Origin of the sequence: Pseudomonas sp. HMSC067G02, from assembly GCF_001813485.1 — a bacterium.
GTDB classification, from domain to species: domain Bacteria; phylum Pseudomonadota; class Gammaproteobacteria; order Pseudomonadales; family Pseudomonadaceae; genus Pseudomonas; species Pseudomonas aeruginosa.
Genome location: NZ_KV812697.1, coordinates 110,037 through 156,740 on the forward strand (window position 1 = coordinate 110,037; position 46,704 = coordinate 156,740).

At 67.9% G+C, this 46,704-nt stretch carries 44 protein-coding genes and 2 pseudogenes; 20 read left to right on the forward strand and 26 right to left on the reverse strand.

The window, feature by feature from the left end; genetic code table 11:
- Positions 1 to 146 (reverse strand): PsiF family protein (locus tag HMPREF2914_RS19505; RefSeq protein WP_049262840.1); only part of this gene is annotated, 146 nt, incomplete at its 3' end.
- 154 nt (positions 147 to 300) lie between these two features.
- Here HMPREF2914_RS19505 and HMPREF2914_RS19510 point away from each other — a divergent pair.
- A complete protein-coding gene (locus tag HMPREF2914_RS19510) occupies positions 301 to 840 on the forward strand; it encodes an MOSC domain-containing protein (protein ID WP_003095483.1) in 540 nt (179 codons plus the stop codon).
- A gap of 88 nt (positions 841 to 928) precedes the next feature.
- Positions 929 to 1,273, forward strand: coding sequence for an osmotically-inducible lipoprotein OsmE (osmE, locus tag HMPREF2914_RS19515; protein WP_003095488.1), 345 nt, complete (start codon positions 929 to 931; stop codon positions 1,271 to 1,273).
- Between the two features lie 43 nt (positions 1,274 to 1,316).
- On the opposite strand, the gene HMPREF2914_RS19520 is transcribed toward osmE, so the two are convergent.
- On the reverse strand, positions 1,317 to 1,724 hold the full coding sequence (locus tag HMPREF2914_RS19520) for a Rho termination factor N-terminal domain-containing protein (RefSeq protein ID WP_003095492.1): 408 nt from the start codon (positions 1,722 to 1,724) through the stop codon (positions 1,317 to 1,319).
- A 146-nt stretch (positions 1,725 to 1,870) separates the two neighbouring features.
- Between HMPREF2914_RS19520 and brlR the strand changes: the two genes are divergently transcribed.
- Positions 1,871 to 2,683: a c-di-GMP-binding multidrug transporter transcriptional regulator BrlR gene (brlR, locus tag HMPREF2914_RS19525; RefSeq protein WP_023092669.1), complete on the forward strand. Its 813-nt coding sequence runs from the start codon at positions 1,871 to 1,873 to the stop codon at positions 2,681 to 2,683.
- A 1-nt stretch (position 2,684) separates the two neighbouring features.
- Here brlR and HMPREF2914_RS19530 read toward each other — a convergent pair whose 3' ends face one another.
- Positions 2,685 to 4,754: an AsmA family protein gene (locus HMPREF2914_RS19530; RefSeq protein ID WP_023092670.1), complete on the reverse strand. Its 2,070-nt coding sequence runs from the start codon at positions 4,752 to 4,754 to the stop codon at positions 2,685 to 2,687.
- Positions 4,755 to 5,049: 295 nt separating this feature from the next.
- Here HMPREF2914_RS19530 and HMPREF2914_RS19535 point away from each other — a divergent pair.
- Together HMPREF2914_RS19535 and HMPREF2914_RS19540 are read left to right on the forward strand one after the other, a co-directional pair.
- Positions 5,050 to 5,289, forward strand: a pseudogene (locus HMPREF2914_RS19535) (bacterioferritin); the annotation flags it as partial.
- A gap of 8 nt (positions 5,290 to 5,297) precedes the next feature.
- On the forward strand, positions 5,298 to 5,627 hold the full coding sequence (locus HMPREF2914_RS19540; protein ID WP_070702841.1) for a hypothetical protein: 330 nt from the start codon (positions 5,298 to 5,300) through the stop codon (positions 5,625 to 5,627).
- 113 nt (positions 5,628 to 5,740) lie between these two features.
- On the opposite strand, the gene HMPREF2914_RS19545 is transcribed toward HMPREF2914_RS19540, so the two are convergent.
- The 3 genes from HMPREF2914_RS19545 to HMPREF2914_RS19555 are packed head-to-tail and all read right to left on the reverse strand — an operon-like array spanning position 5,741 to position 7,796.
- Positions 5,741 to 6,508, reverse strand: coding sequence for a molybdopterin-binding protein (locus HMPREF2914_RS19545; RefSeq protein ID WP_003110934.1), 768 nt, complete (start codon positions 6,506 to 6,508; stop codon positions 5,741 to 5,743).
- Positions 6,505 to 7,119, reverse strand: coding sequence for a cytochrome b/b6 domain-containing protein (locus HMPREF2914_RS19550; RefSeq protein WP_003110933.1), 615 nt, complete (start codon positions 7,117 to 7,119; stop codon positions 6,505 to 6,507). Before HMPREF2914_RS19550 ends, HMPREF2914_RS19545 begins: the two co-directional genes overlap by 4 nt.
- A gap of 53 nt (positions 7,120 to 7,172) precedes the next feature.
- Positions 7,173 to 7,796, reverse strand: coding sequence for a hypothetical protein (locus tag HMPREF2914_RS19555; protein WP_003095513.1), 624 nt, complete (start codon positions 7,794 to 7,796; stop codon positions 7,173 to 7,175).
- Positions 7,797 to 7,933: 137 nt separating this feature from the next.
- Here HMPREF2914_RS19555 and HMPREF2914_RS19560 point away from each other — a divergent pair, with 137 nt between their 5' ends.
- Both HMPREF2914_RS19560 and HMPREF2914_RS19565 read left to right on the forward strand, forming a co-directional pair.
- Entirely contained in the window at positions 7,934 to 8,623 is a 690-nt protein-coding gene (locus tag HMPREF2914_RS19560) for a heavy metal response regulator transcription factor (RefSeq protein WP_003123548.1), read from the forward strand.
- Positions 8,602 to 9,993, forward strand: a complete 1,392-nt coding sequence (locus HMPREF2914_RS19565) for a heavy metal sensor histidine kinase (RefSeq protein ID WP_023092671.1) — start codon at positions 8,602 to 8,604, stop codon at positions 9,991 to 9,993. The genes HMPREF2914_RS19560 and HMPREF2914_RS19565 overlap by 22 nt, the downstream gene beginning before the upstream one ends.
- Here the strand turns inward: HMPREF2914_RS19565 and HMPREF2914_RS19570 are convergent.
- The 3 genes from HMPREF2914_RS19570 to HMPREF2914_RS19580 form a co-directional block, all read right to left on the reverse strand.
- Positions 9,984 to 11,300: an MFS transporter gene (locus tag HMPREF2914_RS19570; protein WP_003095519.1), complete on the reverse strand. Its 1,317-nt coding sequence runs from the start codon at positions 11,298 to 11,300 to the stop codon at positions 9,984 to 9,986. The genes HMPREF2914_RS19565 and HMPREF2914_RS19570 overlap by 10 nt on opposite strands.
- 219 nt (positions 11,301 to 11,519) lie before the next feature.
- Positions 11,520 to 12,632 carry a fatty acid desaturase DesB gene (gene desB, locus HMPREF2914_RS19575; protein ID WP_004347735.1) on the reverse strand — a complete coding sequence of 371 codons (1,113 nt, stop codon included), beginning with the start codon at positions 12,630 to 12,632 and terminating at the stop codon, positions 11,520 to 11,522.
- Positions 12,629 to 13,729, reverse strand: a complete 1,101-nt coding sequence (locus HMPREF2914_RS19580) for a ferredoxin reductase (RefSeq protein ID WP_003141676.1) — start codon at positions 13,727 to 13,729, stop codon at positions 12,629 to 12,631. The genes desB and HMPREF2914_RS19580 overlap by 4 nt, the downstream gene beginning before the upstream one ends.
- A gap of 158 nt (positions 13,730 to 13,887) precedes the next feature.
- On the opposite strand from HMPREF2914_RS19580, the gene desT reads away from it, so the two are divergent.
- The 5 genes from desT (at position 13,888) to HMPREF2914_RS19605 (ending at position 17,145) form a co-directional block, all read left to right on the forward strand.
- Positions 13,888 to 14,517, forward strand: coding sequence for a TetR family transcriptional regulator DesT (gene desT / locus HMPREF2914_RS19585; protein ID WP_023092672.1), 630 nt, complete (start codon positions 13,888 to 13,890; stop codon positions 14,515 to 14,517).
- Positions 14,518 to 14,746: 229 nt separating this feature from the next.
- Entirely contained in the window at positions 14,747 to 15,250 is a 504-nt protein-coding gene (ureE, locus tag HMPREF2914_RS19590) for an urease accessory protein UreE (protein WP_023092673.1), read from the forward strand.
- Entirely contained in the window at positions 15,247 to 15,918 is a 672-nt protein-coding gene (locus HMPREF2914_RS19595) for an urease accessory protein UreF (RefSeq protein ID WP_003095528.1), read from the forward strand. The genes ureE and HMPREF2914_RS19595 overlap by 4 nt, the downstream gene beginning before the upstream one ends.
- Before the next feature lie 10 nt (positions 15,919 to 15,928).
- Positions 15,929 to 16,543 carry an urease accessory protein UreG gene (gene ureG / locus HMPREF2914_RS19600; protein WP_023092674.1) on the forward strand — a complete coding sequence of 205 codons (615 nt, stop codon included), beginning with the start codon at positions 15,929 to 15,931 and terminating at the stop codon, positions 16,541 to 16,543.
- Positions 16,544 to 16,572: 29 nt separating this feature from the next.
- Positions 16,573 to 17,145 (forward strand): HupE/UreJ family protein, encoded by a 573-nt coding sequence (locus HMPREF2914_RS19605; RefSeq protein WP_003135459.1) that lies wholly within the window; start codon positions 16,573 to 16,575, stop codon positions 17,143 to 17,145.
- 15 nt (positions 17,146 to 17,160) lie between these two features.
- Here HMPREF2914_RS19605 and HMPREF2914_RS19610 read toward each other — a convergent pair whose 3' ends face one another.
- Positions 17,161 to 18,183, reverse strand: a complete 1,023-nt coding sequence (locus tag HMPREF2914_RS19610) for a FecR domain-containing protein (RefSeq protein WP_023092675.1) — start codon at positions 18,181 to 18,183, stop codon at positions 17,161 to 17,163.
- Entirely contained in the window at positions 18,176 to 18,712 is a 537-nt protein-coding gene (locus HMPREF2914_RS19615; RefSeq protein WP_003095533.1) for a sigma-70 family RNA polymerase sigma factor, read from the reverse strand. Before HMPREF2914_RS19615 ends, HMPREF2914_RS19610 begins: the two co-directional genes overlap by 8 nt.
- Before the next feature lie 198 nt (positions 18,713 to 18,910).
- Between HMPREF2914_RS19615 and HMPREF2914_RS19620 the strand changes: the two genes are divergently transcribed.
- Positions 18,911 to 21,847 carry a TonB-dependent receptor gene (locus HMPREF2914_RS19620; RefSeq protein WP_277600516.1) on the forward strand — a complete coding sequence of 979 codons (2,937 nt, stop codon included), beginning with the start codon at positions 18,911 to 18,913 and terminating at the stop codon, positions 21,845 to 21,847.
- 144 nt (positions 21,848 to 21,991) lie between these two features.
- Here HMPREF2914_RS19620 and HMPREF2914_RS19625 read toward each other — a convergent pair whose 3' ends face one another.
- The 4 genes from HMPREF2914_RS19625 to mdlC form a co-directional block, all read right to left on the reverse strand.
- A complete protein-coding gene (locus tag HMPREF2914_RS19625; RefSeq protein WP_009314331.1) occupies positions 21,992 to 23,245 on the reverse strand; it encodes an OprD family porin in 1,254 nt (417 codons plus the stop codon).
- Positions 23,246 to 23,352: 107 nt separating this feature from the next.
- Positions 23,353 to 24,822 (reverse strand): aldehyde dehydrogenase family protein, encoded by a 1,470-nt coding sequence (locus HMPREF2914_RS19630; RefSeq protein WP_003141686.1) that lies wholly within the window; start codon positions 24,820 to 24,822, stop codon positions 23,353 to 23,355.
- 22 nt (positions 24,823 to 24,844) lie between these two features.
- Positions 24,845 to 26,185: an MFS transporter gene (locus tag HMPREF2914_RS19635; RefSeq protein ID WP_020751175.1), complete on the reverse strand. Its 1,341-nt coding sequence runs from the start codon at positions 26,183 to 26,185 to the stop codon at positions 24,845 to 24,847.
- Between the two features lie 86 nt (positions 26,186 to 26,271).
- Positions 26,272 to 27,858: a benzoylformate decarboxylase gene (gene mdlC / locus HMPREF2914_RS19640; RefSeq protein ID WP_003109446.1), complete on the reverse strand. Its 1,587-nt coding sequence runs from the start codon at positions 27,856 to 27,858 to the stop codon at positions 26,272 to 26,274.
- A 100-nt stretch (positions 27,859 to 27,958) separates the two neighbouring features.
- On the opposite strand from mdlC, the gene HMPREF2914_RS19645 reads away from it, so the two are divergent.
- Positions 27,959 to 28,855, forward strand: a complete 897-nt coding sequence (locus HMPREF2914_RS19645) for a LysR family transcriptional regulator (RefSeq protein ID WP_003095545.1) — start codon at positions 27,959 to 27,961, stop codon at positions 28,853 to 28,855.
- 14 nt (positions 28,856 to 28,869) lie between these two features.
- On the opposite strand, the gene HMPREF2914_RS19650 is transcribed toward HMPREF2914_RS19645, so the two are convergent.
- Positions 28,870 to 30,204, reverse strand: coding sequence for an MFS transporter (locus HMPREF2914_RS19650; protein WP_023092676.1), 1,335 nt, complete (start codon positions 30,202 to 30,204; stop codon positions 28,870 to 28,872).
- Between the two features lie 378 nt (positions 30,205 to 30,582).
- Here HMPREF2914_RS19650 and HMPREF2914_RS19655 point away from each other — a divergent pair, with 378 nt between their 5' ends.
- Together HMPREF2914_RS19655 and HMPREF2914_RS19660 are read left to right on the forward strand one after the other, a co-directional pair.
- Complete coding sequence (locus HMPREF2914_RS19655; RefSeq protein ID WP_003099966.1) at positions 30,583 to 31,638, forward strand: aromatic ring-hydroxylating dioxygenase subunit alpha; 1,056 nt, start codon at positions 30,583 to 30,585, stop codon at positions 31,636 to 31,638.
- 14 nt (positions 31,639 to 31,652) lie between these two features.
- Positions 31,653 to 32,606: a PDR/VanB family oxidoreductase gene (locus HMPREF2914_RS19660; RefSeq protein ID WP_003135490.1), complete on the forward strand. Its 954-nt coding sequence runs from the start codon at positions 31,653 to 31,655 to the stop codon at positions 32,604 to 32,606.
- On the opposite strand, the gene HMPREF2914_RS19665 is transcribed toward HMPREF2914_RS19660, so the two are convergent.
- The 8 genes from HMPREF2914_RS19665 to HMPREF2914_RS19700 all read right to left on the reverse strand — a co-directional run bounded on the left by HMPREF2914_RS19665 (position 32,603) and on the right by HMPREF2914_RS19700 (position 40,645).
- Positions 32,603 to 33,316, reverse strand: a complete 714-nt coding sequence (locus HMPREF2914_RS19665; protein WP_003109450.1) for a GntR family transcriptional regulator — start codon at positions 33,314 to 33,316, stop codon at positions 32,603 to 32,605. The genes HMPREF2914_RS19660 and HMPREF2914_RS19665 overlap by 4 nt on opposite strands.
- A gap of 63 nt (positions 33,317 to 33,379) precedes the next feature.
- Positions 33,380 to 34,141 carry an SDR family oxidoreductase gene (locus HMPREF2914_RS19670; protein ID WP_003095557.1) on the reverse strand — a complete coding sequence of 254 codons (762 nt, stop codon included), beginning with the start codon at positions 34,139 to 34,141 and terminating at the stop codon, positions 33,380 to 33,382.
- 357 nt (positions 34,142 to 34,498) lie between these two features.
- Positions 34,499 to 35,431, reverse strand: coding sequence for a bifunctional Delta(1)-pyrroline-2-carboxylate/Delta(1)-piperideine-2-carboxylate reductase (locus tag HMPREF2914_RS19675; protein WP_023092677.1), 933 nt, complete (start codon positions 35,429 to 35,431; stop codon positions 34,499 to 34,501).
- A gap of 70 nt (positions 35,432 to 35,501) precedes the next feature.
- A complete protein-coding gene (locus HMPREF2914_RS19680; protein ID WP_003095563.1) occupies positions 35,502 to 36,218 on the reverse strand; it encodes an ABC transporter ATP-binding protein in 717 nt (238 codons plus the stop codon).
- Complete coding sequence (locus HMPREF2914_RS19685) at positions 36,215 to 37,087, reverse strand: ATP-binding cassette domain-containing protein (protein ID WP_003095566.1); 873 nt, start codon at positions 37,085 to 37,087, stop codon at positions 36,215 to 36,217. The genes HMPREF2914_RS19680 and HMPREF2914_RS19685 overlap by 4 nt, the downstream gene beginning before the upstream one ends.
- Positions 37,084 to 38,361 carry a high-affinity branched-chain amino acid ABC transporter permease LivM gene (livM, locus tag HMPREF2914_RS19690; RefSeq protein ID WP_003161297.1) on the reverse strand — a complete coding sequence of 426 codons (1,278 nt, stop codon included), beginning with the start codon at positions 38,359 to 38,361 and terminating at the stop codon, positions 37,084 to 37,086. The genes HMPREF2914_RS19685 and livM overlap by 4 nt, the downstream gene beginning before the upstream one ends.
- A gap of 10 nt (positions 38,362 to 38,371) precedes the next feature.
- Positions 38,372 to 39,286, reverse strand: a complete 915-nt coding sequence (locus HMPREF2914_RS19695; RefSeq protein ID WP_003095571.1) for an ABC transporter permease subunit — start codon at positions 39,284 to 39,286, stop codon at positions 38,372 to 38,374.
- A gap of 234 nt (positions 39,287 to 39,520) precedes the next feature.
- A complete protein-coding gene (locus HMPREF2914_RS19700; RefSeq protein ID WP_023092678.1) occupies positions 39,521 to 40,645 on the reverse strand; it encodes a branched-chain amino acid ABC transporter substrate-binding protein in 1,125 nt (374 codons plus the stop codon).
- A 619-nt stretch (positions 40,646 to 41,264) separates the two neighbouring features.
- Here HMPREF2914_RS19700 and HMPREF2914_RS19705 point away from each other — a divergent pair.
- Positions 41,265 to 42,203, forward strand: a complete 939-nt coding sequence (locus HMPREF2914_RS19705) for a LysR substrate-binding domain-containing protein (RefSeq protein ID WP_003095575.1) — start codon at positions 41,265 to 41,267, stop codon at positions 42,201 to 42,203.
- 56 nt (positions 42,204 to 42,259) lie between these two features.
- Complete coding sequence (locus HMPREF2914_RS19710; protein ID WP_017148625.1) at positions 42,260 to 43,885, forward strand: methyl-accepting chemotaxis protein; 1,626 nt, start codon at positions 42,260 to 42,262, stop codon at positions 43,883 to 43,885.
- Positions 43,886 to 43,931: 46 nt separating this feature from the next.
- Here the strand turns inward: HMPREF2914_RS19710 and HMPREF2914_RS19715 are convergent, their stop codons facing one another.
- Positions 43,932 to 44,627 (reverse strand): NUDIX domain-containing protein, encoded by a 696-nt coding sequence (locus HMPREF2914_RS19715; protein ID WP_003095579.1) that lies wholly within the window; start codon positions 44,625 to 44,627, stop codon positions 43,932 to 43,934.
- Positions 44,628 to 44,641: 14 nt separating this feature from the next.
- Positions 44,642 to 45,244, reverse strand: coding sequence for an adenylyltransferase/cytidyltransferase family protein (locus HMPREF2914_RS19720; protein WP_023092679.1), 603 nt, complete (start codon positions 45,242 to 45,244; stop codon positions 44,642 to 44,644).
- A gap of 109 nt (positions 45,245 to 45,353) precedes the next feature.
- On the opposite strand from HMPREF2914_RS19720, the gene HMPREF2914_RS19725 reads away from it, so the two are divergent.
- A complete protein-coding gene (locus tag HMPREF2914_RS19725) occupies positions 45,354 to 46,013 on the forward strand; it encodes a nicotinamidase (protein ID WP_003095584.1) in 660 nt (219 codons plus the stop codon).
- Between the two features lie 2 nt (positions 46,014 to 46,015).
- Positions 46,016 to 46,704 (forward strand): annotated as a pseudogene (locus tag HMPREF2914_RS19730) (nicotinate phosphoribosyltransferase); the annotation flags it as partial.

The following is a 46,704-nucleotide window of genomic DNA, read 5'->3' on the forward strand; positions in this document are numbered from 1 at the left end:
AACGCCTTGCGTTCGTCGCCCTTGAGCGCCTTGGTGGTGGCCTCGGCGTTGCAGGCGGTCATCTTCTCCTGCTGCGCGGTGGCAGCGAAACCATGGGCCGAGACGGCCATGGCCAATACGAACATCGGGATACGCAGGATATTCATCGAACTCTCCTTGAAGGGCTGCACGTTCGCATGCAGGTGCGCTGAAGTCTAGCGACTGCGGCGGGCTTTGCAGGGGCTGGGAACGCGTCCTGTGCGCTTGCGACAAGCGTCATGTTTCGCGGCTAGACTGACGCTTCGCACGAGGAGGAGTTCCATGCAACAGGTCATCGCGGTGAGCCTCTGCGCCACCCACGCGTTCAGCAAGCAGGTGCGTCCCGCCATCCGCCTCCTGAAAGGCCTCGGCGTCGAGGGCGACGCCCACCACGGCGTCACCGTGAAGCACCGCTCGCGGGTGCGGCAGGACCCGACCCAGCCGAACCTGCGCCAGGTCCACCTGATCCACGAGGAACTGCACGACGAGCTACGCGCCAGCGGCTTCGCCATCGGCCCAGGGACCATGGGCGAGAACATCACCACCCGTGGCGTCGACCTGCTCGGCCTGCCCACCGGCACCCGCCTGCGCCTGGGGGAAAGCGCCCTGGTCGAGCTGACCGGCCTGCGCAATCCCTGCTCGCAGCTGGACAACTACCAGCCCGGACTGACCGCCGCCGTGCTCGGCCGCGACGAACAGGGCAACCTGATTCGCAAGGCCGGGGTGATGGCGATCGTCCTGGAAGACGGCGAGGTTCGCCCCGGCGACGCCATCGATATCCAGCTGCCACCCCTGCCGCACCGGGCCCTGGAGAAGGTCTGAGGCAATCCGCCGCGATTCCGGGCGAACTCTGCGCGAGGGCCTGCGTTCCAATGTTGGCAAGCACCGCTCAACCACAAGGAGTCACAGCATGTACAAGCAGTCACTGGCGGCACTGTTCGTGATGGCAACCCTGGCCGGCTGCGCGTCGACCAAGGTGCAGAACCCGGTCAACTACATCACCTTCCGCAACGAACCGCTGGTCAAGGATGTCGAGAAAGGCATGAGCCAGCAGGAAGTCCTGCGCATCGGCGGCACGCCTTCCGGCACCCAGAAGCGCCTGATGAAACCGGGGAGCTGCAACAGCTACATCCTCAACAAGGACGGCCAGCAGCAGCCGTTCTACGTCAGTTTCGACGGCAGCGGCAAGGTCGACGGCTCGGGCTTCCTGAGCTGCTCCGAGCTGGACCGCCACGAGCGCGACGCCCGCCCCTGACGGCTCGACGCCCCGCTTCCTTACGGAGGCGGGGCGTCTGCGTTCAGGCCCGGGACAGTGCCTCGATCAGTTCGGCCTTGCGCATCGTCGAACGACCGCGGATGTCGCGCTTGCGCGCCAGCTGCATCAATTCCTCGCGGGTCATCTCGCTCACCGAAGTGCTGCCTTGACGTTTGCCACGGCTCGCCGAGCCGCGGTTGGCCGGTCTCCCTGAGCGGGCCTGGGCGGCGCGATGGGCCGAGTCCTTGCGGTCGGCGCGCTTGGCCGTCTCGCTCTTGGCGCGGCCGGAACCGCCCTTGCGCTCGCCGCCGCCGGACTGCTTGTTCACCGTCGCCCAGGCGCGCGCCTCGGCTTCCGATTCGCTCACACCCTTGGCCTTGTAGCTCTCCTCGATGTGCTCGGCCTTGCGCTGCTGCTTGTCGCTGTACTTGCTCTTGTCGCCACGGGGCATGGGGATATCTCCCTTTGCGATGGGTTCACTGTTGGGACCGGGAGGCGACGGCGGACGTTCAGAGAAAGTGCACACCGGCACAAACCCCTTGACCTTGCCCCAGGGGCAATCCGTAGTCTGCCGCTATCCCGCAGCAGGAACCGGAAATGCTCACCATCGGCAAACTGGCGCGAATCTTCGAGATCTCCACCAAGACGCTTCGCCACTACGATGCCATCGGCCTGTTCGTCCCCGCGCGCACCGGTAGCGACAACGGCTACCGCTACTACCAGCCGGAACAGATCGAGCAGCTCTCGCGCATACTCGCGCTGCGCCGGCTGGACGTTCCGCTGGAAGCCATCGACCGCCTGAAACGCGATGGCGCGCTGGACGACCCGCAACGCCTGCGGCATTTCCTGCAACGACACCAGCACACCCTGCGCGAAGAGATCAGCGCCCGCCAGCGCCTGCTGGCGGAACTCGACCGAACCCTGGCGACGCTCGCCCACTGGAGGATCCGCAACATGCATGCACGAATCGTCGAACGTCCCGCCTTCAGCGTGGTGGGCATGGAATACTTCGGCAGCGCCCCCGGCGACACCATCGGCCAGCTCTGGGAACGCTTCATCCCGCGCGAGCACGAGATCGCCGGCAAGCACGATCCCGAGGTCTCCTACGGCATCTGCGCGCAGCAGCCCAACGGCGAATTCCACTATGTCGCCGGCTTCGAGGTGCAGGAGGGCTGGCCGGTGCCGGAGGGCATGGTGCGCTTCCAGGTGCCGGCGCAGAAGTACGCGGTGTTCACCCACAAGGGCACGGCGCCGCAGATCGCCGAGAGCTTCCAGGCGATCTACAGCCACCTGCTCGCCGAACGCGGCCTGGAGCCCAAGGCGGGGGTCGACTTCGAATACTACGACCAGCGTTTCCGCGGACCGCTGGATCCGAACTCGCAAGTCGACCTGTATATCCCCATCTACTGACTCAGCGCTTGCCGGCCGGCGCCTTGGCCGGCTGGCGCATGCGTTGCAGCAGGGCGGTGCACTGGTTGTCGTCGCTCTTGCTCGGCGCCACCAGCGCCAGCAGGCTGGCCGCCGGGCCCACCGCCACGCCGAGGGCGATCATTCCCGCGCCGCGCGCCACCAGCGGCCCGGCGTGGACCCCGGCGTCGGGCTTGGCGAAGGTGCCGCGCACGTACAGCGGCGAGCGCAGCGAGAAGATCCGCAGGCCCTTGCTGTGCGGGGTGACATCGAGGTCGAGCTTCTCGTTGGCGAAGTTCACCGTGCCGTCGACGTTGACCAGCGCGTTCTCGGTGTCGAAGACGAACAGCCGGCTGGTCATCAGGCCCTTCTGCAGGCCGAAGTCGGCGGCCGCGCAGTTGATCTTCACCTCGTCGTCGCCGAACAGCTTGGTCACCAGGTAGTTTCCGACATTGAGGCCGGCGATTTCGGTCAGGCCCTTGCTGATCGCGCCGTCGTTGATCAGCATCTTCAATTCGCCATCGGCGCCGCCGAGGATCTTCGCCACCGAATTGCCACTGCCGCTGAGACTGGCGTCGCCGTTCAGCTCGCCGAAGCTGGTCTGCATCGGCGCGAAGCCGGGGAACAACTGCTTCAGCTTGAAGCCCCGCGCGCTCATCTTCACTCGGCTCTGCATCGGCTGCTTGCCGCCGTCCAGGCGGATGTCCGACTCCAGCTTGCCGCCGGCCACGCCGAAGCGCAGGGGCTCCAGGCGCAGCAGGCCGTCGTTGAGCACCAGATGGGTATAGAGGTCGCTGATCGGCAACTGGTCGCTGTGGACGATACGCTTGCCGGTGAATTCCACGTCGGCGTCCATGTCGCGCCAGCGCTCGGTACGGAATTCCTCCACCGGCAGCACCTTGTCGCCCGGCTGGCGGCTGGTCTGCCCGCGCTTCTGTTTTTCGGCATTGCTGTCGGCGCCGATCAGCGGGCCGAGGTCGGCGAAGCGCAGTTGCTCGGAGGTCAGCTTGCCGGACAGCTTCGGCCTAGGCTGGCGAGCGACGAAGGTCAGGCTGCCGTGCAGGTCGCTGGCGCCGACCTTGCCGTTGAAGTTCTCGTAGCGGAACAGTGCGCCGCCCTCCTCCTTGAGCCGCGCCAGCAGGTGACCGTCGGTGGAGTAGGCCGGGGTGTCCGGCAGGGTGATGCCGGTCAGCGGATAGAGATTGGCCATGCTGGTCCCGGACAGCTTCAGGCGCAGGTCGAGGGCGCCGAGGTTGAGCGGGTCGGTCAGGGTGCCGACCACCGCGGCACGGGTGCTGCCGGCACTGACCTCGGCCTGTAGCGGGAAGGGCTTGCTCCCATCCTGCAACGCCAGCATCCCGCCGACCTTGCCCGAGCCGGCCAGAGCCTGGCCCTTGTAGGTGCCCTTGACCTTCCAGCCGAACACATAGTCCTGGGCGTTCGCCGCATCGCCCGTGGCCAGCGCCTTGCCGGCCAACTGGCCGAACGGCACCGGCTTGCCGAGCGGGTCGACCAGCACTTCCAGGCGGGTCTTCAAACGCTGGTCGTCGAGGCTGACGCTACCCTTGTCGAAACCGATCTCGCGGATGTCCAGTTGCCAGGCGGACGGCTCGTCGCTGTCGCTGGCAGGCAGGTCGAAATCCCAGTTGGCGCGGCCGTCGGCCAGGCGCAGGAGGTCGGCGCGCGGCTGGGTCAGCTTGATCTGTGGAATGCGGATGGTCTGCCAGAGCAACGGCAACGGCGCGAGGCGGAATTCGATGCGTTCCAGGCTGGCGAACTCGCTCGCCTTGGTCTTGCCCGCCGTCCACTCCGGGTTGCCGAGGGTGATGTCCTCGGCGCTGAAGCGCGGCCAGGGGATCCAGGCGCGCCAGCCTTCCTCGCCCTCCTCGCGGCGCCAGGCCACGGCGAGGTTGCCGTTGATGGCGAACGGGCGGTTCAGCGCCGCCGAGACCTTTTCGTTGAGGGTGGGCTTGATCAGGTTCCAGTCGAAGGTGGCGATGAACACCACCAACGCCGCCAGCAGCAGGACCAGGCTGGCGAGGCTCCAGGTCAGGATCTTTCGGCCGCGCGTCATGCACAACTCCTTTTCGCCGCGTCGGTTGTCGGGCAGGCGCGGCAGCGCGCCTCGCTCAGCCCGTCAGTGTGCAGGCTGGCCCATGGACTCGCCAGCGCGAATACGCCGGCCCGTTCCGTTAGGACCGGCGAAACGCCGGCATTGCTCCCCGTCCCACGCATTTCAGGCAAAAGGCCAGTTCGGCGGCGGGTCGATAAAACTTTTTCGACCGCGCGGGACTCACACCTTAGGTAAGCAGAAAAAGCCAGCCGCAGAGCCGGCCCTTTTCACCGGATCAGCCTCAAGGAGAAAACCGATGACCACCGTTCAACTGACGGACGTCCAGACCCTTCGCGACCGTGCCCGCAAGAACATCCAGGAAGGCGCGGTCACCGAAGGCTATTCGGCCGATCGCCAGACCGTCCTGCGCCTGCTCAACGAAGCGCTCGCCACCGAGTTGGTCTGCTTCCTGCGCTACAAGCGCCACTACTTCATGGCCACCGGCCTGAAGGCGAGCATCGCCGCCGCCGAGTTCCTCGAGCATGCCAACCAGGAAAAGCTTCCCTGATCCTCGGCCTCGCCCTCGCCACCCTGACCGCCAACGCCGCCTTCGCCGCCGACGGCTCCAGCCGCACCATCGACCGGCTGCACCAGGACATGTCCAGCGTCGAACTGCGCATCGCCGACAACGGCAGCGAGCAGACCATCGACCGCCTGCACAAGGACATGACCAAGGCCGAAGCCCGCCTGGCCGACAACGGCAGCGAGCAGACCGTCGACCGCCTGCACAAGGACATGACCAAGGCCGAAGCCCGTCTGGCCGACAACGGCAGCGAACAGACCGTGGACCGCCTGCATCGCAGCATGAGCCGTTTCGACCTGCGCACCGCCTGACCGCTCGTTACGCCGCAAGGCGCGAGAAAAGCCCGGCTCGATGCCGGGCTTTCCTATTTTCCCATCCCTGTCGCGCTGGGCGCATGGCCCGAAGCAAGCCGCACTCTCCCGCCTCAGACTCCGCTGAACCAGTTGTAGCCCTGGTCCTCCCAGTAACCTCCGGGATTGCTGTTGCTGACGAAGATCTCCACCACGTGCTTGGCGTTCTTGAAGCCGAGCTTGGTGGGAATCCGCAGGCGCAGCGGGTAGCCGTTCTCCTCCGGCAGCGCCTGCCCGGACATCTCCAGCGCCAGCAGGGTCTGCGGATGCAGCGCGCTGGGCATGTCGAGGCTGGAGTAGTAGCGGTCGGCGCACTTGAAGCCGACGTACTTCGCCGAGGTGTCGGCGCCGACCAGCTCCAGGAAGGTGCGCAGCGGCACTCCGCTCCACTGGCCGATCGCGCTCCAGCCCTCGATGCAGATCAGTTGCGTGACCTGGCTGGCCTGCGGCAGCCGGCGCAGTTGCTCCAGGCTCCAGGGGCGCTTGTCGCGGACCCGCCCGGAAACCTGCAGGCGGTATTCCGGCAGGTCGATCTCCGGCACGTTGTAGGCCGGGTAGAACGCGTTGAAGGGGAACGGCGAGACCACCTGCGACGGATCGAAGGTCGGCGCCAGCCGCGTACGGCTGAACAGCCAGGCCTGGACCCGGTCGTTCCAGCGCGACATAGCCCAGAGTACCTTGTCGACCGAATCGCCATCCTGTAGCCGGCACCCCGAGAGCATCGCCAGGGCGCCCAGGGACAGGCCGCCGCGCAACAGCAGGCGGCGTTGCAAATCGACCATCTGTCGCTCGCTGGACGGGTCGATCGCGATCTTCGCGCGCTTCTTCTCCGGCCCCTTCATCCTCCGCTCCTCCGCCCGCGCCGCCACTCGCGTCCGATGATCATCGGCACCAGGGTGCGCGGCACCAACAGCACCAGCAGCAGGTGCACGACGACGAACCCGACGACCCCGGCCATGGCCAGGAAATGCACCCAGCGCGCCCCCTGGAAGCCACCGAACAGCGCGGTCAGCCCGTGCAGTTGCACCGGTTTCCAGATCGCCAGCCCGGACAGCACCAGCAGCGCACCGAGCGCCAGGACCAGCCAGTACAGCAGGCGCTGCACCGCGTTGTAGCGGCCCGGCTCATGGACCAGGCGCAGGCCGAGGGCGAGGCGCAGGTCGCGCCAGACGCCGGCCGCGCTCAAAGGCAGGAAGTCGCGACGAAAATGCCCGCTGGACAGTCCGTAGGCGAGGTAGCACAGGCCGTTGCCGAGCAGCAGCCACATGGCGGCGAGATGCCAGGCGATGGAACCGCCGAGCCAGCCGCCGAGGGTAGCCCAGGCGGGAAAACGGAAATCCAGCAGCGGCGAAGCGTTGTAGATGCCCCAGCCGCTGCCGATCAGGCAGGCCATGGCATAGGCATTGAGCCAGTGGCAGAGTCTCACCGGCCAGGCGTGCAACGCACGGTTCATGGCTTTTCTCCCAGGAAACCCGGCCGGGACGGACGCGCCGTCCCGGCGAAACCTCACATCGGCGGGGTCACGCCGTCCTTGCCGACCGAGATGGCCAGGGCGGTGAGGCTGCCGTCGGCGCCCTTCTGCGGGAACAGCACGACCTTGGCGCCAGGCTTGAGCAGGCTGCGCTCGCCCGGCTCCAGGCTGACGATGGGCACGTCGTCCGGCACCACCACGGTCTTCTCGCCATCGCCGTATTTCACCGTCATGCGCCGGCCCTGGCTGACCACCAGGTTGCCGACCGTACCGTTGGTCATGGTCGAGGCGCTGCCATCGGCGTTCTCCCAGGGCCGGTGGCCTTCGCCGCTGCCGCGCAGGCTGGGGGCGAAGACATGCACCTCGAGGGCCTTCAGGGTGCCGTCGGGCTGCGGCACGGCGGCGGTACCGATGAAGCTGTCGGGCTGGATGTCCTCCGGCTTCGCCAGCGACACGGCGCGGATCGCGGTCTTGTCGGTGAGCCTGACCGTCAGTTGCTGGCCGTTGCGGGCCTTCAGTTGCAGGTGGTCGTCGGCGGCCTGCTGGATGGTGCCGCGCAGCGGCTGCAGCATGCCCGCAGGCGGTTGCGCGGCGAAGCTGGCGGCACTGGCCAGGAGCAGGCCGAAGAGCAGCGCGGGGGAAGCCTTGAGTCGAAGCATCGGTCGATCCTCGGTGGGGTTGAGCCTCGATGGTCGCCCCGCCGGCGGTACCCGGAGATGACTTTCGCATGACAAAAATGTCACCGAGTCCGCGCCGCGCGCTGGCTAGAATGGCGGCGAACGAGGGGGAACGAGACATGCGCATCCTGGTGATCGAAGACGATACGAAGACCGGCGAGTACCTGAAGAAGGGCCTCGGCGAGTCGGGCTATGCGGTCGACTGGTCGCAGCACGGCGCCGACGGTCTCTACCTGGCGCTGGAGAACCGCTACGACCTGGTGGTCCTCGACGTGATGCTGCCCGGCCTGGACGGTTGGCAGATCATGGAAGTGCTGCGCAAGAAGCACGATGTGCCGGTGCTCTTCCTCACCGCCCGCGACCAGTTGCAAGACCGTATCCGCGGCCTCGAACTGGGTGCCGACGACTACCTGGTGAAACCCTTCTCCTTCACCGAGTTGCTGCTGCGTATCCGTACCCTGCTGCGCCGCGGCGTGGTCCGCGAGGCAGAGCAGGTGCAACTGGCCGATCTGCACCTGGACGTGCTGCGGCGCAAGGTCAGCCGCCAGGGGCAGGTGATCGCCCTGACCAACAAGGAGTTCGCCCTCCTGCACCTGCTGATGCGCCGCGAGGGCGAGGTGCTGTCGCGCACCCTGATCGCCTCGGAGGTCTGGGACATGAACTTCGACAGCGACACCAACGTCGTCGACGTGGCGATCAAGCGCCTGCGCGCCAAGGTCGACAATCCCTTCCCGAACAAGCTGATCCATACCGTGCGCGGCATCGGTTACGTCTGCGAGGAGCGCCCGTGCCCGCCCGCCGCTCCCTGACCCTCTACGCGGCGCTGCTGTTCGCCGCGGTGGCGGCGCTGGTGGTCAGCGCGGTCGGTTTCTACCTGTACCGCTCGGTGGAAGAGGCGATGCTGCGGCGCAGCGACGTGATGGTCGCCGGCCGGGTCGAGCACTTCCGCAACCTGTTGCGCGACAACCTCACCCTGGCCGAGCTGAAGGCGCGCCCGCGTCTGTTCGAGAACATGCTCGGCAACGAGCAGGACATCCTGCTCCTCGGCCAGCCCGGCGAGGCGCCGATCGTCGCGGTCAACCCGCGCCACGAACGCCTGCCGTCGCTACGCGTGGTCGCCGCTGGCCAGGCGTTGAATCCGTCCGTCGTGCACGCCGCGCTGACCCACGACGGCGTCCCGATGCGCGTGCTCGCCGCCGAGGTCCTGGTCGGCGGCCGCGAACCGTTGCAGATCACCGCTGCGCACCTGCTGCTGGGCGAGACGCGGATGCTCGCCCAGTACCGCGACCGGGTCATCGCCGCCGTGCTGCTGGCGTTCCTCGGCACCGCCCTGCTCGGCTGGCTGGTCCTGCGCCACGGCCTGCGCCCGCTGCGCACGCTGGCGGCGAAGGCGGCGGAGATCCATCCGACCAGCCTGGATACCCGCCTCGACGTCGCCGCCGCGCCTGCCGAGTTGCAGCAGGTGGCACAGTCGTTCAACGCCATGCTCGAACGCCTCGACGACGGCTACCAGCGCCTGCAGCAGTTCTCCGCCGACCTCGCCCATGAGATCCGCACGCCCATCGGTTCGCTGATGGGCCACGGCCAGGTGGCCCTGCGCCAGCCGCGCAGCAACGAGGAGTACCAGGCGCTGATCGCCTCCAACCAGGAAGAGCTGGAGCGCATCGCACGGATGGTCGAGAGCATCCTGTTCCTCGCTCGCGCCGACGACGTGCGGGCAGCGGTGGAGCGCAGCCGCCTGGACCTGGGCGACGAACTGCGGCGCCAGGCGGAGTATTTCGAAGGGCTGGCCGAGGAACGTGGGCTGAGCCTCGACATCCAGATCAGCGGCCAGCTACGCGCCGATCCGCAACTGTTCCGCCGGGCGCTGAGCAACCTGCTGGCCAACGCCATCCGCTACGCCAGCGCCGACAGCCTGATCGAAGTGCGCGGCCTGCGCCGCTCGGGGGAATTCCTGCTGAGCGTGGAGAACGCCTGCGACAGGCTGCCGGCCGAGCCGCTGTCGCGCCTGTTCGACCGCTTCTACCGTGGCGACGCCGCGCGCAGCGACGCCCAGTCCAGCGGTCTCGGCCTGGCCATCGTCCAGGCGATCATGCGCCTGCACGGCGGCCGCGCCGAAGCGAGCGCCCCGGCTCCGGGACGCATCCGCTTCGAGCTGGCGTTCCCGGCTCAGGACTGAGCGGGCTTCTCGCCGGCGTCCGGCTCGCCGTCGGACCGGCCGATATTCGCCGGCGCCTCCACCACCAGCTCCTCCGGCACTTCCTCGACGCGCGGGTCGAGGGTGGCGGCCATCGGGCTGACCGTGTCCGGCATCGCCACGTGTTGCAGCGGCGCCTCGTCGACCCGGTGTTCGCCGGTGACGCGCTTGGGCTGCACCCAGAACACCAGCAGCACCGCGTAGCCGGACACCAGCATGTAGAACAGCCCCGGACCGAAGTGGCGCATCAGCGCGCCGGCCACCAGCGGGCCGATACAGGCGCCGACCCCGTAGGTGGTCAGGAGCATCGCCGACAACGCGACCCGGCGCGGCTGCTCGACGTGGTCGTTGGCCAGCGCCACCGCCAGCGGGTAGAGGGTGAACAGCAGCATGCCGGTAACGAACCCGTTGGCCAGCAGCAGCCAGTACGGCAGCGTCACCAGCCCCCACATCGGGATCGAGGCCAGGCACAGCAGCACCGCATTGCCGCGGATCAGCCAACTGCGGTCGAGGCGGTCGGACAGCCAGCCCAGCGGCCACTGCGCACAGAAGCCGGCGACGATGCACATGCCGACGAAGAAACTCGATTGCGAGGCATCCAGGCCGTTGCGGTTGGCGTAGACCGGCGCCAGGCCGTAGAAGGCGCCGACCATCAGGCCGGCGATGAAGATGGTGCCCAGCGCCTGCGGCACGCGTTGCCAGAAGAAACGCACTTCCAGCGGCGCGGCGACCAGCTTGGCCGGGTGCACGCGACGGGTCATGGCCAGCGGGATCAGGCACGAGGCGAAGCAGATGGCGACCAGCAGCAACGGCTTGTAGTCGAGGGTCGGGCTCAGCGCCAGCAGGCCCTGGCCGAGCACCAGGCCAAGGTCGACGGCGACCATGTAGCCGGCGAACACCTTGCCGCGCTGGTGGCTCTCGGCCTGCTCGTTGAGCCAGCTCTCGATCACCATGTACTGGTTCATCATCACCGCACCGGTGATGAAGCGCAGCAGCAGCCAGACTTCCAGCTGATCGACCAGGGCATGCAGCAGCACGGTCACGGTGGCAATCCCGGCGCAAGCCACGTAGGAGCGGATATGGCCGAAGCTGGCGATCAGCTTGTGTCCGAATTTTCCACCGCAGACCAGGCCGAAATAGTAGGACGCCATCAGCCCGCCGACCCACAGGTCGCCTGCGCCTTCCTGGGTCAGGCGCAGGCCGATGTAGGTGGTGAACAGGCCGGAGCCGGCCAGCATGAGCAGGGTGGCGGTGTAGAGCGCGGGAAAGGTGACGAGCGGGCTGAACATGACGGTTCCTGGACGGACGGGCCCCACGGCCGGCATCCGCCGAGCATTGATAGGTTCGGGAAGGATCGACGCTGCTGGCCGATCGCGGGCGCAGGCCGTCCTGCGTTCGGCGAGACTCCGACGCCGCGCGGCGGCCGGAAGCCACGTCGCGGCGCACAGGGCGGCATTATCCCCGCTCCGGAGCGGCCCCGCCACGGGCGCCGCGAGCGTTCCGTCGGCTCAGCTGCGCCCCGCCGGGAGCGGCTCGCGCGGCGGCAGCCGATATACCCAGATGCGCCGCAAGACAGTGAGGAATTGCCGTCCCAGGCGTCCGCTGTTGTAGGTCTGCCCGTAGCGCCGGGCGATTTCGCGGACCTCGCGGGACAGCGCGGCGTAGCGACGCGCCGGCAGGTCCGGGTAGAGATGATGCTCGATCTGGTGGCTGAGGTTGCCGGTCAGGATGTGGAACAGCGGCCCGCCCTCCAGGTTGCTGGAGCCGCGCAACTGGCGCAGGTACCAGTGGCCACGGGTCTCCCCCTCCAGCACCGAGGGCGGGAAGACCACCGCCTTCTCGGTGAAGTGGCCGCAGAAGATCACCGTGAAGGTCCACAGGTTGCGCAGCACGTTGGCCAGCAGGTTGCCGACGAACACCGCGCCAAAGCCGCCGGCGAACAGGCCGAGAAGCGGGAACAGCAGGTAGTCCTTGGTCCACTGGCGACCCAGCTTGGCACGCAGGCGGCGTAGCAGCGGCATGAGTTCGGCCTTGTCCAGGCGCCCCTTGGCGTACTTGTCCAGGCGCAGATGCTGGATCGCCACCGCGTACTGGAACAGCAGCGCCTGCAGCGTCACCCACAGCGGTTGCCAGCGGTAGAACGGCTTCCAGCGCTGCTCCGGGAACAGGCGCACGACCCCGTAGCCGACGTCGTCGTCCTTGCCCAGCACGTTGGTGTAGGTGTGGTGGATATGGTTGTGGGTGTGCCGCCAGAAGTCGGACGGCCCGGCGATGTCCCACTCGTAGGCGCGGCCGGCGAATTCCGGATCGTTCATCCAGTCGTACTGGCCGTGCATGACGTTGTGGCCCAGTTCCATGTTCTCGAGGATCTTGCCCAGGCCGAGAAGCAGGCTGCCGAGCAGCCAGGTCGGCGGCAGCCAGCCGAACATCAGCAGCGCCCTGCCGCTCCAGCAGCAGACGCGCACCGCCGCGCGGACCCGGCGGATGTAGCGCGCGTCGTCCGCGCCGAGATCGGCCAGGGTACGCTGGCGCAGGGCGTCGAGTTCGGCGCCGAAGGCCGCCAGTTGTTCCGGGGTCAGTTCGCGGTCGTCGCGCATCGCAGGGCTCGCAGGTCGGTTCACAGGTCCAGCGCCAGGTCGCCGTGGGCGGCGCTGACGCAGAGGCGGATAGACTGGCCGGGCTCGCTGCACAGCGCGCCGCTGCGCAGGTCGCGCACGCAGCCGCTGAGCAGGACGCAGGTGCAACTGGCACAGATGCCCTGGCGGCAACCGTGGGCCGGGCGCAGGCCGTGGGCCTCGGCCTGTTCCAGCAGGCTGGCGGCGCTGTCGCCGGAGACTTCCCGCTGCGACCGGGCGAAGCGCAGGCGCACTTCGCGCGGCGCCTCCCCACTGCGCCAGCGCGGGACGCTGAAGGATTCCGTCTGCAAGCCGGCGAAGCGTGCCCCCAGTTGCTCGCCCACCGCCTCGACGAAAGCCGCCGGCCCGCAGGCCAAGGCTTGGCTGCGCGCCAGGTCGGCTGCCCAGCCGTCCAGGTGGCGCGGCTGGAAATGCCCCTCCAGGCAGCCATCGGCCCGCGCCCCGCGGGTCAGGCTCCAGCGCAACTCCAGGTTCGGGTGGCGCGCCGCCAGCGCCTCCAGCTCGCCGAACCAGGCGCGCTGGCCGGGATGACGGGCGTAGTGCAGCCACAGCACGGGACCGCGATAGCCGTTCTCCAGCGCCTCGCGGAGCAGGCCGAGCAAGGGCGTCAGGCCGCTGCCGGCGGCCAGCAGGCAGACCGCCTCGGCCTGCATCGGCCAGCGCAGATCGCCTTGCGCGGGCTGCAACTCGACACGCTGGCCGACCGCCAGGTGTTCGCACAACCAGGGCGAGAGCAGCCCGTCCGGGTGACGCTTGACGGCGATTTCCAGGCGCTCGCCGACCACCCGGGTCAGGCTGTAGCTGCGCCCGACCCGCACCCCGTCGCGCTCCGCCAGCAGTTGGATGTGCTGGCCCGGCCGCGCCGGCGGCCAGCCGGGGGCGGTACGCAGGGCCAGGGCGAGCATATCGTCGGCCACCCAGTAGCGTGCCTCGACCCGCGCATAGTGGCGGTTCAGCGACGCCAGCGGATGGGCGTGGCGCAGCAGGCCGTCGACATCGGCCTCGCGCAGCCAGCCACGGGCGGCGAGACGGCGCAGGGGTGCGAGCAAAGGGGTCAGGAGAGCGAGGGGAAGCAAGGCCATCGAGAATATTTCAGTGAACGATCGTTCACAAAACTTTGCCCGTTCCGCGCAATCGAGTCAACAAGCGTTCACTGATGTATCCTTCGACCGCTGCCGTCCCCGGTTCGACCGGGTCGCGGGGCTTTTGCTACAGTCGCCGGTCCGCCAAAGGAAGCCGTATGTCCTCACCCCGCGCCGAACAGAAACAGCAGACCCGCCACGCGCTGATGAGCGCCGCGCGCCACCTGATGGAAAGCGGGCGCGGCTTCGGCAGCCTCAGCCTGCGCGAAGTGACGCGCGCCGCCGGCATCGTCCCGGCCGGCTTCTATCGGCACTTCAGCGACATGGACCAGCTCGGCCTGGCGCTGGTCGCCGAGGTCGACGAGACCTTCCGCGCCACCCTGCGCGCGGTGCGCCGCAACGAGTTCGAACTGGGCGGGCTGATCGACGCCTCGGTGCGCATCTTCCTCGACGCGGTCGGCGCCAACCGCTCGCAGTTCCTCTTCCTCGCCCGCGAGCAATACGGCGGCTCGTTGCCGATCCGCCAGGCCATCGCCAGCCTGCGCCAGCGCATCACCGACGACCTGGCCGCCGACCTGGCGCTGCTGAACAAGATGCCGCATCTCGACAGCGCGGCCCTCGACGTGTTCGCCGACCTGGTGGTGAAGACCGTCTTCGCCACCCTTCCGGAGCTGATCGACCCACCCGCCGCCGACCTGCCGCCGCACCTGATGCCGGCCGCGAAGATCACCCACCAGCTGCGTTTCATCATGATCGGCGGCAAGCACTGGCACGGCCTGCCCGACTGACCCCACACCTCCCCAGCGGACCTCCGGCTCGGCGTTCGCCCGCGGACTAGACGCGCGCGCACCTTTCCGGTGCGGCAAAAAAGTCGTTGCGCACCAACCTGGCGCGCTGCAATATTTTGTTACATCCCTATGGCCCCGTTTTCCCGGTACAGGCGTCCCGCATCGACCTGGCAAGGCCCTTGCTGGTGCTTGTTGTGATTCCTTTCCTGTCGCATTGCGGAAACTGCCCATGCTGGTCATTCACCAACGCCTGCCCGCCCGCTCGCCCCGCTGGGACGAAGAACTCCACCTCACCTACGAGGCGCGCAGCAAGAGCCGCCTGCGCTGCTTCGCGGCGAGCGGCGAGGAGGTCGGCCTGTTCCTCGAGCGCGGCCAGCCGCCGCTGGCCGACGGCGACTGCCTGGAGGCCCGCGACGGTCGCCTGGTGCGGGTCGTCGCCCGCTCCGAACGTCTGCTCCACGTCACCTGCGCCAGCCCGCTGGAACTGACCCGCGCCGCCTACCACCTGGGCAACCGTCACGTCGCCCTGCAGGTCGGCGACGGCTGGCTGCGCCTGCTCGACGACTACGTGCTGAAAGCCATGCTCGAACAGCTCGGCGCCACGGTGGAGGCCATCGAGGCGCCGTTCCAGCCGGAGCACGGTGCCTACGGCGGAGGCCACCACCACTCGCACCATGGCGCGGCGGAGTTCAACTACGCGCCGCGCCTGCACCAGTTCGGCGTGCGCCGGTGAACAGCATCTGGGCGCGCCTGCGCCTGGCCAGCTCGCAGTTGCCGATCGGCGGATACAGCTATTCCCAGGGCCTGGAGGCGGCCCTCGACAATGGCTGGGTGCGCGACGCCGAGAGCGCGCGGACCTGGCTGGTCGACCAGTTGCAACTGAACCTGGCGCGCTTCGAGGCGCCGCTGCTGGCCGGCCTGCTGCGCGCCGCGTTGATCGGCGACTGGGCCGCCTGCGATGCGGCCAGCGAGCGCCATAGGGCCAGCCGCGAGACCCGCGAGCTGGCCCAGGAGAGCCGGCAGATGGGCTTTTCCCTGCACCAATTGCTGGAAGCCCTGCCCGAACTCGACGCTCCCGGCCGCGCCTGGCTGGCGCGCCAGGACCCGCCCAATCTCGCCGCCGCCTGGGCGATGGCCGCGCGCGCCTGGCGCCTGGACGCCGAGGAGGCGCTCAGTGCCTGGTTCTGGAGCTGGCTGGAAAACCAGTTGGCGGTGCTGATGAAAACCCTGCCGCTCGGCCAACTGGCCGCGCAGAAACTTGCTTCCAGCCTGCTGCCGGAACTCGACCGCGCCTGCGCCGAGGCGCTGCGGCGGCCCGCCGTCGAGGGCAGCGCCGCGTTCGGTCTGGCGCTGGCCAGCATGACCCACGAAACCCAGTACAGCCGTCTGTTCCGTTCCTAGGAGAAACCCCATGACATCCCAACCCCTGCGTGTCGGCATCGGCGGTCCGGTGGGCTCCGGCAAGACCGCCCTGACCCTGGCCCTGTGTCGCGAACTGCGCGAGCGCTACAACCTCGCGGTGGTCACCAACGACATCTATACCCAGGAAGACGCGGAATTCCTGGTGCGCAACGAGGCCCTCGCCCCCGAGCGGATCATCGGCGTGGAAACCGGCGGCTGCCCGCACACGGCGATCCGCGAGGACGCCTCGATCAACCTGGAGGCGGTGGACCAGCTCAACCGGCGCTTCCCCGGCCTCGAACTGATCCTGGTGGAATCCGGCGGCGACAACCTGTCGGCCACCTTCAGCCCCGAGCTGTCCGACCTGACCCTCTACGTGATCGACGTTTCCGCCGGCGACAAGATCCCGCGCAAGGGCGGCCCCGGCATCTGCAAGTCGGACCTGCTGGTGATCAACAAGATCGACCTGGCGCCGCTGGTCGGCGCCTCCCTCGACGTGATGGACCGGGACGCCCGGCGCATGCGCGGCGACAAGCCGTTCGTGTTCAGCAACCAGAAGACCGGCCAGGGGCTGGACGAAGTCATCGCCTTCATCGAGCGCCAGGGCCTGCTGACCGCCGCCTGACGCCACCTCGCAACGACAAGGAACCGCCAATGAAACTGCCCAAGCTGCTCGCCGCCCTCGCCCTGCTCGCCGCGCCGGCGCTGGCCTTCGCCCACCCCGGCCACGGCGAACACGGCCTGGTCGCCGGCCTCGCCCATCCGCTCACCGGCCTCGACCACCTGCTGGCGATGTTCGCCGTCGGCCTCTGGGCCGCCCAGCAACAGGGAGCCGCGCGCCTCGCCCTGCCCTGCACCTTCGTCGGCACCATGCTGGTCGGCGGGCTGCTCGGCTTCGAGGGCCTGCAACTGCCGTTCATGGAGACCGGCATCGCCGCCTCGGTGCTCGCCCTCGGCCTCTGCGTGGCCCTCGCCGTGCGCCCGCCGCTGGCGCTGGCGATGGCCGCCACCGCGCTGTTCGCCCTGGCCCACGGGGTCGCCCACGGCCTGGAGCTGCCGGACCTCTCCAGCCCCTGGCTGTACGCGCTCGGTTTCGTCGCCGCCACCGCCGCGCTGCACGCCGCCGGCTACGCGCTGGTGCGCTTCCTGCCGCAGGCGGCCGCGCCCCTGGTACGTCTCGCCGGGCTGGCCTCGGCGGGCGCCGGGGTCTGGTTGCTGGCCGGCTGAGCCGCCGCGCCTCCCTCAGCGCCTGATCAGCACCCGCCGACCTTGGTGCACGAGGCGCAGGCCATGGGTCTGCGCCAGCATCGCCAGGGCCAGCGGCAGGTCGTCGACGGGAAAGGTGCCGGAGACCCGAAGCGGGTCCAGCGACGGCTCGCACTCGATGCTCTCGCCGCCGTAGCGCATCAGTTCTCCCGCCCACTGCCGCAGCGGCATGTCGTCGGCCACCAGCAGGCCCTGGCGCCAGGCCAGCGCGGCCTCGCTGGCGGACTCGACGGCGCCGATCCGCTGGCGATCGAAGCGCACCCGCTGGCCAGCCTCGATCACCCGGCCATCCGCCGCGCTCGCGGCGCCCTCCGGACGCACCTGGACCGCGCCTTCGTACACCGCCAGCACTGTCTCTGCGCCCTCGCGTCGGACGCTGAAAGCGGTACCCAGCGCGCGCATCAGGCCCTGTTCGGTGCGCACCAGGAACGGCCGCGGCGGCTCGCGCCGATCCGCCGCGGTGCGGAGGTAGATCTCTCCGCGATACAGGCGCAGCAGGCGCTGGCCGGCGTCGTAGCGCACGTCCAGCGCGCTGTCGGTGTTCATCTCGAGCTGGCTGCCGTCCTCCAGCACCAGATCGCGCCGCTCGCCGACGGCAGTGAGGTAGTCGGCGCCGAAGCCGTCGCGCCAGACCTGGGCGCGCCATCCCCACCAGACCAGCGGTGCGCCGCCGAGCAGCAGGGCCAGGCCGCGCAGGACCGCGCGCCGGCCGCTGCCGGACGGACGCTCGAGCGCACGCCGGGCCAACGCCGGCGGCAGCGAACCGATATTCGCCAGCAGACGCTCGGCACGCCGCCAGGCGCGCTGGTGCTCGGGGCTGCGCGAGCGCCAGGACTCCAGCTCGGCCTGCTGCGCCGGAGCCAGCGGCCCCTCCTGCATCAGCAGCAGCCAGGAGGCGGTCTCCCTGAGCACCTGCGGGGCGATCGCCTCGGCGGCCGGCGGCCCGGAAAGCTCCGTATCGCCCGCCTGCGGCGCCCGGCTGGAAGCGCGGTCATTCATCGGGCATCAGGCTCAGGCAGGTCACGTAGGCCTGGTGGATGAACTTCTTCACCGTCGGCAGCGCGACGCCCAGCGCCTGGGCGATGTCCTTCTGCTTCATGCCGTCCAGCGTCGCCATCAGGAATGCCTGTTTCACCCGCGGTCGCAGGGTGTCGAGCAGCGCGTCGATCTCGTGCAGGGTCTCGACGATCACACTCTGTTGTTCCGGCGACGGCTGCAACGGCTCGGGCAACGTGGCCAGGGCCTCCAGCCAGGCGAGTTCCAGCGATTGGCGACGGCGCCAGCTGACCAGCACGCAGTTGGCGATGCGGGTGAGGTAGGCGCGCGGCTGACGGATCGCGTCACGCTGGCCGCCATCGCGGCTGGCGAGGATGCGCAGGAAAGTGTCGTGGGCCAGGTCGTCGGCCACGCCACGTCCCCAGGAGCGAAGGCGGTAGGCCAGCCAGTTGCGCAACCAGGCATGGTTTTCACGGTAGAGCGTGGCGACGCAGTCGCGGTCCGCTTGCAGGCAGGGGCTTGGCGCATTCATCGGAGGCGCATTCATCGGAATAGTCGGCTGGCTTCAATCGCAAATGAAAACTATTATCACTAATTTTCCGCTGACCACAATGCCGACGCCCTTCCTCGACCGGCCCCGCCGAACCCGAAATATCCCTTTTCCGATCTCGTGCGACAGAGGGAATGAGAGCCCGCAATGACGGGCGCCAACCCTGCGAGCGAAGAAGTCATGTCCCTACAACGCCCTATCCCCAGCCTGGCGCGTCCCTTGTCGCGCCTCTCCCCGCTCACCCTTGCCCTGCGCTGCGCCCTGCTCGGCCTGTCGGCGGTCGGCGCCGGCCTGCTCGGCGGCGGCCTGGCCCACGCGCAGAGCGTCGGCCAGCACAGCGCGGCTACCCGCCTGGACGACGCCACGCCGCGCAGCTACGACATCCCGGCGGGTTCGCTGGGCGCCTCCCTGGGCGCCTTCGCCAGCCAGTCGGGCCTGCTGCTGTCCTTCGACCCCGCGCTGACCCGCGGCCGCACCGCGCCGGCGCTCAAGGGCCGCTACAGCGTACTGGAAGGCTTGCAGCGAGTGCTGTCGAACACCGGCCTGCAGGTCGCGGCGGGAACCTCCGGCGCCTACCTGCTGGTCGAGCCGCGCATGTCCGGAGAAGCCCCGGCCGACCTGTCGCCGGTGGTGGTCTCGGCCGCCGAGCTGGCCGATCCGCAGAAGGAAACCTATACCGCGCCGCGCTCGTCGGTGTACCTCTCCAGCGAAGACATCGACCGCTTCGGCCGGGTTTCCGTGGGTGACCTGCTCCAGGGCATCCCGGGCGTACAGGTCGGCGACAGCCGCAACGGTGGCGCGCTGGACGTCAACATCCGCGGCATCCAGGGGCAGAGCCGGGTGGCGGTGCGGGTCGACGGCGCGGAGCAGGCGCTGGACGTCTACCGCGGCTACGCCGGCACCCAGCAGCGCAGCTACATCGATCCCGACCTGGTCAGCAGCGTGACCGTCGACAAGGGTCCCTCGACCCGCTCGGGCGCGATCGGCGGCAGCGTGGAAATGCGCACCATCGGCGTCAAGGACATCCTGGTCGACGGCAAGGACCTCGGCGTGCGCTTCACCGGCAACGTCTGGAACAACGGCGTCGCCCCGCAGCACCGCAGCGCCAGTTCGAAGACCGAGAATCTCAGCAGCGTGCCGCACGATGACCGCGGCAGCCTGTTCGGCTCCCAGGCCAAGTCCGGCAGCGCCGCCTTCGCCTACCGCAACGAGCATCTGGACCTGGTCGCCGCCTATGCGCAGCGCAATCAGGGCAACTACTTTTCCGGCAAGAAAGGCCAGGACCGCTATCGCGTCTACAACCGCTACGGTCGCGAGGAAAGCAGCGTAGCCAAGGTCTACAACGCAGGAGAGGAAGTGCTCAACTCGTCGTCGGAGACCGAGTCCTACCTGCTCAAGGCGACCTGGCGCATCGCCGACGAGCACACCCTGGACCTCGGCTATCGTCGCTACGACGGGCGCACCGGGGAGATCATGCCGTCGGACATCTTCCGTTTCGGCACCGCCGGCATCTACCAGTACCCATTGAGCGAAGTGAAGATCGACACCTACACCGCACGCTACCGTTACCTGCCCGAGAACAATCCGCTGGTGGACCTCAGTACCGGCCTGTGGATGACCGAGGCGAAGAGCGACATGCTGACCTCGGTGCTGGCACCGCGCTCCCAGGCCTATCGCTCCGACCGCAACTGGACGCGCCAGGACAACCGGCGCATCGGCGGCGACCTGAACAACGTGGCGCGCTTCGAAACCGACTTCGGCGATTTCAAGCTCGACCTCGGCGGCTCGTTCCAGGTCGAAGACATCCAGCCGCAGAAAAGCGTGGTCACCACCCTCCACGACATCAACGCCAACCGCACCCTGAGGGACGCCACCCGCCAGGAATACGGCCTCAACGGCAAGCTCGAGTTCAAGCCGGTCGAGCGCCTGACGCTATGGGGCGGCGGCCGCTACAGCCACTTCAACAGCAAGGACAACGGCATCTCCGCCTCGCCGCGGCGCGAGGATCGCGACATGCGCTTCATCACGGTGAGCAGGCCCGGCTACTACGGCTCGATGATGTGGTTCCCCGACCAGAACGGCCAGTACACCGACGCCACCGATCCGCGCCTCAACAACGGCATCGTCACCAACAACACCAATAATCCGTTCGAAGGCATTCCCTTCGACGAGTTCGGCCCGGCCAACGTGACGGTCCATCCCTCGCGGGTCACCAACGTGGTCACCGGCTACAACTACAGCAAGAAGGGCAGCAGCCGCGGCGGCGGTTTCTCGCCGGCATTCGGGATCAATTTCGAGCTGGCCCCGGATACCTTCGTCTACGCCTCCTACACCGAAGGCCTGCGCCTGCCGTCGCTGTTCGAGACCAGCCAGGGCACTCTCCAGGTCGAGCCGGGCAAGGACCTCAAGCCCGAGCGTTCGCGCAGCTGGGAGATCGGTGCCAGCGCGCTGCGCGACAGCCTGTTGGCCGACGGCGACTCGGCGGCGATCAAGCTGGCCTACTTCAACAACACCATCAAGAACTACATCACCCGCTATTACGATCCGGGCCAGATGGGCCTGATGACCTTCAGCAACACCGACAGCTACCGCACCAGCGGTCTCGAACTGCAATCGCACTACGACGCAGGGCGGGTGTTCGCCGACCTGTCGGCGACCTACTACCTGAAGACCGAGACCTGCGACGCCGCCTTCGCCGCCAGGCTGCGCGCCGGCGCCAACCGCTACCAGCGCACCGAGAACACGCCGAACTGCACACCGGGCAGCTTCATGGGCTCCTATACCAACACGCAGAACCCGCCGCGGCTGGCGACCAACCTGACCGCCGGCCTGCGCTTCTTCGACCAGGCCCTGACCCTGGGCGGACGCATGACCTATACCTCCGGCCCCACCGCCACGGCGGACAAGCCCTGGCAGGTCGGCGCCACCACACCGCAGATCGAGTACCGCTCGGTGCAGCTGTTCGACCTGTTCCTCAAGTACAAGCTGTTCGAGCACACCGAACTGAATGCCTCGCTGCAGAACCTCACCGACCGCTATTACCTCGACCCGCTGGCACAGAGTTTCATGCCCGCGCCCGGGCGTACCCTGCGGGTGGGGATGCAGGCGAAGTTCTGAGCCGCCCTCTCCCCCTCCAGGCGTTGTCGGCGGAGCGCCGCTCCGGTAGGGCGGATAACCGCCCAGCGGTTATCCGCCGAAGCACCGGGCCTCCCGCTCCCCGTCCCTCCGGAGCTGTCCGGAGGAGCGGCGAGACAGCGTCCGTCACCACGACAACGGATAACTCACCACCAGCCGCGTCTGGTCGAAGTCGCTGTTGAAGCTGCGTCGGTTGCTGGCGTGGTTGAGGCGCACGTTGAGCCGCGCCAGCGGACCACTCTGCACGGTGTAGCCGAGTTCGACATCGCGCTCCCATTCCTTGCCGCCGCTACCGGCCTTGGTGGTGGCGTTCGAGCCATGGCCGTAGCGGACCATGCCGATCAGGCCGGGCCAGCCGAGGCCGACGAAATCGTAGTCGTAGCGAACCTGCCAGGAGCGTTCGTCGGCGTTGGTGAAGTTGCCGTTGAACATGTCGTTGCCCATGCTCCGCCCACTGCTGCCGTAGACCGACTGCCAGCCGCTGTCGCCGCCGACCTTCTGCAGGCCAAGGTAGAAGGTATGCAGGCCGATGCCGGCGGAAAACAGGCCGTAGACGGTATGGCTGTCGATCTCGCCGGCGCGCGCGGCGCCGTCGTCGCGATCGACGAACAGGCCGAGGTTGGCGCCCAGGGTCCAGTCGCCGACACGCTGCTTGTGCAGCAGGTTGGCGTAGCTCTGCCGGTAGACGTCCTCCAGTTGCCCGTGCCACAGGCCCAGTTGGGTGCGCTCGCGGTTGAAGCGGTACTCGGCGCCGGCGTAGTTGAAACCGTCCGATTTCTGCGTCGGCGCGCTCCAGGCCGACAGGTCCTGCATGTCCGCCGAATTGCGCAGGCTCACCGCGTCGAAGCGTCCGGCCTGCAGGGCCAGGCCCGGCAGCTCGCGGGAAACCACGGCGAAGCCGCGGAACGTCTGCGGCAGCAGGCGTCCGTCGTCGTAGCGCAACAGCGGAATGTCCGGGAGCATCTCGCCGATCTTCAATTCGCTGGCCGAAACGCGCAGCTTGGCGGCCACGCCGACACGCCCATAGTCGTCCGCCGCGCGACCGTCGTCGTGCAACGGAAGAAGCTCGGAATTGCTGGTGCCACGTCCGCTGTTCAGCTTCACGCCGAACAGGCCGATGGCGTCGAGGCCGACGCCGACCGTGCCCGGGGTATAGCCGGAACTGAACTTGAGGATGAAGCCCTGCGCCCACTCGTCCACCAGGCTCTTGCCGGCATCGTGGTCGCGGAAATCGCGGTTGAAGTAATAGTTGCGCAGGACCAGGTCGGTCTTCGCATCCTCCAGGAAGCCGCCCTCGGCAGCTTGCGCGGCAAGACAGGCGAGCATCGGCAGGACCGCCCCTGCATTGCGCGGGACTGCGGTTTTACGACGGATTTTCATTGTTATTGTGCTCCGTTTTTCAGGGACGACCGGGCCCCGGCAGCCTCTGCGGGCCACCTGGCGACGACGGTCGGGTCAGCGGCGGGGCGCGGGCCCCGCCGCCAGGGTCAGAACGGGTACTGGCGCGGCGCGTGCTGCACGCTGATCCAGTGGTCGGTGGTGAATTCCTCGATGGCCCAGTCGCCGTTGAAGCGGCCAAGTCCGGAGTTCTTCTCGCCGCCGAACGGCGCGTTGGCCTCGTCGTTCACCGGAATGTCGTTGACGTGGGTCATCCCCGCGCGAAGCTGGCGGGCAAAGCGCACCGCGCGTTCCAGGTCGCGGCTGAACACCGCGCTGGACAGCCCGTATTCGCTGGCGTTGGCCAACTCCAGCGCATGCGCCTCGTCGCGCGCGCGGAGCAGGCCGACCAGCGGGCCGAAGATTTCATCGCGGGCGATCTCCATCGTCGCGCTGACCTCGCCGAATACGTGCGGAGCCAGCAACTGCCCATCGACGCCGCCCTCGTACAGCGGCTTGGCGCCTTCCTGGCGGGCCAGGCGGATCTTTTCCAGCAGGCCTTCGAGCTGGCGCGCGTTGACGATCGGCCCGACCGCGGTATCGGCGCGCTGCGGATCGCCGACGCGGAGACCCTTGACCCGCTCGACGAAGCGCGCGGCGAAGGCGTCGTAGAGGCTGTCCTCGACGATGATGCGGTTGATCGCCATGCAGATCTGCCCCTGGTGGAGGAACTTGCCGAACACCGCGGCATTCACCGCCTGCTCCAGGTCGGCGTCGCCGAGCACCACGAACGGACTGTTGCCGCCCAGCTCCAGCGCCACGTGCTTGAGGTGCGCGCCGCCGCTGGCGATGCGGCCGATGTTGCGGCCCACCGGGGTCGATCCGGTGAAGGTCACCAGGCCCGGCACCGGGTGTTCGACGAAGGCGTCGCCGATCTCGCTGCCGGGGCCGACCACCACGCTGAACAGCCCGGCCGGCAGCCCGGCCTCTTCGAAGATCCGCGCCAGCAGCAGTCCGCCGCAGACCGGCGTGTCGCTGGCCGGCTTGACCACCACCGCGTTGCCCAGCGCCAGGGCCGGGGCGATGGAACGCTGGGTCAGGTGCAGCGGGAAGTTCCACGGGCTGATCACCCCGACCACACCGATGGCGCTGCGGTAGACCCGGCTTTCCTTGCCCGGCACGTCGGACTCGACGATGCGCCCGTGCACCCGTGCCGGGAACGACGCCGACTCCAGGGTGATCGCGCGCGCCGCGCCCCATTCGATCTCGGCCTTCAGGCGGGTGCTGCCGGACTCGCGGATGAGCCAGTCGACGATCTCCTCGTGGCGGCGGTCGAACACCTCCACCGCCTTGTACAGCACCGCCGCGCGTGCCGAGGGGCCAAGCGCGGCCCATGCCGGCTGGACCTCGGCGGCCTTGGCGTAGGCGGCATCGAGGTCGTCGCGGTCGGCCTGCTCGATCTCCAGCAGCAGGCTGCCGTCGAACGGATTGCTCACCTTCAGCCGGCGGCCGGCCCGGCCGTGGCGCCACTCGCCGGCCAGGGGCTGGAGACCGAGGTCGGTATAACGGGAATCGCTCATCGCTCTTCTCCTCTTTCGAAAATCACAGGGGTTTCTTCGCCGTCGCGTCGACGGACGCTTCCGCCGGCACGCGCGGCCGCAGGTGGATGCAGGCGATCGCCAGCGCGCCGATCACGCCAGGCGCGGCGAAGGCCAGGAAGTTCTGCTGGAACGGCAGCTCCAGGGCCAGCAGGCTGCCGCCGAGCATCGGCCCGGCGATGGCGCCGAGGCGGCCGACACCGGCGGCCCAGCCGACCCCGGTGGAGCGCACCCAGGCCGGGTAGAACTGCGCGGCGTAGGCATGGATCACCGCCAGGGTGCCGATGGTGGTGGCGCCGGCCACCACCAGCAGGCCGTTGAGCAGCCAGGGGCCTGGCCCCAGGCCGAGGGCCGCCAGGGAGGCCGCGGCCAGGGCGAAGAACAGCACCAGGGTGCGGCCGGCGCCGAGGCGGTCGGCCAGCCAGCCGCCGAACAACGCACCGAGGGTCGCCCCGACATTCAGGGTGACGAGGAACGCCAGGCTCGAACCGAGGGCGTAGCCGCCGCCGGCCATCAGCTTCGGCAACCAGGTGTTGAGCCCGTAGCTCATCAGCATGCACATGGCGAAGGCCACCCACAGCAACAGGGTGCCCAGTGCCTGGCGCCCCTCGAACAACTGGGCGACCCGTCCGCTCGGCGCTTCGGCCGCGACAGCGTTCGCCCGCTCGGCGCCGGGCCGGTAGTCGGGATCGACCTTGCGCAGCAGCGCGTCCAGTTCGGCGCGGCGGCCCTTGAGTTCGAGGAACGCCGCCGACTCCGGCAACCAGCGCAACATCAGCGGCACCGCCAGTACCGGCAGCACCGCCACGTAGAACACCGATTGCCAGCCCCAGGCGGGGATCATGGCGATCGCCAGTAGCGCCGAGAGCACCGCGCCCACCGAGTAGAAGGCCGACATCACCGTGACCAGGGTGCTGCGCCGCCCGGCCGGAGCGAATTCGCTGATCAGGTTGATCGCGCTGGGCACCAGCGCGCCCAGCGCCAGGCCGGTGAAAAAGCGTCCGGCGCCCAGTTCCAGCGGGTCGCGGGCATGGCCGGTGAGGAAGGCGGCGAGGCTCGCCAGCAGGGTGGTGGCGATCACCAGGCGGCGCCGGCCGAAGCGGTCCGCCAGCGGCGCCAGCAGGGTGCCGCCGAAGAGCATGCCGAACAGCGCGCAACTGCCGAGGGTGCCGGCCTGCACCGGGCTCAGCTGCCACTCCTGCATCAGGCGTGGCACCACCGAGCCGTAGATGACCATGTCGTAGCCGTCGAACAGCATGATGAAACACCCCCAGCCGAGGATCAGCCAGTGAGTACGGTTAAAGCGGGCAGCGTCGATCACCGCCGCAGCGGATTGCCTGTTCATACCAACCTCTCTCTTGTTCTTGTTATGGGCGCACGCGGGCGTCGGTCGGCACCGCCCACTCTGGCATGGGGCGGCGCCGTGGAACATCAGGGTTCGATGGTTTGCGTCGGCACCTCGATCAAAACCGGGCGATCAGCGGCCAGGGCATGCTTCAAGGCGCTTTCTAGCTCTTCGCGGGTGGCCGCGTGGAGCGCCTCGACGCCATAGCCGCGGGCGATCGCGCAGAAGTCCAGGCCGGGCACGTCGAGCCCCGGCGCATCGGGCACCTCGAGCACCCCGGCGAACCAGCGCAGGGCGCCGTAGGTACCGTTCTTGAGGATGATGAACACCGCCGGCACACGGTATTGCGCGGCGCTCCAGAGTGCGGTGATGCCATAGTTGGCCGAGCCGTCGCCGATGATCCCGATCACCTGCCGCCGCGGCTGCGCCAGTTGCGCGCCGACCGCCGCCGGCAGGCCGAAGCCGAGTCCGCCGGCGGCCGGGAAGAAGTAGCTGCCCGGCTCGCGCATCTCCACGCGCTGCCAGAAGGCGGTCACGGTGGAAGTCGACTCCTTGACGAAGATGGCGTCGCGCGGCGCCAGCGCATCGATCACGTCGAACACGGTTTCCGGCCGCAGCGGTCCGCCCTCCTCGGCCAGCGCCGGCGGTCGCGGCAGCGCCTCGGGCAACGGCCGCGCACTGGGGCGGACCTGTTCGAGCAGTGCCTCGAGGGTCAGCGCGATGTCGCCGACCAACGCGTCGCCCATCGGCGCCCGTGCTGCTTCGCCGGGATCGCAGGTGACCTGCACCAGCTCGGCGCCGGCCGGCAGGTAATCGCCGGGGGCGAACTGGTGATAGCGGAACACCGGCGCGCCGACCACCAGGATCAGGTCGTGGCCGTCCAGCAGCCGGCTGATCCCGGCGATGGCCGCCGGCAGCACGCCGCGGAAGCAGGCATGGCGGGTGGGGAACGGACAGCGCGAGGCCGACGGCGCGACCCAGGCCGGCATCCGCAGCTTCTCCGCCAGTTGCACGGCCAGGCCGTTGGCATTCGCCCCGTCGACGTCCGGACCGAGCACCAGCACCGGGTTGCGCGAGCGCGACAGGCGCTCGCCGAGTTCGGCCAGCAATGCCGGCGCGGGCAGCGCGGCGCCGCTGACCTGGCGCGCGGCCAGGTGTTCGACACCGGCCGGCGCCGGTTGCGCCCAGTCGTCGTAGGGAATCGACAGGTACACCGGCGCCCGCGGCGGCAGGCTGGCGGTCTGGATCGCCTGGCTCAACGCGCGCGGCACATCCTGGGCGCAGGCCGGCTCGTGGCTCCATTTCACCAGCGGCTTGGGCAGTTGTCCGGCATCGACGTTGGCGAGCATCGCCTCGACCCCGATCATCGAGCGCACCTGCTGCCCGGCGGTGATGACCAGGGGGCTATGGGAGTACCAGGCGTTGGTCAGCGCGCCCATGCCGTTGCCGGTGCCCGCCGCCGCATGCAGGTTGACGAAGGCCGGGCGGCCGCTGGCCAGGGCGAAGCCATCGGCCATGCCGACCACCGCGCCCTCGTGCAGGCCGAGGATGTAGCGGAAATCCTCGGGGAAGTCCTTGAGGAACGGCAGCTCGTTGGAGCCGGGGTTGCCGAAGACGGTGGTCAGGCCGTGGCGACGGAGGATCTCGTAAGACGCGGAATGGACGGTTTTCATGCAGGCCTTCAAGCTCGTTTCCTGGATTTGCGCTACTGTTGCAGCCGCTCGATAATCAATCAAATCGATACTCTTTCTATAAAAAATAGAACTGGTCTATATGAGTCCGATCGATCTCAACCTGATCCGCACCTTCGTCACCCTCTACGAAGCGGGCAGCGTGACCCTCGCCGCGGAGCGCCTGTTCGTCACCCAGCCATCGGTGAGCTACGCCCTGGCGCGCCTGCGCGAACTGTTCGACGACGCGTTGTTCACCCGCACCCGCGACGGCATCCAGCCGACCTTCGTCGCCGAGCAGCTCTACGGCACCTTCCGCGAGTCGCTGACGCGCATCGAGGGCGCGGTACAGAGCGTTCGCCACTTCGATCCGGCGACCACCGAGCGACGTTTCCGCATCGCCCTCACCGATCTCGGCGAAGTGGGTTTCCTCTCGCTGATCCTCGAACGCCTGACCCGCGACGCGCCGTTCGCCGAAGTGGAAGTGCTGCCGCTGCAGGTGGACGAGGTCGGCGCCTGGCTGAGCAGCGCCAAGGTCGACGCGGCGATCTGCCGCCAGCCGGTGCCCGGCGCGCGCAGCCAGCGGGTCCTGCACGAGCGCTACGTGTGCCTGCTCAGCGACCGCCACCCGCGGATCGGCGACAGCCTGAGCCTGGAGCAGTACCTGGCCGAGCGGCACATCGTGGTGACCCGTACCTCCGGCCACGGCATCGCCGAGGACGTGCTCGAGGCCATGCAGGTGCAGCGCCGCATCAGCCTGCGGGTGCCGCACTTCTCGGTGCTGCCAAAGATCATTCCCGGTACCGAGCTGCTGACCATCCTGCCGGCGCAGATCGCCTATCGCTTCGTCGCCGAAGGCGGCATGCGCATGCTCGAACTGCCCTTCACCCTGCCGCCGTTCGACGTCTCCCTGCACTGGCACGAGAGCAGCGAACGCTCGGCGGCGCTGAACTGGTTCCGCACCACCATCGCCGAGGCGATCATCGCCGCCCAACGCTGAAACGCCGGCGGCCCTCACGCAGCGTCTCCCAGCGTCGGCGAGCGCTCGCGACGCCGCGCACCGAGCAGCGGCAACACGGCGGCCGCGGCGACGAACACCGCCGCGAACGCCCCATAGAAGGACAGCGGCTGCCAGCCGTCGTCGAGCAGGAGCCCGGCCACCAGCGGCGAGAGGATCGCCCCGCCGCGACCGACGCCGATCCCCCAGCCGACCCCGGTGGCGCGCACCGAAGCGTCGTAGAGGCTCGGCGCCAGGGCATACAGGCCGGCCACGCAGGCGTTGGCGCAAAGCCCGATCAGCAGTCCCAGCGGCAAGGCCGCGCCGGGCAGCCCGGCGCTCAGCGAGAACAGCGCGAGCAGAGCGGCGGTAAGCAGCATGAACAGCGCCAGCACCCGTTCCAGGCGAAAGCGCGCGGCAAGCCCGCCGAGCAAGGCGGCACCGAAGATCCCGCCGATGCTCAGCAGGGTGCCGCCGGTGATGCCCTGGGCGGTGGACAGGCCGGCGGCGACCAGCAGCTTCGGCGTCCAGCTCATGATGAAGTAGAAGCCGAACATCACCAGGAAAAACAGCGCCCAGAGCAGCAGCGTGGTACGTCGCTGGGCAACGCAAAGCAACCGGGCGAGGCGGCTACCGTGCTCCGCTCCGCCACCGGGCGGGCTCGGCAGTTCCGCGAGCGCCGCGCGGCCCAGGCGCCGGGCCAGCGCGTTGACCCGTTGCAACGCCCGCGGCGGCCGGCGCGCCAGGAGGAAGTCCAGCGACTCCGGCAGGCACAGGCAGACCAGCGGGATCACCGCCAGGGTCAGGCCAGCGCCGAAGACGAACACCGAGCGCCAGCCCCAGGCGCCGATCAGCCATACCGCGAGCAGTCCGCCAAGGGTCGCGCCGAGCGCGTAGCCGGTGGACTGCAGGCTTACCGCCAGGCCGCGCCAGCGGCGCGAGGCGTACTCGCTGGCGATCACGTTGCTGCTGGCGAGGATGCCGCCGATACCCAGTCCGGTCAGCCCGCGCAGCAACGCCAGTTGCCAGGCCGCCTGGCTCAGCGCCGAGGCGAGCATGCCCAGGCCCGACAGCGCCAGGCAGGCGAGGATCAGCGGGCGGCGCCCCCAGCGGTCGGCCCAGGGCGCGATGAACAGCGAGCCGGCGGCCATGCCGAAAAGGCCGGCGCTGAGCAGCAGGCCGATCTCGGCGCCGCCCAGGTTCCATTCGGCGGCCACCGAGGATGCGGTGAAGGCCATCACCAGCACGTCGAAGCCATCGATCAGGTTGAGCACGATGCACACAGCCACCGCCAGCCACTGGAACGGCCGCATCGGTTCGTCGTCGAGAGCGCGGCGCAAGTCCCGGTTCATGGGCGGCCCTCCCCGAGCGGACAGGAAAGAAGCGACGGCAGGCGGGAGCGAGGCGCGGGAATGCAGGAATCCATCATCGGGAAGACCCTTTTTCTTGTTGTTGTAGGCACGGCAAGCGCAGGCACCCTGGCACCGTTGCGTCGATGCCGCAATCCTATTGGATCCATTTGTGCGACAAGAAAACGGAAGGCCAGCGGATATCCCACTGTCAGCGAAATCCTAGAAAGGCTCTGGAACGAGATAATTGAGCGATTTATTCCTGAAGTTTTTTATGTGCGACTATCGAACGGATTATTTTTTGTACAGAAGCGGTTGACTTGGAAAAGTTGCCTCGCGAATCATTGGATCCAATTACAAAAACAACGAGAGGATCCGACGATGTTTCCGAAGAACGCCTGGTACGTGGCCTGCACCCCCGACGAACTGGCCGGCAAGCCGCTCGGCCGACGCATCTGCGACGAGCCGATGGTTTTCTACCGAGGCGAGGACGGCCGCGTGGCGGCCCTCGAGGATTTCTGCCCGCACCGTGGCGCGCCGCTGTCGCTGGGCTTCGTCGAGGACGGCGTGCTGGTCTGCGGCTACCACGGCCTGGCGATGGGCGAGGACGGTCGCACCCGCGCGATGCCCGGCCAGCGGGTCCGCGGCTTCCCCTGCATCCGTCGCTTCCCGGTGCAGGAGCGGCACGGCTTCGTCTGGGTCTGGCCGGGCGCGGAAGAACAGGCCGACGCCGCGCTGATACCCCGCCTGGAATGGGCGGAAAGCCCCGATTGGGCCTATGGCGGCGGGCTGTACCACATCCACTGCGACTATCGCCTGATGATCGATAACCTGATGGACCTGACCCACGAGACCTATGTCCATGCGTCCAGCATCGGCCAGAAGGAAATCGACGAGGCCGCGCCGACCACGCGGGTGGAAGGCGACGAGGTGATCACCAGCCGCCACATGCAGAATGTCATGGCCCCGCCGTTCTGGCGCATGGCCCTGCGCGGCAACGGCCTGGCCGACGACGTGGCGGTGGACCGCTGGCAGATCTGCCGCTTCACGCCGCCCAGCCACGTGCTGATCGAGGTCGGCGTGGCCCACGCCGGCCACGGCGGCTACCAGGCGCCGGCGGAGCGCAAGGCGGCGAGCATCGTGGTCGACTTCATCACCCCGGAGAGCGCCACTTCCATCTGGTACTTCTGGGGCATGGCGCGCAACTTCCAGGCCCACGACCAGGCGCTTACCGAGAGCATTCGCGAAGGCCAGGGAAAGATCTTCGGCGAAGACCTGGAAATGCTCGAAAGCCAACAGCGCAACCTGCTGCGCCATCCACGGCGCGACCTGCTGAAACTGAACATCGACGCCGGCGGCGTGCAGGCCCGGCGCATCATCGAGCGCCTGCTGGCGGACGAGCGCCAGGCCGCCGCCCCCAACCGCGCCCAGGCCTGACGGGAGCCTTCGCCATGATCGAGGTCATCGTCGGCGCCATCCGCCTGGAGGCGCAGGATATCCACAGCTTCGAACTGTTCCGGGCCGACGGGGCGGCACTGCCGTCCTTCGAGCCGGGCGCGCACATCGACCTGCACCTGCCCAACGGCCTGGTCCGCCAGTACTCCCTCTGCGGCCCCGCCGAACGGCCGCGCCACTACCGTATCGCCGTACTGCGCTGCCGCGACTCGCGCGGCGGCTCGGCCACGCTGCACGCCGAACTGCGGGTCGGCCAGCGGCTGCGCATCGGCGAGCCGCGCAATCTCTTCCCGCTGTCGCCGGAGCCCGGTCCGCGCCTGCTGTTCGCCGGCGGCATCGGCATTACGCCGCTGCTGGCGATGGCCGAACGCCTGGCCCGCGATGGCGCCGACTTCCAGTTGCACTACTGCGCGCATTCCGCCGAGCGCGCGGCCTTCGTCGACTATCTTGACCGGTGCGCCTTCGCCGACCGCGTGCACTGCCACTTCGACCACGGCGACAGCAGCCGCCGCGCGGACCTTCGCGCCCTGCTGGCGGCCAGTCCGCGCGACGCCCAGCTATACCTTTGCGGGCCGGCGGGCTTCATGCAGTGGATCGAAGAAAGCGCCCGTGAACTGGGCTGGGAAGCAAGCCGCTTGCATCGCGAGCACTTCGCCGCCGCGCCACGGGACGCCAATGCGGACGGCACCTTCGAAGTGCAGTTGGCGAGCAACGGGGCGCTGATCCGGGTCGCCGCCGGGCAGACCGTGCTGGCGGCCCTGCGCGAAGCCGGGGTGGACCTGCCGGCCTCCTGCGAGCAGGGCATCTGCGGCACCTGCCTGACCCGCGTGCTGGACGGCGAGCCGGAGCATCGCGACCTCTACCTCAGCGAAGAGGAGCAGGCCGCCAACGATTGCTTCACGCCCTGCTGTTCGCGTTCGCGCAGCCCACGGCTGGTGCTGGATCTCTAGTCGGCGGCGACGTCGCCGTGAAGCACGGTGACGCCCTTCCGCGCCGGATCGAAGTAGTCGGCGTAGCGCAAGGTCGCGTTGGCGTGCTCGCGCATGATCGCCTCGGCGCGCGCGCCCTGGCCGTTGACCAGCGCGTCGACCACCGCGTGGTGCTGCATGTGGGCGAAGTTGAAACGGCGGAATTCCTGCTCGAGATTGTCGCGATCCACCGCCAGGGCGCTCACCGAGGCGAACGGCAGGTGGTCGTTGCGCGCCAGCGCCACGGCGATCGCCGGGTTGCCACTGGCCTCGATGATGGTGCGGTGGAAGCGCATGTTCATGCGCTGGTAGCGCTCCAGCTCCTCCAGCAGGACCTGGCCGTTGGCGAACAACCGGTCGCCCTCGGCCAGGCATTCCTCCAGGGTCGCCCGTGCCTCGGCGGACAGCCCGCGCTCGGCCGCCTGGCGCGCCGCCAGGCCTTCCAGCACGCCGCGCACCTCGACCGCGCCGGCGATATCCTCGCGGGTCACTGCGCGCACCCTGTAGCCGCGCCCGGTCTTGCACAGCAGGCCTTCCTGCTCGAGGGTACGCAGAGCGATGCGCACCGGCATGCGCGAGACCTGCAGGCGTTCGGCGGTGGGAATCTCGACGATGCGCTCGCCGGCGGCGAGTTCGCCGGAAGCGATCAGCTTGCGCAGCTCGGCCAGCACGCGTTGGCCCGGTTTGCTCATGGAATTCGCTTATTCGATCGGGACGACCGGGGCATCATAGCGCGCCCCGGCCGCCTCCGCCGGTCAGCTTTCGCGGTGGATGGCGAAGCCGGCCCAGGACTGGCTCACCGGCATGATCTCGAGGCTGTTGATGTTCAGGTGGGCGGGCTGGTTCATGATCCAGAAGATGGTCTCGGCGATGTCTTCCGGCTGGATCGGATGGGCCCCGGCGTAGGTCTTGTCGTAGCGCGCCTGGTCGCCGCCGAAGCGGACCAGGGAGAACTCGCTCTCGCACAGCCCCGGCTCGAGGTTGGTCACGCGCACCCCGGTGCCCTGCAGGTCGCAACGCAGGTTCAGGGAGAATTGCTCGACGAAGGCCTTGGTGCCGCCGTAGACATGGCTACCCGGATAGGGCCACTTGCCGGCCACCGAACCCAGGTTGACGATGCTCGCCCCGGCGCCGTGGGCGATCAGCCGCGGCAGCAGCAGGCGCGTGCTGTAGAGCAGGCCCTTGATGTTGGTGTCGACCATGGTGTCCCAGTCGTCCAGGTCGCAGGACTGCGCCGGGTCGGTGCCCAGCGCCAGGCCGGCGTTGTTGATCAGGCCGCGCAGGGTGGCGAACTCTTCCGGCAGGTTGTCCACGGCCGCGCTCATCGCCGCGCGGTCGCGCACGTCCAGGGTCAGCGGCAGCACCCGGGTCTTCGCCGAAAGCTCGCCGGCCAGGGCCTGCAGACGCTCCTCGCGACGGCCGGTGAGCACCAGCGACCAGCCGGCCTCGGCGAAACGACGGGCGCAGGCTTCGCCGAAGCCTGAGGTGGCGCCGGTGATGAACAGGGTGGACGACATGGGCATCTCCTCGTACGGGGCGGAAAAACGATGTCCGGGGATTCTAGAGCCTCGCCGTGCCCGGTTGGCCATACAGTTGCGCACGAGTTTGCCGAGGCGCCTGCTCAAGAAACGACCAACCTCGCGGAGCCCGCACCGTGCTTGGGCCGCAGCGAACAGCCACCAACTTGTCCACAGGGCGTCGCACAGTTTTCCTGAACAACTGTGGCAGCGGCATGACCACGCGCTGGGGATAAGTGCCCCGGCGCGAGCACTGATCATTTTCTGACCAGCCACGCCTAACCCTCGCCAATTCAGGGGCTTGGCGGTTCTTACCCACCTTATCCACAAGCCCCCGCACAGAAATCCTGAACAACCTCAGGCGGCGTTATCCACAACGCGGCGCGCGGCGACCAGGTCCTCCAGCGCATAACCCACCGACTTGAACAGGGTGATTTCCCCGGGATCGCCGCGCCGCCCTGCCCCGCCCAGCAAGTCGCGCAGTTCGGTGGATATCGCCTCGCGCCCGATGGCGCCTTCGGCGATCGCCTGCAACAGGTCGCCGGCCTCTTCCAGCGCGCCTGCGCGGGTATCCACCACGACCCGCGCGCGCGCCACCGCCAGGGCGTCAGTCTCGCGCATGGACGGCAGGAAGGCGCCGACCAGGTCGAGATGGACGCCCGGCTTCAGCCATGCGCCGCGCACCAGCGCTTCGCGGGAGGTGGTAACGCAACTGACGCAATCGGCCGCCTCCACCGCCGCGCGCAACCCGTCGGCCGCTCGCGCCGGGTAGCCCTCCTCGCGCAGCCGGGCGGCCAGCGCGGCGGCCTTGGCCGGATCGCGGCCCCAAATGTCGATGTGGCGATAGTCGCGCACGCAGGCGTGGGCCCGCACCATGTGCGCAGCCAGGGTTCCGCAGCCGACCACCAGCAGGCGCCGCGCATCGTCCCGCGCCAGGTAGTCGGCGGCCAGCGCCGAGCTGCAGGCGGTACGCCGGGCGGTCAGCTCCGAAGCCTCCAGCAACGCCAGCGGGCGACCGTCTTCGCCGTCGAACAGGGCGAACACCGCGGCCACCGCCGGCAGGCCACGCGCGCCGTTGCCGGGGAACACCGTCACCAGTTTCACGCCGATCCCCTCGCCGGCCTGCCACACCGGCATCTGTAGCAACGAGGCCTGCCCCGGCAAGGCATGGCAGCTGCGCAGCGGCGCACTGCAAGGCTTGGCCAGGCCGATGCGCAACGCCTCGATCAGTTGTGGATAAGACAGGCGCTCGGCGACCTCGGCGTTGCTGAAAAAGCGCAGGCTGTGCATAAGTCGAGTTTCCTCCGTCGCTGCAGGACAGCGCCCGCCCCGGCGGCCAGAGCGCCGAGGCGGGGCGCGCTCAATGTCCGCCGAGATAGGCGTTGCGCACCTCCTGGTTGCCGAGCAGTTCTTCGCCGCTGCCGCTCATGCGGATTTCCCCGGTGACCATCACGTAGGCGCGGTCGGAGAGCTTCAGCGCATGGTTGGCGTTCTGCTCGACGAGGAAGATGGTCATGCCGCTCCTGGCCAGCTCGCGCAGGGTCTGGAAGATCTGCTTGACCACGATCGGCGCCAGGCCCAGGGAGGGCTCGTCGAGCAACAGCAGCTTCGGCCGGCTCATCAGCGCGCGGGCGATGGCGAGCATCTGCTGCTCGCCGCCGGACATGGTCATGGCGCGCTGGTTGCGCCGCTCCTTCAGGCGCGGGAACAGCTCGAACATGCGCTGCATGTCCTCCTCGGCGTGGTCCATGCCGATGGGAATGGTACCCATCAGCAGGTTTTCCTCGACGCTCATGTCGGGGAACACCCGGCGTCCTTCCGGCGACTGCGCGATGCCGTTGGACGCCACGTAGTGCGCCGACTTCTGGCGGATGTCCTGGCCGCGATAGAGGATCTGCCCGGCCGCCGCGCGCGGCTGGCCGAAGATCGACATCAACAGCGTCGACTTGCCCGCGCCGTTGGCACCGATCAGGCTCACCGTCTCGCCCTCGTTGACCTGCAGCGAGACCTTCTTCAGCGCCTGGATCGGCCCGTAGAACACGTCCACCTCACGGAATTCCAGCAACGCCGCGCTCATGACAGCTCCTCTTCGTCGGCACCGAGATAGGCGGCGATCACCTTCTCGTCATGGCGGATCTGTTCGGGGTTGCCACGGGCGATCACGTCGCCGTGGTCGAGCACGATGATGTGGTCGGAGATGTTCATCACCATGCCCATGTCATGCTCGATCAGCAGTACGGTGATCCCGTGGTGGTCGCGCAGGTAGCGGACGATGTTGCTCAGGGCGTGGGTCTCGGCCGGGTTGAGGCCGGCGGCCGGTTCGTCCAGGCAGATGAGTTCCGGCCGCGTGCACATGGCCCGGGCGATCTCCAGGCGCCGCTGCTGGCCGTAGGACATCTCGCCGGCCAGGCGGTTGGCGCAGTCCACCAGGTCGACCACCTCCAGCCAGTAGAACGCGTGGTCCAGCGCCTCGCTCTCGGCGCGGCGATAGCCGGGAGTGTTGAGGATGCCGGCGAGCAGGTTGCGGTTGACGAACATGTGCTGCGCCACCAGCAGGTTCTCCACCACCGACATGTCCTTGAACAGGCGGATGTTCTGGAACGTCCGCGCCAGCCCGGCGCGGTTCACCAGGTGGGTGCCGCCGAACATCTTGTAGTAGAGGCGACTGCCCAGTTGCGGCGGCTTGACGAAGTCGTCCAGCTGGAACGGCTCGCCGAGCACCTGGATGACGTCCGTGGTGCGCCCCTGGGTGTTGAGCAGGATGTTGCCGCCGGTGGCCTTGTAGAAGCCGGTGAGGCAGTTGAACACGGTGGTCTTGCCGGCGCCGTTGGGGCCGATCAGCGCGGTGATCGAACCGCGCTCGACGTCGAGGTTGACGTCGTTGAGCGCCTTGATGCCGCCGAAGTGCATCATCAGGTGCTCGACGCTGAGGATCTTGTCGCTCATGGCGCCACCCCCTTGCGCGGGGCGAAGCCCACCCGGCTGATGCGGATCAGCCCGCGCGGCCGCCAGATCATCATCACCACCATGAGTATCCCGAGCAGCAGCACGCGGATGTCGGCGAAGCTGCGCAGCAGCTCCGGCGCCACGGTGAGGACGAAGGCGGCGATCACCACCCCGACCGTCGAGCCCATGCCGCCGAGCACGACGATGGCGAGGATCAGCGCCGACTCGAAGAAGTTGAACGAGGACGGGTTGACGAAGCCCTGGTAGCTGGCGAAGAACACCCCGGCCAGTCCCGCGGTGGAGGCGCCGAGCATGAACGCCGAGAGTTTCACCAGCACATGGTTGAGGCCCATCGCGCGACAGGCGATCTCGTCCTCGCGCAGCGCCTCCCAGGCGCGCCCGACCGGCATCCGGGTCAGCCGGTGCTTGATGTAGAGCACCAGCAGCACGACCAGGAACAGCACCACGTAGATGAACAGGAATTTCATGTTGGGGTTGTAGGCGATGCCGAGGAACTCGTGGATCGGCACCCCGCCATCCTTGGCCCGGCGGCCGAACTCCAGGCCGAGGAAGGTCGGCGCCGGCGCCGGCATGCCGTTCGGCCCGCCGGTGAAGGACAGCCAGTTGTTCAGTACCAGGCGGATGATCTCGCCGAAGCCCAGGGTGACGATCGCCAGGTAGTCGCCATGCATGCGCAACACCGGGAAGCCGAGGATCGCCCCGGCCACCGCGGCGGTCAGCGCGGCCAGCGGCAGGACGGTCCAGAAGCCCAGGCCGAGGTACTGGTAGCCCAGCGCCAGGCCATAGGCGCCAATGGCGTAGAAGGCCACGTAGCCGAGGTCGAGCAGCCCGGCGAGGCCGACCACGATGTTCAGGCCCAGGCCCAGCAGCACGTAGATCAGGCCGAGGATGACCACCGCCAGCAGGTACTTGCTGGCGAAGAACGGGAAGATCACCGCGGCCACCAGGATCAGCGGCACGATCCAGCGCAAGCGGGTCTTGTAGCCCGGCGGCAGGACGTGGACGCCGCTGCCAGCCCCCTCGAAGCGCTCCAGCACGGCCCGCCCACCGCGAGTCTGCAGGTAGAGGCTGAGCAGGAAGCGCCCGGCCATCACGATCGCGATGATCCAGCCGACCCGCTCGTAATGCAGGTTGAAGCCGTAGCCGTCGAGGACCACGCCGACGATGGGGCCGAACACCACCAGGGCGATCAACCCGGAGAGCACGGCATCGACGACGCACTGCTTGAGATCGATGGAAGTCTCGTTGCTCATCGTCGTCCCCTTACACCTTGGCGATCTGCGGGCGGCCGAGCAGGCCCTGGGGACGGAAGATCAGGATCAGTACCAGCAACGAGAAGGCGAACACGTCCTTGTAGTCGGTGTTGACCATCCCCGAGAACTGCGCCTCGGCCACTCCCAGCACCAGGCCGCCGAGCATCGCCCCGGGCAGCGAGCCGATGCCGCCGAGCACCGCCGCGGTGAACGCCTTGATGCCGATGATGAAGCCGGCGTAAAAGTCGAAGGTGCCGTAGTTCATGGTGATCAGCACCCCGGCAAGGGCGGCCATCGCGGCGCCGATGACGAACACGTAGGAGATCACCCGGTCGGTGTTGATCCCCAGGATCGAAGCCATCTTGCGGTCCTGCTGGGTCGCCCGGCACATGCGCCCGAGCTTGGTGTAACGGATCACGTAGGTCAGCACTGCCATGCCGATCAGCGAAGCGATCAGGATGAACAGCTTGGTGTAGGTGAGCTGGACGAAACCGTCGCCGACGTGGAATTTCAGGGCGCCGTCGAGCAGGGTCGGGATCCCCTGCTGGCGCGGTCCCTGTGCCACCTGCACGTAGTTCTGCAGAATCAGCGACATGCCGATCGCCGAGATCAGCGGCGCCAGGCGCGTGGAGTTGCGCAGCGGCTTGTAGGCGATGCGCTCGATCACCCAGCCGTAGGTGCAGGTCACCAGCACGGTGAACAGCAAGGTGCCGAGGATCAGCAGCGGGAAGTTCTGCAGGCCGAAGAAGGCCAGCAGGGCAAGGGCGATGGCCGACAGGTAGGCGGAGATCATGTACACCTCGCCGTGGGCGAAGTTGATCATGCCGATGATGCCGTAGACCATGGTGTAGCCGATGGCGATGAGGCCGTAGACCGAGCCGAGGGTCAGCCCGTTGATCATTTGCTGGAGGAAGATGCCGTCCATTTTTCAGTCTCTTCAGGGCGAATCGCGACGGCCTTTGTAAGGCGCGCCGGCGCTCGCCGGTGAAAGCGGACGGGTGCTACTGAAACGGCCCCGGATCGCGGGACTCCAGACCGACCACACGCAGACGTCTTCGGTGAATCCGCACTACGGCGGCAAGCACGGGCGAGCACTTCAGCAGCTCCCGGACTTACCCATGCGCCGGGTCTGTGCCCGGCGCATGGCGGTCGAGCGCGATCAGGGCAACTGGTGGTACTTGCCCTTGTCGTCCCACTCGTAGACCACGTAGTCGGAGACTTTCAGGTCGCCCTTCTTGTCCCATTCCTTCTTGCCCATCACGGTCTGCACCAGATGCGACTTCAGCCACTCGGCGGCCTTGGCCGGATCGTTGGCGCCGGCGCCGTTGAAGGCCGCCGCCAGGGACTGGATCGAGGCGTAGGAGTAGAGGGTGTAGCCTTCCGGCTCGAAACCGCCGGCACGGAACTTCTCCACCACCGCCTTGCCGTCGGGGATCAGCCGCGGGTCGGCGCCGAAGGTCATCAGCACGCCCTTGACGTACTGCGGACCGCCGGCGGTGGTCGCCAGTTCGTCGGTGACCACGCCGTCGTCGGACATGAACCTGGCGGTCAGTCCCTGTTCACGCATCTGCCGTACCAGCGGACCGGCTTCCGGATGCAGGCCGCCGAAGTAGACGACCTCGGCACCGGAGGCGCGGATCTTGGTAACCAGCGCGTTGAAGTCCTTCTCGCCGCGGGTCAGGCCCTCGTAGAGAACCTCTTTCACGCCGAGCTTGTTCAGTTGCGCCCTGGTGGCGTCCGCCAGGCCCTGGCCATAGGTGTCCTTGTCGTGGATCACCGCGACCTTCTTGGCCTTCAGCACCTTGACGATATAGTCGCCGGCGACCACGCCCTGCTGGTCGTCGCGGCCGCACATGCGGAACATCCCGGAGAGTCCGCGCTCGGTGACCTGCGGGTTGGTGGAACCGGGGGTGATGGCGATGATCCCGGCCTCGTCGTAGACCTCGGATGCGGGGATGGTCGAAGAAGAGCAGAAATGGCCGACCACGGCGATGGCCTTGTCCTGGTCCACCAGGCGGTTGGCCACGGCCACGGCCTGCTTCGGTTCGCAGGCGTCGTCGGCCTTGACCAGCTTGATCTTCTCGCCGTTGATCCCACCCGCCGCGTTGATGTCTTCCGCCGCCTGGGACGCGCCGCGCCAGTATTGCTCGCCGAAGGAGGCGTTGGCGCCGGTATGCGGTCCGGCCACGCCGATCACGACGTCGGCCAGCGCATGCGTGGAAAGACCCATCACGGATGAAACCGCGAGAGCCAGGATGCCTTTTCTGAACAGCTTCTTGGACATGGGGTGTTGCTCCTGAGGATGATGTTGGCGCTCGTAACTACGATGTTGTTGTTGTGTTTCGCTCAACAGGCAGAGCAAGCGGCGTGCCATTCGTTTTTTTCCTGAGTGGCCGGCCACAAGAACTTTAGCCCTCCTTTCCGTTTTTATCTTTGTTATTGGAAATCAGTCATTTAGACATTTCCCCGAATCCCCTTCGGAGAGCTACAGCCCAGGCTTCACAAGGCCTGAACCGTTCCTAGGAATAACTCTACAACGATATTGAAGTGGTTAGAAACTGCACGTCACTGGTGCGCTGCACGCACTAATTGAGGTCCTCTTTTTCAATGAAAGTGCAGGACAGAGCGGTTTTTAAAATTAATATGAACATGAACTTCCCGGGATTCGGTACTTGGCGGAAAAAGTCGATTCGAATACGACATGGACATATCCGTTAGCGACGCCACGTTCGGCGCAAAACCCTGTGACGGATTCGTCATAAGCCAGCGAATGCTCTATCGCGAGACTTGCCGGCAGTAATAAGCGTCGCCCGGCACTCCGGCAAGCGAGCTTTCCTCCCCACGTCATTCCGTTTATTCATATAACGCGTTCCGCCCGCTCCACCCGCGCCAGGAAACCCGCCATGCTGAACAAACGCCGCCTGCCGTCGATGACCGCCCTGCAATGCTTCGAAGCGGTAGCCCGGCACCTGAGCTTCACCCGCGCCGCCGAAGAGTTGAGCCTGACCCAAAGCGCCATGAGCAAGCAGGTCGCGCAACTCGAGGAGCAGTTGCAGCACGCCCTGTTCCGCCGGGTGCGCAAGCGCTTGCAACTGACCCCGGCCGGCGAGCTGTACCTGGCCGAGGTACGACGCATCCTGCAACAGGTAGAGCTGTCCACCCGCTTCCTGCTTTCCTACGGCGGCGAGACCGAAGTGCTGCGAGTGGCGACCCCGCCGACCTTCGGCGCGCGCTGGCTGATCCCGCAACTGAACGGCTGGCGCCACCGCCACCCGAACATCCACCTCGACCTGCGCCAGGAACTGGAACCGGACGACCTGCGCCAGGGCCATTGCGACCTGGCATTCTTCTTCGGCCCCGGCACCCTGCCGGGCGCCGAGTGCATACGCCTGTTCGGCGAACAACTGGTGGCGGTCTGCGCGCCATCCCTGCTGCCGGCCGGCGGACTGGACGAACCGACCCAACTGGCGGGGCTGGTGCTGCTGCAGAACGCCAGCCGCGCGGAGGCCTGGCACGACTGGTTCGCCAGCCTGGAGCGAAATTGCCAGGGTTGCTACCACGGTCCACGCTTCGACACCTTCTACATGTGCATCCGCGCCGCCCAGGCCGGTTGCGGGGTAGCCCTGCTACCGCGCTTCCTGGTCGAGGAGGAACTCGCCGAAGGCAAGCTGGCGATCGCCTGGCCGCACGCCCTGCCCAGCCAGGAGGCCTACTACCTGGCCTATCCCGAGCATGCCGCGGAAGTCCCCAAGGTGCGCCATTTCATCGAGTGGATGGTAGAGCGCCTGGAGCAGGAGCAACCCTCAGCGGGCCCCCGCCAGACGCGCCACGGCCCGGTTTGACGTTTCCGCTGCGCGGAACCATCTTTACTCTCACTCGGTTCACCTCGGAACGTCCCATGCTCACTGGCGTCACGGTTCGAATCCGCCTGCTGGTCCTGGCGCTGCTACCGCTGACGATGCTCGTCACGGTCATCGCGATGGCGCTGGCCAACGCCAGTCGACTCGATGCCAGCTTCCAGGACCTTTTCAACAACCGGATGAAGCCCATCAGCCAGCTCAAGATCGTCGCCGACGCCGTTGCGGTCAGCGTGGTCGACGCCCTGCACAAGTACCGTGCGGGGGTCTTCGATGAAGAGCGCCTGCAGCAGGAGTTGAGTGGGGCGCTGTCGCGCATCGAGAAGTCGTGGGCCGACTATTCCGCAGACCACCGGACTGCCGCCGAGAAGGAAATCATCGAGTCGCTGGTCCCCACCCTGGAACGGGTCAAGCGGATGACCCTGGCATACGGCGAGCAGGCCAGGGCCGGAAGCCTGCGAAACGTCGAGGCCGGCACGTTCAATCGCGAGATGTATGGTGCGTTCGATCCGCTGGGAACCGCGCTGTCGACGCTGATCGACCTGCAGCTCAGTGAAGGCGCCAAGCTCAACGAGCAGATGGAGAAACGCTACGACTCCATGCGCACCACCTTCCTGCTCATCGGCGCCGCAGCCCTGGTCCTCATCGTCGCCGCGGCCTGGTTCATCAGCCTGTCGATCATGCGCCCGCTTTCCGATCTGCGCGGGGTGATCCGCCGCGTGCAGGACTCCTCGAATCTCACGCTCCGCGCCGATGCGCGCGGGCGCGACGAAGTGTCCGATACGGCGCGCGCCTTCAATATGATGCTGGAAAGCCAGCAGGCGCTGCTTCGGCATCTCGCCGAGACAGCCAGGAAGCTCACCATCACCTCGGACGAGATGAGTGCCATCAGCAACCAGGTCAGCCATGTCGCCACGTCCCAGGGCGACCAGACCGACATGGTCGCCACGGCGGTACACCAGATGAGCATGGCGGTCCAGGACGTGGCGCGGAACGCCCAGGCCGCCGCAGCCAGCGCGGAATCGGCGAACAGCGAGGCGCACACCGGAACCGGACTCGTGCATGCGAACCTCGACGCCATCCAGGGCCTGTCGGTCATGGTCGGAGAGGCGGGAGCCGTCATCGACACGCTACGCAACAAGACCGAGGAAATCAGCACCGTTCTGGAAGTCATCCAGAACATCGCCCAGCAAACCAACCTGCTCGCCCTCAATGCCGCGATAGAAGCCGCACGGGCGGGCGAGGCCGGACGCGGGTTCGCGGTGGTCGCCGATGAAGTGCGCAGCCTGGCCACCAATACGCACAAGGCCACCGAAACCATCCGCGAGATGATCGAAGCCCTGCAGGCAGACGCCAGCAGCGCGGTCAGCGTGATGCAGCAGTCACGCGAGCAGGCCCAGGTCAGCGTCCAGCGCGCCCACGAGGCGGGAAAGGCGCTCGGTCTCATCGCCCAGGCGGTCGAAGGTATCGCCCAGAGCAACGCGCAGATATCCACGGCGACGGAAGAACAGACCGCCACCGCGAGCGAGGTCAGCCAGAACATCGACTCGCTCAATGCCAGCATCGGCGAAGTCGCCGAGGGCGCGGTGAAGACCTCCACCTCCAGTGTCGAGCTGGCGAAGCTGGCAAACGGACTGGAGCAGCAGATCCAGCGCTTCACCGTCTAGCAAGCGCGGCAGGGAGCGGCCTCACCGGCCCTGCCGCACCCGTTTGTCAGGACGCCAGCAGGCTGCGGTCGAAAACGAAGGCGCCGCCCGGCTTCGGGGTGAAATGCAGGACGTGTTGCGGGCGCCCCATGGGCGGACGCTGGCGTTCGCCGGTGTCCTCGACCCAGCCAGCCTCCTTCATCCGCTCCAGGCGCCCGCGCAGGCTGGAATGCTGGACTTCCTGGCCGATGGCGCACTCGAAGGCCTTCAGCGCCTCGGCCACGGTGAAGCGCGGCGCCAGCAGGAACAGCGGCAGGGCGCTGTACACCGACTTGCTCGCCAGGCGCTCGCAGGCCTGCTGTACCAGTTGGGCGTGGTCGAACGGCAGGGCGAAGCGCTCGCTGCGAACGTCGCGCAGCGGCACGAAGTCGAGGTCGTCGTCCTCCACCCGGGTGTCCGGACCGACCAGCACCAGGTAGAACACGCTCAGCGACCAGCCGCGCGGGTCGCGTACCGCGTTGCCGACCGTGGCCACCTGCTCGATGTAGGCCGGCTCCAGCCGCGCCTTGTCGCGCAGGGCGCGCACCGCCGCGTCGTCGAGGCTGTGGTCGGCGCTGCGGCCGTTGACCAGCACGCCGGGCAAGGCCCACTGGCCGGCGAAAGGCGCCTGGGCGCGGCGGATCAGCAACAGCTCCAGTCCGTGCCCGGGGTTCAGGCGCAACGCCACGATATCCACGCTGGCCAATACTTCCGCTGAACTCATCGTCACTCCTCTCTTCAGCCCGCCTGGCGTTCGCCGCCATAGCAGTGCAGTTCGTCCTTCACTTCCGGCAGGCACCAGGCCTCCGGTACCGCCAGCCCTTCACGCAGGCGCTGGCGGATCATCGAGCTGTGCAGCGGCAGCCGCTCCTCCGCCACCAGCCGGCCGAAGCGCCAGCACAATTCGGCAGCACGTTCGAAGCGCGGCAGTTCCGCCTCGTTGTCAGCGCCGATCAGCAGGGCGATCCGCGCTGACGCCAGGCCGCTACGCGCGGCCAGCGCTTCCAGCAGGTCGATGCTGTAGACCGCCGGACGATCGGGCATCAATCCTGCTTCGATCGGCTCGCAATACACCCGCCGCGGATCGATTCGCCGGGCCAGCCGCGCCAGCCAGCGGCAGCGCAGCTCGAAATCGCCCATGCGCTTGCCGAAGGCGTGGCGGTGGCTCGGCACCAGGGCGACCCGTTCGGCGCAAAGCAGCGCCCGGCGGATCACCGACTCATGGCCGGGGTGCGGCGGGTCGAACGCCCCACCGTAGACCGCGAGGGCGAAGTCGGGGGCGCGTCCGCCGCTCATCCCGGCAGGCAGTCGGCGAATCCGGGAACTTATTTCATCACGCATAGAAAATACCTTCCACTGCGAAATTTTGTAGTACAAGTGCTTGACGACTTATTTCACGTGATGAATTATGTACCCACATTCAGCCCCAACCCGTCAAGCGGAGGCTTCCATGAATCGCCCCAGCAAGATCGCCAGCTTCGATGTCGACGCCCAGAAAGGCTTCACCCCGCTGTGCCCGGACGAACTGCCGGTGCCCGGCGGCGACGCCATCGGCGCCGCCCTCAACCAACTGGCCAGCCGCGCCGCGCTGCGCCTGGGCAGCAAGGACGCGCACAGCCCGAAGGCTGCCTGGGTAGTGGAAAGCGCCGAGCAGATGCTGCGGCCGCTGGCCTATCCGGACGCCGACCTGACCTGGGTGAGCCACTGCGTACCGGGTACGCCGGGTTTCGAGCTGCTCGACGAACTGCCGCGGCCGATCGACTACGACTTCTTCGTCTGGAAGGGCGTGGAGCCGGACCTGCATCCCTACGGCGCCTGCTACCACGATCTGGCGGAACGCCGCAGCACCGGGGTCATCGAATACCTGAGGCAGAATGGCGTGAGCCATGTGCTGGTGGGTGGCCTGGCGCTGGACTACTGCGTGAAGAACACCGCCCTGCAACTGCGCCGCGCCGGTTTCGAGGTGCTGCTCTACCTGCCCGCCTGCCGGGCCATCGCCGAGGACACCGCGCAGCGGGCCTGCGACGAGATGCGCGACGCCGGGGTGATCCTCTGCGCCGACCTGGAACGACTGGATAGCGCCCTCGCCGGCGCCGACAAGGAGAAGTGAACATGGCCGAAAGCGTCTTTGCCGAGCGCATCGTGCAGAACCTGCTCGATACCGATTTCTACAAGCTGACCATGATGCAGGCGGTGCTGCACAACTACCCCAACGCCGAAGTGGAGTGGGAATTCCGCTGCCGCAACGCCGAGGACCTGCGTCCGTACCTGGCGGAGATCCGCTACCAGATCGAGCGCCTCGCCGAAGTCGAGGTAACCGCCGACCAGCTCGCCTTCCTCGAACGCATCCCGTTCATGAAGCCGGACTTCATCCGCTTCCTCAGCCTGTTCCGCTTCAACCTGCGCTACGTGCACACCGGCATCGAGGATGGCCAACTGGCGATCCGCCTGCGCGGCCCGTGGCTGCACGTGATCCTCTTCGAGGTGCCGCTGCTGGCCATCGTCAGCGAGGTACGCAACCGCTATCGCTACCGCGAGGTGGTCCTGGAACAGGTCGGCGAGCAGCTCTACCGCAAGCTCGACTGGCTCTCCGCCCAGGCCAGCAGCGAGGAACTCGCGGAATTCCAGGTCGCCGACTTCGGCACCCGCCGGCGCTTCTCCTACCGCACCCAGGAGGAAGTGGTGCATATCCTCAAGCGCGACTTCCCCGGGCGCTTCGTTGGCACCAGCAACGTGCACCTGGCCCGCGAGTACGATCTCAAGCCGATCGGCACCATGGCCCACGAATGGCTGATGGCCCA

Coding starts and splice junctions, on each gene's coding strand:
- HMPREF2914_RS19510 (WP_003095483.1), top strand. CDS start 301: ATGCAACAGGTCATCGCGGTGAGCCTCTGCGCCACCCACGCGTTCAGC.
- osmE (WP_003095488.1), top strand. CDS start 929: ATGTACAAGCAGTCACTGGCGGCACTGTTCGTGATGGCAACCCTGGCC.
- HMPREF2914_RS19520 (WP_003095492.1), bottom strand. CDS start 1,724: ATGCCCCGTGGCGACAAGAGCAAGTACAGCGACAAGCAGCAGCGCAAG.
- brlR (WP_023092669.1), top strand. CDS start 1,871: ATGCTCACCATCGGCAAACTGGCGCGAATCTTCGAGATCTCCACCAAG.
- HMPREF2914_RS19530 (WP_023092670.1), bottom strand. CDS start 4,754: ATGACGCGCGGCCGAAAGATCCTGACCTGGAGCCTCGCCAGCCTGGTC.
- HMPREF2914_RS19545 (WP_003110934.1), bottom strand. CDS start 6,508: ATGAAGGGGCCGGAGAAGAAGCGCGCGAAGATCGCGATCGACCCGTCC.
- HMPREF2914_RS19550 (WP_003110933.1), bottom strand. CDS start 7,119: ATGAACCGTGCGTTGCACGCCTGGCCGGTGAGACTCTGCCACTGGCTC.
- HMPREF2914_RS19555 (WP_003095513.1), bottom strand. CDS start 7,796: ATGCTTCGACTCAAGGCTTCCCCCGCGCTGCTCTTCGGCCTGCTCCTG.
- HMPREF2914_RS19560 (WP_003123548.1), top strand. CDS start 7,934: ATGCGCATCCTGGTGATCGAAGACGATACGAAGACCGGCGAGTACCTG.
- HMPREF2914_RS19570 (WP_003095519.1), bottom strand. CDS start 11,300: ATGTTCAGCCCGCTCGTCACCTTTCCCGCGCTCTACACCGCCACCCTG.
- HMPREF2914_RS19580 (WP_003141676.1), bottom strand. CDS start 13,729: ATGGCCTTGCTTCCCCTCGCTCTCCTGACCCCTTTGCTCGCACCCCTG.
- desT (WP_023092672.1), top strand. CDS start 13,888: ATGTCCTCACCCCGCGCCGAACAGAAACAGCAGACCCGCCACGCGCTG.
- ureE (WP_023092673.1), top strand. CDS start 14,747: ATGCTGGTCATTCACCAACGCCTGCCCGCCCGCTCGCCCCGCTGGGAC.
- ureG (WP_023092674.1), top strand. CDS start 15,929: ATGACATCCCAACCCCTGCGTGTCGGCATCGGCGGTCCGGTGGGCTCC.
- HMPREF2914_RS19605 (WP_003135459.1), top strand. CDS start 16,573: ATGAAACTGCCCAAGCTGCTCGCCGCCCTCGCCCTGCTCGCCGCGCCG.
- HMPREF2914_RS19610 (WP_023092675.1), bottom strand. CDS start 18,183: ATGAATGACCGCGCTTCCAGCCGGGCGCCGCAGGCGGGCGATACGGAG.
- HMPREF2914_RS19615 (WP_003095533.1), bottom strand. CDS start 18,712: ATGAATGCGCCAAGCCCCTGCCTGCAAGCGGACCGCGACTGCGTCGCC.
- HMPREF2914_RS19620 (WP_277600516.1), top strand. CDS start 18,911: ATGTCCCTACAACGCCCTATCCCCAGCCTGGCGCGTCCCTTGTCGCGC.
- HMPREF2914_RS19625 (WP_009314331.1), bottom strand. CDS start 23,245: ATGAAAATCCGTCGTAAAACCGCAGTCCCGCGCAATGCAGGGGCGGTC.
- HMPREF2914_RS19630 (WP_003141686.1), bottom strand. CDS start 24,822: ATGAGCGATTCCCGTTATACCGACCTCGGTCTCCAGCCCCTGGCCGGC.
- HMPREF2914_RS19635 (WP_020751175.1), bottom strand. CDS start 26,185: ATGAACAGGCAATCCGCTGCGGCGGTGATCGACGCTGCCCGCTTTAAC.
- mdlC (WP_003109446.1), bottom strand. CDS start 27,858: ATGAAAACCGTCCATTCCGCGTCTTACGAGATCCTCCGTCGCCACGGC.
- HMPREF2914_RS19645 (WP_003095545.1), top strand. CDS start 27,959: ATGAGTCCGATCGATCTCAACCTGATCCGCACCTTCGTCACCCTCTAC.
- HMPREF2914_RS19650 (WP_023092676.1), bottom strand. CDS start 30,204: ATGAACCGGGACTTGCGCCGCGCTCTCGACGACGAACCGATGCGGCCG.
- HMPREF2914_RS19655 (WP_003099966.1), top strand. CDS start 30,583: ATGTTTCCGAAGAACGCCTGGTACGTGGCCTGCACCCCCGACGAACTG.
- HMPREF2914_RS19660 (WP_003135490.1), top strand. CDS start 31,653: ATGATCGAGGTCATCGTCGGCGCCATCCGCCTGGAGGCGCAGGATATC.
- HMPREF2914_RS19665 (WP_003109450.1), bottom strand. CDS start 33,316: ATGAGCAAACCGGGCCAACGCGTGCTGGCCGAGCTGCGCAAGCTGATC.
- HMPREF2914_RS19670 (WP_003095557.1), bottom strand. CDS start 34,141: ATGTCGTCCACCCTGTTCATCACCGGCGCCACCTCAGGCTTCGGCGAA.
- HMPREF2914_RS19675 (WP_023092677.1), bottom strand. CDS start 35,431: ATGCACAGCCTGCGCTTTTTCAGCAACGCCGAGGTCGCCGAGCGCCTG.
- HMPREF2914_RS19680 (WP_003095563.1), bottom strand. CDS start 36,218: ATGAGCGCGGCGTTGCTGGAATTCCGTGAGGTGGACGTGTTCTACGGG.
- HMPREF2914_RS19685 (WP_003095566.1), bottom strand. CDS start 37,087: ATGAGCGACAAGATCCTCAGCGTCGAGCACCTGATGATGCACTTCGGC.
- livM (WP_003161297.1), bottom strand. CDS start 38,361: ATGAGCAACGAGACTTCCATCGATCTCAAGCAGTGCGTCGTCGATGCC.
- HMPREF2914_RS19695 (WP_003095571.1), bottom strand. CDS start 39,286: ATGGACGGCATCTTCCTCCAGCAAATGATCAACGGGCTGACCCTCGGC.
- HMPREF2914_RS19700 (WP_023092678.1), bottom strand. CDS start 40,645: ATGTCCAAGAAGCTGTTCAGAAAAGGCATCCTGGCTCTCGCGGTTTCA.
- HMPREF2914_RS19705 (WP_003095575.1), top strand. CDS start 41,265: ATGCTGAACAAACGCCGCCTGCCGTCGATGACCGCCCTGCAATGCTTC.
- HMPREF2914_RS19710 (WP_017148625.1), top strand. CDS start 42,260: ATGCTCACTGGCGTCACGGTTCGAATCCGCCTGCTGGTCCTGGCGCTG.
- HMPREF2914_RS19715 (WP_003095579.1), bottom strand. CDS start 44,627: ATGAGTTCAGCGGAAGTATTGGCCAGCGTGGATATCGTGGCGTTGCGC.
- HMPREF2914_RS19720 (WP_023092679.1), bottom strand. CDS start 45,244: ATGCGTGATGAAATAAGTTCCCGGATTCGCCGACTGCCTGCCGGGATG.
- HMPREF2914_RS19725 (WP_003095584.1), top strand. CDS start 45,354: ATGAATCGCCCCAGCAAGATCGCCAGCTTCGATGTCGACGCCCAGAAA.